Raw genomic sequence first — 57,116 nt, forward strand, 5'->3', positions numbered from 1 at the left:
CCCGAAAGCTGGCCAGAATTGCATTCGCCTTGATGAAGACTCAAGGCGAATACATGAGCAAAGGGGGCAAAAAGCATTGCCCACAACCATAGAATCTCCCACGGGGTCCCTGTTGATGCAATGAGTTATGGGTAGTTCCATGAGAGCTGACTTGCCGGTGCCATAGATCGCGTCGCCTGCTTCGCGGGCGCAGTCGCTTCCACAGGTATGGCGCTGTTTTCGGATATCCTCGGTTCCTGTGGGAGCGGGCATGCCCGCGAACACCGGCAACGCCGGTGCCATCCACCGCGTTACTTGATCAGGCTTGAGCGGGCTATTTGCGCTGCCACACTTCGCCTTGTTCGCTGACCACCCAGGGCCTGTCCGCGGCATTGATAAGCACTCCACCCACCCAGCGCTGCGCAGGGTTGTGGTCAAGCCAATGCGCCTGCCCCGCGAGCACCTGCTCGGCAAGTGCGGTCAGCCGCAACGGCCGTTGCGCCCAAGACTCGCCCGGGCCTTCCAGCAGCAGCGGGTGCGGTGCATGGATCAGGGGCTGCAGCAAAACATGGAACATCATGTCGCCCAGGTAAGGCAGCGGTTCATCCTGCATCATCAACTGGGCAAACACACGTCCGGCCGGCAGTTCGCCGCGTGACGCCAGAACGCGCAACAACAGGCGCTCGGTGAGGCTCAAGCCGTCGTTCGCCCCCGGTAGTTCCTGAAGTTGCCGCGCAAGGGCCCGGCTCAGCAACGGCAAGGCCGCATGCTGGATGCCCGCCAGGACAGCCCAGGCCCTTGGGGCAGGCGCGGTATAGGCTGCCCATGCATGGCGGGCCAGAGCCAGCACGTCCTCACCCAACGCGCGACGTTGTGGCCATAGCCAGGCGAGCAGGTCCGGGGCCAGCTGGCCGATACCGATGAAGCGCTCGACGCCAGGTACCTGGGTGATTTCGATCAGCTCCAGGCGGCGCGGCAGGCTGGGCAGGCTGGCGAGTACGCGGATCAGGAACAGCTGGTCGTAAGCGTCACCCTCGCACCACAGCACGATCTTGCTGTCGCTGTTCAACCCGGCCAGGGCGGTGCGCTGTGCCGCTTGTCGTTGCTCAACGTCCTGAATGCTCAGGTTGAACGCCTGCTGTATGTAAGCGGCCCGAGCCTGCCAATACTGCTCCTCGGGCAGTGCGCAGACGGGCCCCATGACCATGGGGTCCTCGAACATCTGGAAGGCACCGGCAAAACCGGCCGTGCGCAAGCTGTGGGCGATGTCGTTGCCGCAGCGCCAATGCTGCACGGCTGCCTCGTCATCGGCGGTGAAGCCAGGGTGGCGTGCCGCGAAAGCGACAGCATCGGCATGGGCCTTGAGCTTGGGCCAGCTGGCAAAGCCGGCCTCGCGGGCCACCAGCCATTGGGTATCGGCAAGCCGGTAGTCAGGGCCAGGCAGGCCGAGCGCGCGTAGCTGCTCGCGAGTGTCGCCGGCCTCGTGGTTTTTCAGGGCGGTGAGCAAGCGTTTGGCGCGTTTGCGCAAGGCGGGCAGGTCGAGCAGGCCGTGGTGGCGGGATGCATTGATGGCGGGCATGCCAACTCCTTTGGGGCTCGGTCCGCCGACAAGCCGGGAGCTGGTATGGGAATGTGATGACGCATGGCTCGGGAAACCCCTTGGCGCGGACCGCAGGCGCAGCCAGCGCCCTGGCGCCGACTTTACCGGGTAATGCGCGTGGGTGCAAAGCGGTCGATGGTGGCCTGACGCGCAGCGTCTGATCGCCGTCAGTGTGCAGCCGTCGGCAGCATGCCCGAGCCCTGGGCTTTGTGCGCGGCTTCTATCAGCTGCAGGTTGCGGCTGCGCAGTGCGTGATTGTTGCCAACACGCAGGTTGGAGCGAAGCGCCAGGGTTTCGGCCTGTTCATACTGCCCTTGCTGAAGGCGCAAAACGCCAAGGTAGTGCAGCGTTGCCGGGTTGTTCGGCTGAATGTGCAGCGCACGCTCCAGGGTGGCCGCCGCCTGGTCCAGTTGGCCGTCGGCATACTGTTGCGAGGCGGTTTCGATCAGCACCGTCGAGGCATTGTTGCTGCGTGCGGGCGCGTAGCGTTCGCCGGCCAGTGCGCCCTGTGCCGTGATTGCGCTGAACAACAGGAGCAGGGCTGACAGAACAGGTGTACTGGACATCGGCGGTAGACTCGGCAGGGCTTGGGCAGGCCCGGTTGGAGGGCGAGGGGATGCTATCGACCGAATTGGAGCGCTGAAGTTCCCGCCTGGGCGATTTGTTGCCTGTTGCCCGGTCTTTGTCTCGACAACATCTGTTCGGTTACCGCCCATAACCGCACTCCGGCGCCTCAAGCCTGGGGCAGTACCTCCGATAGCAGCACACCCACCGTCGAATCATCGACCAGAAGTGGTGCCAACAAGGAGTACTGCCCGCATGCTTGCCAACCTGAAGATCCGCACCGGAATGTTCTGGGTGCTGTCGCTGTTCAGCGTGACCCTGCTGTTTTCCACCGTCAGTGCATGGCGGGCGGCGGTGGGCAGTGACCAGCAGATCACCGAACTGGACCAGACTGCGCACCAGTCGGACCGGTTGAACAATGCGTTGCTGATGGCGATTCGCGCCAGTGCCAATGTGTCCTCGGGCTTCATCGAGCAGCTGGGTGGCCATGAGGAAAGCGCCAGCAAGCGCATGGCGCTGTCGGTCGAGCTGAACGACAAGAGCCAGAAGCTGGTGGACGAGTTTGTCGAAAACGCCCGCGAGCCTGCGCTGCACGCACTGGCAACCGCGCTGCAGGCCACCTATGGCGAGTATGCCAAGGCGGTCGCCGGGCAGCGTGAGGCAACCCGTCAACGTTCGCTCGAGCAGTATTTCAAGGTCAACACCGACGCCGGCAACGCCATGGGCCGGCTGCAGGCGCTGCGCCAGCAACTGGTCGGCGCATTGAGTGAGCGCGGTCAGCAGATCATGCTGGAATCCGACCGGCGCCTGGCGCGCGCGCAATTGCTGAGCCTGGGGCTGCTGGGCGTGACGCTGTTGTTGGCGGCGCTGTGCTGGGCCTTTGTTGCCCAGCGCGTGCTGCACCCGCTACGCGAAGCTGGTCGGCACTTCCAGCGCATTGCCGGTGGCGACCTGAGCGTGCCGGTGCAGGGGCAGGGCGGTAACGAGATCGGCCAGCTGTTCCATGAACTTGAACGCATGCAGCAGAGCCAGCGCGACACCCTGGGGCAGATCAGCAGCTGTGCCAGGCAACTGGACGCAGCCGCCACGGCGCTGAATACCGTCACCGAGGAAAGTGCCAACAACCTGCGCCAGCAGGGCCAGGAGCTGGAGCAGGCCGCCACCGCCGTCACCGAAATGACCACGGCCGTGGAGGAGGTTGCGCGCAATGCCATCACTACCTCGCAGACCACCAGCGAATCCAACCAGCTGGCAGCGCAAAGCCGCCGGCAAGTCAGCGACAACATCGACGGCACCGAGGCCATGACTCGGGAGATCCAGGCCAGCAGCGCGCATCTGCAGCAACTGGTCGGGCAGGTACGGGACATCGGCAAGGTGCTGGAGGTGATTCGCTCGGTGTCCGAGCAAACCAACCTGCTGGCGCTCAATGCCGCCATCGAGGCCGCCCGTGCGGGCGAGGCCGGGCGCGGCTTTGCGGTGGTGGCGGATGAGGTGCGTACGCTGGCGTACCGCACGCAACAGTCGACCCAGGAAATCGAGCAGATGATCGGGCGCGTGCAGGCGGGAACCGAAGCGGCCGTGGCCTCGATGCAGGCCAGTACCAGCCGCGCCCAGTCGACGCTGGACGTGACCCTGGCTTCAGGGCAGGTGCTGGAGGGTATCTACAGTGCGATCGGCGAGATCAACGAGCGTAACCTGGTGATTGCCAGCGCAGCCGAAGAGCAGGCCCAGGTGGCGCGAGAGGTGGACCGCAACCTGCTGAACATTCGCGAGTTGTCGACATCCTCGGCAGCGGGGGCGCAGCAGACCAGTGAGGCGAGCAAGGCGTTGTCAGGGTTGGTGGGGGAGATGACGGCGTTGGTAGGGCGGTTCAGGGTTTGAGGTCTGGCGGGCACCAGATTGTGGCGGTGGGCGCGCCCGCGAACACCGGCGTAGCCGGTGCCTTCCACCGCGTCGCCTGCTTCGCGGGTAAACCCGCTCCCACAGGGACCCCACCAGCTGAAGAAATGTGCTGTACCTGTGGGAGCGGGCGCGCCCGCGAACACCGGCGTAGCCGGTGCCATCCACCGCGTCGCCTGCTTCGCGGGTAAACCCGCTCCCACAGGGACCTCACCAGCTGAAGAAATGTGCTGTACCTGTGGGAGCGGGCGCGCCCGCGAACACCGGCGTAGCCGGTGCCATCCACCGCGTCGCCTGCTTCGCGGGCATGCCCGCTCCCACAGGGATCCCACCAGCTGAAGAAATGTGCTGTACCTGTGGGAGCGGGTTTACCCGTGAACACCGGCGCAGCCGGTGCCATCAACCGCACCGCCCGGTTCGAGGGCACGCCATGTGCGCTTTCAGTTATCGATCATGCTTCGAAGAGGAGCGCCCGGCCTTGTTGTGTTCCTTGGAATGGGCAATGCCGGAACGGGTAGTGCCACGGCCGTTGTCATCATTGCGCAGGCTTCCATAGTGATTGCCGCTCTCGCCATGGTTGCGGGTGGCCTTGCCTGCATGATCACTCTCGTAGCCGGCGCCATTACCGTTGAACCCACCTTTGCCGCCGCCATTGCCATTACCTTTGGCATATGCGGAACCAATCGGCGAGACATCGGCAGGCAACAATGCAGTTGCGCCGAGCGCCAGGGCGCAGGTAAAGACGGCTACCAGGGTTTTTTTCATGTTTGTTCGCCTCCAAAAGGCGCAGGGGGAAATTTGAGTGCGGATACGACATAAGGTTGCCTTTTAAGTTCCGCAGTGCGCAGCCGTTCGACGAAGCGGCTGCCAGGCCCTTTCAGCACCTGGCAGCCTTCACCTCATCGATCATTCTTGGAGGAGTTTTGTACCGCGCCGCTCAGCCCCTTGGCATTATGATCACCGGGCGTAGTCCCCGAGATAGCGGTAGATTTCGTCAAGCCGCGAGTATCCTTGGACTGGGCAATGCCTGAGGTGGTGGTCCCATGGCCGTTGTCCTGGTTGCGTGAGCTTCCATAATGATTGCCGCTCACACCATGATCGCGCGTAGCCTTGCTGGCATGATCACCCGCGAGACCCGCACCATTGCCAGTACCATTGTGCCCACCCATGCCGGCGCCACGTCCACCGCCATTGCCGCCGCCGTGGCCACCACCACCACCGTGGCCGCCACCGCCACCGCCACCGCCACCCCCTTTGGCATACGCGGAACCCATCGGCGAGATATCGGCAGGTAACAATGCCGTTGCGCCGAATGCCAGAGCACACGCAAAGACGGCCACCAGGGTTTTTCTCATGTTGTTTCGCCTCCAACGGCGCAGGTAGAGCTCAGGTGCTGATAAGACATGCAGCGGCTTTGCAAGTTCTGTCGTGCTGACAGAAGGATCGTGGTCCATGACTGTTCAGATCTCGACCTGAGTGCCAAGCTCGATCACCCGGTTCAGCGGCAGCTTGAAGTACTTCAGGTTGCTGTTGGCATTCTTCAGCAGGAAGGCAAACAGGTGCTCCCGCCAGCGGGCCATGCCCATCTGCCTGCCTGCAATAACCGTCTCCCGGCTGAGGAAATAGGTGGTGCGCATGGGGCCGAACTCAAGGTCCGCACGTTGGCAGCGGCTTAGCGCCAACGGCACATCGGGTTCCTCCATGAAGCCGAAATGCAGGCTCACGCGGAAGAAGCCATCACCAAACGTCTCGACCTCAAAGCGCTTGCCAGCGCTGACCCGTGGCTCGTCCTCGAACACGACGGTCAACAGCACCACCTGTTCATGCAGTACCTGGTTATGCAGCAGGTTGTGCAGCAAGGCGTGAGGCACCGCCTCGGGCCTGGCGGACAGGAATACGGCAGTACCGCCCACGCGGTGAGGCGGCTGGGCCTTGAGGCTGGTAATGAACAGGTCCAGCGGCAGCGAGCTTTCGTCCAGCCGCTCGACGATCATCCGTCGCCCGCGCTTCCAGGTAGTCATCAGGGTGAACAGTGCAAGGCCGGCAATCACCGGAAATGCACCGCCCTGGAGGATCTTCGGCGCATTGGCGGCGAAATACAGGCTGTCGACCAGCAGGAACGCCAGCAGCATCGGCACCGCCAGCCAGCGTGGTGCCTTCCACAGCAACAGCACCACTGCCGAGGCCAGCAGCGTGGTGATCAGCATGGTCCCGGTCACGGCTACGCCGTAGGCTGCCGCGAGCGCCCCGGACGACTCGAAGCCGACCACCAGCAGCACCACGCCAACCATCAGTGCCCAGTTCACCATGCCGATGTAGATCTGCCCCTGTTCCTCGCTGGAGGTGTGCTGGATGAACATGCGCGGTACGTAACCCAGCTGAATGGCCTGGCGCGTCAACGAGAACGCACCGGAGATCACGGCCTGGGAGGCGATGATGGTGGCCAGCGTGGCAAGCCCGACCATGGGCAGCAGGGCCCATTCGGGCGCCAGCAGATAAAACGGGTTGCGCACTGCCTGCGGGTCGCCGAGGATCAGCGCGCCCTGGCCGAAGTAGTTCAGCACCAGGCCAGGCAGCACCAGCAGGAACCAGGCCCGGGCAATGGGTTTGCGGCCGAAGTGCCCCATGTCGGCGTAGAGGGCTTCGGCGCCGGTCAGCGCCAGCACCACCGCGCCCAGAATCGCCACCCCCATGCCCGGGTGCAGCACGAAGAACTTCATCGCCCAGAGCGGGTTGAGTGCCTGCAGCACCTCCGGGCGCTGGACGATGCCGTGCAAGCCCAGTGCACCCAGTACGACGAACCACAGCACCATGATCGGCCCGAAGAGGATGCCGATGCGCGCGGTGCCGTGCTTCTGGATCAGGAACAGCGCCACCAGCACCACCACCGACAGCGGCACGACCCAATGTTCGATACCGTCGAAGGCCAGTTGCAGGCCCTCGACGGCCGATAGCACGGAGATCGCCGGGGTGATCATGCTGTCGCCGTAGAACAGCGCGGCGCCGAACAGGCCGAGCAGTACCAGTATCCTGCCCAGGCGCTGGTAGGGCGCCGCCGCCCGGTGCGCCAAGGCGGTCAGGGCCATGATGCCACCTTCGCCCTGGTTGTCGGCACGCAGGATGAACAGTACGTACTTGAGCGACACCACCCAGAGCAACGACCAGAACACCAGTGACAGCACACCCAGTACGCCGGCGGTGTTGGCCTGCACGCCGTAGTGCCCGGCGAACACTTCCTTGAGGGTGTACAGCGGGCTGGTGCCGATGTCGCCATACACCACGCCGACAGCGGCGACGAGCATGCCGATGGGGTTGGACTTGCCGGGAACGGATTGATTTGCGATGGCGGTGGACTGGCTCACGAAGGGCTTCTCTGGACTGGCGGGTAGAAATGCATGCCATCCCTGAGCATCGCGCGCCCAGTATTCCTTGTGTCTGTCGGCTCAGCCGTAAAAAGAGCGTAAAAAAAATCAGCCAGCGCCCCACTGCCTGTCAGTCAGGCAATTCGGGGCCGCTTTGCGGCCCATCGCCGGCAAGCCAGCTCCCACAGGTACAGCGCAGACTTCAAGAGTTACGCGGTCCCTGTAGGAGGCCGGCGATGGCTGCTCAGCCAGGTTGCGCCGCCAGGCTGTTGCTGACGTTACGCCCCAGCACCAGCACCGTAGCGAAACCGCAGCCCACCAGGGCCGTGGCCAGGCTCAGCAGCACCGAGCTGCCCAGCTGGTCGACGATCCGACCGCCGAAGAACGAGCCCAGCGCAATGATCACCTGGAACATGGCGACGAACAGCGGCATGCCGCGTTCGACATCCTTGGGCGCGACGACGAACATCCAGATACTGGCGCAGGCCGGGAACGCGCCGAAGGCGAAGCCCCACAACCCGATCAGCATCGCTGCACCGGTCATGCCGGTGGCGAAGTGAGGGAACAGGGCAGTGCTGGTGCCGATCATCAACGCTACCAGCAGCAGGGTGTGACGTACGCTGCGGTTGGCGGCGAAACCGGCGAAGATATTGCCGAATACCCCAGCCACGCCATAAAGCAGCAGCAACGAGCCAATGGTCGGCCCATCGAAGCCGGAGCTTTGTTTGAAGAAGGGCGCGACATAGGTGTACGCGGCAAAGTGCGCCAGGCCGATCAGCAACACGGCAATCAGGCCAACCCGCGCCTGTGGGTTGATGAACAGGGCCGGCAGGTCGCTGATGCGGATGGCCTTGTCCGGGTTGAGCCGCGGGAGCAACAGGATCTGCGCCAGCAGCACCGGTACGCCCAGTAGCGCGGTTACCAGAAAGGTCATGCGCCAGCCCATCAGGCCGCTCAACCAGGTGCCTACCGGCACGCCCAGCACGGTGGCCAGGGTTACACCGACCATGATGATCGAGGTGGCCTGGGCTACGCCCACGCCCTTGGGCGCCAGGCGACCGCTGAGGGCAATGGCCGTCGCCCAGAAGCCGCCGATACTCACGCCCAGCAGCACGCGGCCGAACAGCAGCAGGTTGAAGTCACTGGCGTAGGCCACCACCGCGTTGGCGATGATCATGATCAGCGTCAGGCCGATCAGCAGGTAGCGACGGTCCAGGGCGCCAATGCCCACCGACAGTAGCGGGGCGGCGAGGGCGGCCATGATGCCGGGCAGGGTAACCATCAGGCCGGCGTGGCCTGCACTGATGCCGAGGTCGCTGGCGACATCGTTGAGTACACCCACCGGCAGGAATTCGCTGGTCACCAGGGCGAAGGCGCCGACGGCGACCGAAAGGATTGCCAGCCACTGCTGGCTGACGCTTTGTTGATCATGTTCGGGGAGGCCGCTAGGGGCCTGGCTGGCACTTGGCATGGTATTGGATTCCAAGAGAGGGATGTCGCCTGAAGCAGGCGCAAGGAGCGGGGGAAATTTGCTGGCGATTATAGGGGGCGCTTTTGCCAGGCCAACATGCGGGTCGCTCGATAGTAATCATCAGCGCAATCGATGAAACGCCCTGCGCAGAGCGCCCGCTGTCGGAGGGGAGAATGCTGTGGTGCTTGAAACCAGAAAAAACTGAGGGCGCTACGGTCGTGCCCACAACCTGAAGGCCAGCGTGATCCATGTGGGAGCGGGCGAGCCCGCGAAGCAGGCGCTGCGGTAGATGGCACAGGCTTCGGTGGAGGACACGTGCGTCCTCCACATCACTTGCATTCTATGGCGACACCAGCACATCGCACTGGGATTCGTTCAGCACATGCTTGGTTACACTGCCTATCAGCAGCTCTTCAAGCGTGCTTTCCCCTTGCTTGCCAACCACGATCAGGTCGCATTCCAGCTCTTGTTCCTGCTCGGCAATCCGCCAGCCAGGGTCGCCATGCACCACGATCTGCCGAGCATCTGCCACTCCGGCGGTTTCGCTCAAGGCCGCGAGTTGCTTCACCGCATCTTTGCGGATGACATTGCGGTAGTGTGCAAGCGTGTCATGGTCGATGTGGGCGAAGCGCATGCTGCCTTCGAACGGCGCCTCGTACACATGCAACAGAATGATCTCGGCCTGTGGGGCAATGGCTTTTGCCAGTTCGATGGAGCGCAGTGACGAAGGCGAAAAATCAACTGCAACCAGCAAGGTCCGGTACGCATCGCGTGGCGCCTGCTTGACCACCAGCAAAGGGCAGGGCATGCGGTTCAGCATCTTCTGCACAGTGGAGCCCAGCAGCAGGCGCCGCGCCACGCTCTGGCCCTTCGCCCCGCACACCAGCAGGTCGCTGCGTTTATCCTGCACCACACGGGTGATCTCCGTGCTCACCGAGCCGTTCGCGACCTGCACGCCAGCGGCGATGTCATGGCGCTGGAACAGCATTGCAGCCAGTGCGCGAATTTTTTCGCCTGCGGTATCCAGCACGCGTTTCAGCAGGTCGTCACCCGGTGCCACCAGCTGTTTCAGGCGCTCGAAGGGGGCCGGGTTGGCAACGTACAGCAGGTCCAGGGATGCCTGTTGCTCCTGGCTCAGGTACGCAGCGCGTTCTGCCGCGTTGCGGGCAGAAGTGGACAGGTCGGTGGCTACCAGTATGTGGTTCAGCGGGCTCATGTGGGGCTCCTTGTCCAAAGCCGCGCACGGTGATCGATGGCGATGGCCTTGAGCACAATGCGCATGGCGGTTTTCGATTCGTTCCTTGCTGACAGCCATCGTCGCGCGAACCGGGGCCGGCGGCTTGATATGCGTCAATGGAGTGAAGGACCGAGCCCGAGCTGACCACTTATGCGCACCACCTCAATGCCGGCGAGCTGCCTAGGTAGCAGTCCGGGCGGCTCCCGGCAGCAGCAGTTCGGCGAGCTTGTCCATGGCCGGTGTCGCCTGGCTGCCTTTGCGGGTGACCAGCTCGTACGGGTCGCTGACCGAGCCCATGGTCAAGGGCAGAATGCGCACCTGTTGGTTCATCGCGCATTGCCGGGCCACGTCGATCGACACCAGTGCCACGAAGTCGGGGCGGTTCTGTAGCAGCGACAAGGTCGCCAGGATCGAGGTGGTTTCCACCAGGTGCAACGGGAAGCGCAGCCCGGCATCGTGGAATTCGCGCTCGAGCTGTACCCGCATCGGCATGTTGGCCCGGTACACGATCCAGCGGCTCTCGGCCAGGTCTGCAAGGTTCAGGTTTTGCGCGTGCTTGAGCGGGTGGTCGATATTGGCGATGACCGCCAGCGTCTCGTCCTGGACAAACCTGCTGGCAAACAGTTGAGGGCTATTGCTCACGCTGGTGCGGCACAAGGCGACGTCCAGGCGACCGCTCTCGATCTGTGCCAGCAGCGACTGGCTGGTGTCTTCGATGATCTCGAACGACATCTGCGGCTGGATGCTCGCCAGCTGCGACACCGCCCTCATCAGCAATGGCACCGCGCCCATGATTGCCCCCACCGCCAGCCGGCCGCCGACCCCGCGCAGGATGGCATCCAGGTCATGCCGCAGGTTTGAAATGTCCGTTTGCACCACGCGCGCGTAGCGGATGGCGCAGTGCCCGGCAGCCGTGGGCTCCAGCCCGCGATTGGTGCGGTTGAACAGCACCGTGCCGAAGGTGGTTTCGATTTCCTGCAACGCCTTGCTCGCTCCGGGCTGGGTAAGCCCGACGCTGCTTGCCGCGCCGAGCAGCGAGCGGTGCTCGTCCAGTTCGATGAGCAGGCGCAGGTGGCGGGCGTGGAGCCTGGACATGATCGAGTTGAGTGAAGGGGTCATCTGGTATGCGTCCGGGTTATACCGATATGGATTGTTCTCAATACCATGGCCAGGCGCGCATTCCTATACTGGCGCTGCACGGTGTCGCATCCAGTGCGGCGGAACCGCCCATAACAATAGCGCCAGGAGGCTGTGAAGGCCCTATGTCCCTGATCAACTACATCACCCAGATCCAGTTCGATATCGGCGCCATTGCGCGCCTGCCTGCCGAGTGCGAGCGCATTGGTATAACCAGGCCTTTGATCGTGACGGACCGTGGCGTGCGTGCTGCCGGTATCGTCGATGTGGCCTTGAGCACCTTCAGTGACAGCAGCGCGCAATTGCCGATCTATGACAGCACGCCGCCCAACCCGAACGAGAACGCCGTGCGTGAAGCAGTTGCCATGTTCCAGGAGTGTGGCTGTGACGGGATCATTGCCATTGGCGGGGGCTCGGCGATCGACCTGGCCAAAGGTGTGGCCGTGTGTGCCAGGCACGACGGCCCATTGAAAAGCTTTGCGGTGATCGAAGGCGGCTTGGCCCGCATTACGGCGGCAACCGCACCGGTAATCGCCGTGCCGACCACGGCGGGCACCGGCAGCGAGGTAGGGCGGGGCGCCATCCTGATTCTCGATGACGGGCGCAAGGTGGGCGTGATCTCGCCCCACGTGGTGCCCAAGGCTGCCATCTGCGACCCGGCGCTGACCCTTGGCCTGCCGGCGCAACTCACCGCCGCCACCGGCATGGACGCCATTGCCCACTGCCTGGAAACCTTCATGGCGCCTGCATTCAACCCGCCCGCCGACGGCATTGCCCTGGACGGGCTGTGGCGTGCCTGGCGCTTCATCGAAACCGCCACCCGCGAGCCCGGCAACCTGGATAGCCGCGTCAACATGATGAGCGCCTCGCTGCAAGGCGCCCTGGCATTCCAGAAGGGCCTGGGCTGCGTGCACAGCCTCAGCCACGCACTGGGCGGCATCAACCCACGGCTGCACCACGGCACCCTCAACGCGATCTTCCTGCCCGCCGTCATCACCTTCAACCGCAAGGCCGAGACGGTGCTGAACGAGCACAAGATGCAACGCATCGCCCAGGCGATGGGGCTGGCCGACGAAGGCCAGATCGAAGACGCGATCCGCCACATGACTCGTGCGCTGGGCCTGCCGACCGGGTTGCGCGAGCTGGGCGTCAGCGAGGAGCTGTTCCCGCGCATCATCCAGGGTGCGCTGGCCGATCACAGCCACCGCACCAACCCGCGTGAAGCGTCTGCCGAGGACTACCAGTGGCTGCTTGAAGCATCCATGTAGCTCACTGATCCGCTGTTCAACCAATAACAACAAAAGTGAACGCCCATGACTACCAAATATGCGCAAGCCGAGCTTGGTCGCGAGCCTGAAGCGATCGCGAGTTCGAACCCGTTCAGGAAGTACCAGGTCATCACCGTCAGCCTGCTGCTGGTGATTGGCATCATCAACTACGTCGACCGCAGCGCGCTGTCGATCGCCAACACCTCGATCCAGCGGGACATGATGATCACGCCGTCACAGATGGGCATTCTGTTGTCGGCATTTTCCCTGGCATATGCCTTTTCCCAGTTGCCGCTGGGCATGATCATCGACCGCCTGGGCAGCAAGATTTCGCTGGGGGCTGCACTGCTGGGCTGGTCGGTGGCGCAGACGGCCTCCGGCCTGATCAACAGTTTTTCCGCGTTCATCGGGCTGAGGGTGGTGCTGGGGATCGGCGAGGCGCCGATGTTCCCGTCGGCGGCCAAGGCGCTGGCGGAGTGGTTCGAAGCCGAGAAACGCGGCACGCCGACCGGCATCGTGCTGTCATCGACCTGTATCGGGCCGTGCATTGCGCCGCCGTTGCTGACGCTGCTGATGGTCAACTGGGGCTGGCGAGGCATGTTCATAGTCACCGGGGTGTTCGGCATCCTGGTCGCCGCTTGCTGGTTCGCCTTCTATAAAAGCAAGGAACGTTACCTGGCCGAGTTGCCTGCCGAGGAGCGTGAACGCCTGCTGGCGGCCCAGGCGCAGAAGCAGACGGTGGCAACGGCCAGGCCGAGCATGAAGGCCCAACTGGCGGCATGGGCCGAGTTGTTCCGGCACAAGAGCACCTGGGGCGCTGTGCTGGGCTTCATGGGGGTGATCTACATGCTGTGGCTGCACCTGACCTGGTTGCCGGGCTACTTCGAGCGTGAGCACGGGCTGAGCTTGTACAAGACTGCCTGGGTGGTGTCACTGGCCTACGTTTTCGGCGCCCTGGGCACCATTGTGGCGGGTCGTGTGTGCGACCGCCTGGTGAAGAACGGCGCCAGCGTGCTGGGTAGCCGCAAGCGGGTAGTGGTGAGCGCGCTGTTCGCGGCGGCGGCCTTCACCGTGCCGCTATCGTTCGGCAGCGGCTTCATGCTCAGCGTGGCCCTGCTGTGCTGCGCGTTGTTCAGCGTGAACATGGCCAGCTCCACCGCCTGGATGATTGCCAACACCGTCGTGGATAGCCGGCGCGTGGCCTCGTTTGGCTCCATCCAGAACTTCGGCGGTTACCTTGCGGGTTCGGTGGCACCGATCGTGACGGGGTTCAGCATTCAGCAGACCGGGTCGTTTGCTTCGGCGTTCCTGATCAGTGCGGCGGTCGCGGCGGTGGCGGCGATGGCCTACGTATTGCTGCTGAAACAGCCGGTGAGTACCGGTCAGTAATCGCAAGGATACGCAACACCTGTGGGAGCGGCCTTGTGTCGCGAAAGGGGGGCGAAGCGCCCCCAGGATCTTCGCATCATTGCGAAATCGCCGGGGCCGCTCTGCGGCCCTTTCGCGACACAAGGCCGCTCCCACATCGACCGCGTTGGCTATCAGTCATGCGCAGTACCTCGGGGCGCTGGCTTGTCGGAGACAAGGGAGTCATAACGGTTTGTGATGCCAGGCATCATGACAATATATTTATCCTTATCAATGCCACGCTCTAGCATCTGTTGCCCGCCATCGCCCATCAATCACGAGGTCTTGATGAACAATTCGCTCTTCATTCCCCAGCGTACCGCGGCATTGTTGCTGCAGCACTGGCTTAGCGGTGAGCTGCTGGCGGAACTGCCCGCCAGCCTCAAACCCGAGACGTTGAAACAGGGCTATGACAGCCAGGACGAGTTGTTTGCGGTCGCCGCAGGCCAGCGTGCCGGGTGGAAGCTGGGTGTCGGCAGCCCCGCGGCCATGCGGGCGGCCAATTTGTCCCGGCCCTTGATTGGCCAGTTGGAGGCGGGGCGCTGTCATGCTGGTGGTGTGCACATTCGGTTGCCGGCCGTTACGCCGGTAACCATCGAATGCGAGGTCGCCTTCGTGCTGGATCGCGATATTCCACCCCAGGTTGGGCGGGTGCCGGCCAGCGAAGATATTCGCGCTACCTGCGTCACCTTCGAAGTGGTGCGCTCGCGCTTCGTCGATCGCAAGATTGTCGGGTGGCCAAGCTTCGTGGCGGACAACGTTGGGTTTGAAGCGCTGGTGATAGGCAACAGCCTGGCAGCAGGCATCGATGTGCCGTCGCTGGCTGACCTGGCCGAAACCACCGAGGTATACGTAGACGGCCAGTTGCGGGCGCGGGGCTTGTCTGGCGATGCGGCGACCGACCCGTTGGCATCGCTGGCCCACCTTTATGCACATGCCGCCGAACGTGGCCAGACCCTGAAGGCAGGCGATGTGGTGACTACAGGGGCCATGTGCCAGCCATTCGACCTGAACGAAACAGGGCATCAGGTTAGCGCCAGGTATCTTGGCCAGGAGCTGTTGTTTACGCTGTAGCGATGCCCCAGCCTTTTCGCGGGTAACCACGGCGTTGCGATTGTTTGTATGAGTCACCTTGATGCTTTCCCGTAGTGGTACTAATACTAAGAGACTGCCGGGAGGGGGATGAACATGCAGACGCGCTTTGTTGTGGTTCCCGCTGTGCCGCTCAAGAAAGAGATTTACCCGCGTAGTCTTGGCTTTCCCGCGACGTTAGGGGAGGGTTATGACCTTTATGACACACAAGAAAAGCTGCGCCTGACCTTCAACTACCCGACACGCGCCGAGGCGGAGTTCGTATGCGCGTCCCGCAACAGTTGCCGGGATGCCGATGCGGCGGATATCGCCGGGATTGGTTGATGCAGTTGAAGCTTCGCGGACCATGAGTGCGATGCGGTCCCTGTGGGAGCGGGCGTGCCCGCGAACACCGGCGTAGCCGGTGCCATGCACCGCGTTGCATTCTTCGCGGGCTCGCCCGCTCCCACAGGAATCGCGCCTGGCCCAGGGTTGGCGCCATTCCTGTAGAGGCCATGGCCTTACCCAAGGATATTGAAGCCTGCACGGGTCTATGTGGGAGCGGGTTCACCCGCGAACACCGGCGTAGCCGGTGCCATGCACCGCGTTGCATTCGCCGGGCCGGGGGCTTGTGTCATGCGTGTTTGAGCGCTTCCACCAATTGCGCCTTGGTCATGGTGGAGCGCCCCTTGATGTCTTTGCTGCGCGCTTCCTTCATCAGGCTCTGCTTGCTCTGTGTTTCCAGGGAACTGCCCGATGTGCGGGAATGACCCTGGCGTGACTTCGCCGCCCGTTTGGCCGAGTCCGAGCGGGCAGTTTTCTTCTCGCTGGAAGAGGTGGCCTTGCCCGAGCCGCCTTTCTTCTCGCCACCCCCGGACTGTTTGTTGACGGTGGCCCAGGCGCGTGCTTCGGCCTGGTCTTTCGGCACGCCTTTGTGCTCGTAGCTTTCCTCGATATGTTCGGCCTTGCGCTTCTGCTTGTCGGTGTACTTGTCCTTGTCGCCGCGTGGCATGGCATTCACTCCCGTCTGGTTTGCATGAGCGGTTGAATGCCGCGGCAACGCCCGAGTGCCCGGTAATCGACCAGCGGTGCCAGGAAACCTGTCGCCCACTCGAAACAGTCATTCAACCGACACATCGAGGCCTTAGGGTTGAGACAGGAACCCGTCCAGGGCTCTGCTCACTGATGTTGCCGTGATGGCGCCGCCAGACGGCTCTACCGTGCGGCTTGCCATTCATTGGTCACAAAGCTGTAACATTGCTGCTGCAAAGTGTGCCGGCCATCACACGGAGCGCTTTTCGATGATACGCCTGATGAAGTCTGCTGCACTCGCCGTTGCCGTTTCTCTTTGCGCCACCTCGGCATCCTTTGCCGCAGAGAACGTCCGCCTGACCGGTTCCGGCGCCAGCTTCCCGGCACCGATCTACCTGACCTGGTTCAAGGCCTTCAGCAAGGAAACCGACGGTGTCACCGTTGACTACCAGTCCAAGGGGAGCGGGGCGGGTGTTCAGGACTTTCTGAACAAGACCGTCGACTTCGCCGCCAGCGACTCGGCAATGAAAGCCGAAGAAATCGCCAAGGTCGGCGAAGGCGTCCAGTTGCTGCCAATGACCGCCGGTGAAATCGTCCTGGCTTACAACCTGCCAGGCAACCCCAAAGGGCTGAAGCTGCCACGCGATGTGTACTCCAACATCTTCCTCGGCAAGATCACCCAGTGGAACGACCCGCAGATCGTCGCGGCCAACCCTGAGCTGAAACTGCCAGCTACCCCGATCACCGTGGTCGTGCGTGCCGACTCCAGCGGCACCACTGCGGTATTCACCAAGCACCTGTCGGCCATCAACGCTGACTTCAAGCAAGCGCTGGGTGAAGGCAACACCGTCAACTGGCCGGCCAGCGACAAGTTCATCAAGTCGCCGAAGAACGATGGCGTAACCGCCACCGTCCGCCAGACCCCAGGTGCCATCGGCTACATCGAATACGGCTTCGCCAAGCTGGCCAAGGTCGACTTCGCCCAGCTGCAGAACAAGGCCGGCCAATACGTAGTGCCGAACGCCGAGAGCGGTGCCGAGGCGCTGGCTGCGGTGCAGATGCCGGAGAACCTGGTGGCCTGGCTGCCTGACCCGGACGGTGCCAAGTCCTACCCGATCACTTCCTACACCTGGATGATCTTCCGCAAGGACAACGGTAACCCGGCCAAGGCCAAGGCCATGCGCGAAATGGTCGAATACAGCCTGACCGAAGGCCAGAAGATCGCCGACTCGATGGGCTACATCCCGCTGCCAGCGTCGGTTGTCGATCAGGTACGCAAAGCGTCCGCCAACATCCAGTAACACGTCCAGGCGCTCCCGGTGTGGTCTGGTGGCCATGCCGGGTGTGTTTGCCCTCTGTCCCGGAACTTGCCAATGAACACTCCTTTTGCCATCCCGGCTAACCCCGACTCCGCGTGCCAGCCACCGTCTGCGAAAGACTTCCTGGTTGATCGCACCTTCCGTGCGCTTGCACGCATCGGTGTGGTGCTGGTGCTGGCGCTGGTCTTCGCGCTGGTCTACGAAGTGGGCCGCAAGGCACTGCCAGGCATCGAGAAGCACGGCTTTGACGTGCTGTTCGGCAGTGTCTGGGACGTCAACCAAGGCAAGTACGGTATTCTGCCAGCGATCTGGGGCACGCTCTACAGCGCCCTGATCGCCCTGTTGATCGCCGGTTTCTTCGGCGTCAGCATGGCCATTTTCCTGACCCAGGACTTCCTCCCGGCCCGGCTGGCGGCGGTGTTCCGCACCATCGTCGAGCTGCTCGCTGCCATCCCCAGCGTCGTCTACGGCCTGTGGGGGATCTATGTAGTCATCCCGGCCATTCGCCCGCTGACCACCTGGCTGAACAGCGAGCTGGGCTGGATTCCCTTTTTCGGTACTTCCCTGAGCGGCCCAGGGCTGCTGCCTGCCGCGCTGGTACTGGCGATCATGATTCTGCCGACCATCGCCGCCGTTTCGCAGGACGCCCTGACCAGCGTGCCGATGAAGACCAAGCAGGCCGCCTACGGCCTGGGCGCCACCCACTGGGAGGCCATCCTCAAGGTAATGGTGCCATCGGCAGCCACCGGCATCTTCGGTTCGCTGGTGCTCGGCCTGGGCCGTGCGCTGGGTGAAACCATGGCGCTGGCCATGCTGGTGGGTAACGCCAACAACATTTCCCTGTCCTTGTTCGCCCCGGCCAACACGCTGGCGGCCTTGCTGGCGCTGAACTTCCCGGAGGCCGGCCCGAACGAGATCGAGGTGCTGATGTACGCGGCACTGGTACTGATGTTCATCACCCTGGCGGTGAACGTACTCGGCTCGATGATCATGCTCTACGCCCAGCGGGGTAATAAATGATGACCAACCTCACCACCCCTGCAAACGCGTTGCCCAGCCTGCAGCGCAAGCTGGAAGGCCGTTCCCTGCGCAGCCTGGTGTTGACCACGCTGGCATGGTTCGCGGCACTGGTGGCCAGCGTGCCGCTGATTTCCGTGCTGTACATGCTGATCACCCGCGGCGGCGCACGCCTCAACCTGGAGGTGTTCACCGAGCTGCCGCCCACCGGCTTCGAGATGGGCGGGGGCTTTGGCAACGCCATGGCCGGTACTTTCGTCATGGTCGGCATTGCTGCCGCCATCGCCGTACCGGTCGGTATCCTGGCCGCGGTGTTCCTGGCCGAACTCGGCCCGGACAGCAAGCTGGCCAACGCCGCGCGCTTCGCCGCCAAGATGCTCACCGGCCTGCCGTCGATCCTGGCTGGCGTATTCGCCTATGCCCTGGTGGTGATGACCACCGGCACCTACTCCGCGCCAGCAGGTGGTGTGGCCCTGGCGGTACTGATGCTGCCCATCGTCGTGCTGACCGCTGAAGAGTCGATGAAGATGGTGCCCAAGATCATGAAGGATGCGGCCTACGGCATGGGCTGCACCCGTGCCCAGGTGATCTGGAAAATCGTCCTGCCCACCGGCCTGCCGGCCATCCTGACCGGCGTCATGCTGGCCGTGGCCCGTGCCGCCGGCGAGACCGCGCCGCTGCTGTTCACCGCGCTGTTCAGCAACTACTGGATCCTGCATGACGGCGACCTGGCAGTCATGAACCCGACGGCCTCGCTGGCCGTACTGATCTACAACTTCTCCGGCATGCCATTCGACAACCAGCTCGAGCTCGCCTGGGCGGCCTCGCTGGTACTGGTGATGATCGTGCTGGTAATCAACATTCTGAGCCGAGTATTCGGCAAGCCCAAGTATTGAGAAAGGGAGCATCCGACCTTGAACGTATCCACTGCGCCAAAAGCCGCTCCCGTGGTCAGCGAAGCCCCCATCGTCATGGACTGCAAGCTGGACAAGATCTTCTACGGCAATTTCATGGCCGTTCGCGACAGCCATGTGCCGATCCGCAAGAACGAGATCACCGGTTTCATCGGGCCTTCCGGCTGCGGCAAGAGTACCGTGCTGCGCAGCCTCAACCGCATGAACGACCTGGTGAAGGGCTTCCGCTTCGAAGGCCATGTGCACTTCCTGGGCCAGGATGTCTACGGCAAGGGCGTCGACCCTGTGGTGGTGCGCCGCTACATCGGCATGGTGTTCCAGCAGCCCAACCCGTTCTCCATGAGCATCTTCGACAACGTCGCCTTCGGCCTGCGCCTGAACCGCTACAAGGGCGACATCGGCGACCGAGTCAAGCACGCACTGCAGGGTGCCGCGCTGTGGGACGAGGTGAAGGACAAGCTCAAGGTCAGCGGCCTGGCCCTGTCCGGCGGCCAGCAACAGCGTCTGTGCATCGCCCGCGCCATCGCCACCGAGCCGGAAGTGCTGCTGCTGGACGAACCCTGCTCGGCACTCGACCCGATTGCCACCCGCCGGGTGGAGGAGCTGATGGTCGAGTTGAAGAAGGACTACACCATCGCCCTGGTGACCCACAACATGCAGCAGGCGATTCGTGTGGCCGACACCACCGCGTTCTTCTCGGTCGACATCTCCAAGGGCACCCGTACCGGTTACCTGGTCGAGATGGGCCCGACCACGCAGATTTTCCAGAACCCGCGTGAGCAGCTGACCGCCGACTACATCAGCGGCAAGTTCAGCTGAGGCCGTACCTGCCAAGGTGGCCGGGTGTTGCAGCCAGGAAGGCTGCAACACCCGGCCGCATTACCTTCCGCCAAGTGTTACCAGGGATTTCCAATGCCAGCGACGCGTCGTCTTGATCTGCCAGCGGTAGAGCGCGCACTGTGTGAGGTGCAGGCCCGCTTTGCCGAGCTCAGCCAGCATTTCACCGAACCGCGGGACCCATTCACCGACGAGGTGCTGCTGAATGTGGTTGAAGGCTATGCCCTGATTGACGACTATGTCGCCCGGGGTGTCGACCTTTTCGACCTGCAGCAGCTGAACCTGATGCTGGAGATCAATGCCACCGTGCTGTGCGGCAGCGACCCGGCACGCAGGCTGGAATTTGCCCCGCACCTGGCGGCGACCGAGGCGCACTTTTTCAATAATGTGGAGGGCGGCATCAAGGACCTCTACAACTGGTATTGCTCGTATGGCAGCGACTCGATCTGGAAGCGTGCGGCGGGTGTCTACGTTCGAATTCTGAGCAAGCCGCAGCTGTTCATCGAAGGCAACAACCGCACAGGGTCGCTCATTGTCAGCTACTTGCTGATGCGCGCGGGGCTACCACCATTCGTGCTGTCGCTGGACAACGCCGAGGGTTACTTCAACCCGTCCTCGGTCATACGCAACTCCGCCAAGCATGGGGTCAAGGCTTTGTACGAACTACCCAAGATCAAGAAAAAGTATGCAGCTTTCCTTGAAGCGCACGCGCCCGAGCCCGGCAAGTTCTTCCTCGGCGGCACATCCATGCCTGCGCGCGAGAGGTGCCGCTGATGCAAAGCCCTTCTCTGTTCCAGCGCGGGCGGCAAGCCCTCGAGCGCACGTTCAATCGCCCGCAGGTACGCATTTCGTTCGATATCGACGACACGCTCGCCTGCCAGGCCGACCACGCCGCCGCCGAGCACAGCAAGCTGCCGGCGTTCGTCCACCGCTGGTTGGGTGAACCCCTGCGCAGTGGCACGCGCTCGCTGATCCGCGACCTGCGCCGCCAGGGTTGCAGCATCTGGATCTACACCTCGTCGGGGCGCACGCCGTCCTACATCCGCCGTTGGTTGATGCTCTACGGTATCCGCGTCGATGGCGTGGTCAACAGTGACCGGCACCAGCATATCCTGGCCGTGAACGGGCTTGAGAATGCGCCCTCGAAGTTGCCGTCGGCCTTCGATATCGACCTGCATGTCGATGATTCCGAGGGCGTGCGGCTGGAAGGCGTCGACCACGGGTTTCGCGTGGTGGTGGTGTGCCCCAAGGATGAGAACTGGGCGCAGAAAGTGATGGATGCGGCAATCGATGTCCAGGCACAGCTGGCCTGGCAGCAACCGCACCGCTATGAAATGCCGGTACGGCAGCGTTCGCAGGCCCTCGCTTCCTGAGGGCTTCAAGGTACTTTTCTGGTTACGCCTCTTCGCTACTTGTTGCCCCCCACCTCCATTCGCGGCTTCCCATTTTCAGCTTCGGCTTGACTCGTGAAATTTTTCATGTAATTTTTCATGAAAAATAACTCTAAAAATTTCACGGCAGTCTCAAACGATGAAGATGCACGAAGAGGTTGAAGCCCTCGCGATCCTTATTCACGACCTGCGCAAATTCAAGAACCTGACCCTGGGCGAACTGGCCGAGCGCATTAACCGCTCGGTCGGCTTCCTGTCCCAGGTCGAGCGCGGTGTTTCGCGCCCTACCGTGGCCGACCTCACCGCCATCAGTGAAGCGCTCGGCGTATCCACCGCGTACTTCTACAACCTGAGCAAGCCGCGCAGCGTCAGCTGGGTCACGCGCCCCCACGAGCGGCGCACGCTGTACCTCGAGTCGGGCATCACCGATGTGCTGGCTTCGCCCACCATCGGCGGCGCGTTCTCCATGCTCGACAGCCATCTCGAGCCAGGCGCCAGCAGTGGCGAGCTGTACCTGACTGACCGTTCCGAGCAGGGCTGTTTCGTGCTCGAAGGCGAACTCACGGTCTGGCTGGACCACGGCGACGCCGTGACCCTGCAGGCCAACGACTGCTTCCAGCTGCACCCCCACGCGCAGTTCCGTTACGCCAACCTGACGGAAAAAACCACCCGCGTGCTCTGGGTCTTCAACTGAATTCGTTCACCTCACAAGGACAAGAAGATGAGTGTCGTCTTTCCGGATCTGCTGACTGAAGTGCGCTCGTTCCGAGCGCAGCACCCAGAAATACGTTATGTCGACCTGATTGCGCTGGATATTCCCGGGCACTTCTACGGCAAGCGCTACCCCATGGACATGCTGGAAAAAGTCGCAGCCGGCGCGCCGCTGAAGTTGCCGCAGAACTGCGTGCTGCTGGGCACCCAGGGTGGCCTCTACCCGATCGGTGACTACTGCTTCGCCGACGGCGACCCGGATGCCGCCCGCCGCCTGGTGCCGGGTACCCTCAAGCCGGTGCGCTGGGAAAAGGAACCGATCGCGCAGATGCTCATCACCTCCGACGGCACTGCCAAGCCCATCGAGTTCGAGCCCCGTGAAGTGCTGGCCCGGGTGATCCAGCGCCTGGCCAGGCGCGGCATTCGCCCGGTGGTGGCCTTCGAGCTGGAGTTCTACCTGTTCGACCGCAAGCTCGACAACGGCCTGCCACAGTACCCACGCGACAAGGCGACCGACGACCACGACGACCAGCCGAACATGCACATCGAGCGGCTGTCGCGTTTCGCACCGGTGCTGCACGAGATGGTCGATGGCGCCAACGAGCAGGGCGTTCCGGCGAACGTCATCACCGCGGAGCTGGGCCCAGGCCAGTTCGAGATCAACTTCTCGCACAGCGACGATGCGATGAGCGCTGCGGACTGGTCGGCGCTGTTCTGCCGCAGTACCCGCGGTATCGCGATGAAGCACGGCTACCGAGCCAGCTTCATGAGCAAGCCGTACCTCGACGCGCCGGGCAGCGGCATGCATGTGCATGTCAGCCTGTACGACAACGCCGGCAACAACATCCTGGCCGGCGATGACCAGCGCAAGCTGCGCCATGCGGTGGCAGGGTGCCTGGAGCTGCTGCCGCATTGCATGCCGATCTTCGCCCCCAACCACAATGCCTACCGCCGTTACGGCGCCATGGTCAACGCGGCGAGCAAGGCCAGCTGGGGTTTCGAAGATCGCGATGCGTGTATTCGCATCCCCGAGTCCGACCCGCGCAACCTGCGCATCGAACACCGCCTCGCCGGTGCCGATGCCAACCCGTACCTGGTGCTGGCGGCCATCCTGACCGGGATGGAGCATGGCCTGGAACGTGGCGTCGAGCCCATTGCCCCGCTGAACGACAACCGCCAGAGCGGCATCGAGTTCCCCAAGGATGCCTTCAGTGCCCTGGCGGCCATGCGTCACCACCCGGAGGTGAACGAGGGCCTGGGCAGTGAATTCGTGATGGTCTACTGCGAAAACAAATACCAGGAGCAACTGGACTTCATGCGCCACATCGATGCCCGCGAATACCGCTGGTTCCTGTAGGTGCCGGGGTTGGGGCAGCGCCGCTGCGCCCTGCCTTTCTACCGTTTCAATACAACGCGCAATATGGATTTGCCGGAGGAAGATATGCCACGTGTGCCCGTTATCGGCATTACCGCATGCACCAGCATGATCGAGCTGCATGCAACCCAGACCATCAGCGAGAAGTACGCGCGCGCGGCGGCCAAGGCAGCGTGCGGGCTGCCCATCGTGATACCCAGCCTCGCAGACCTGATGGACAGCGCCGATATTCTCGACGTGGTGGATGGGCTGATCTTCACCGGTTCGCCGTCCAACATCGAACCGTTGCACTACAACGGCCCGGCCAGTGCAGCGGGCACCCATCACGACCCGCTGCGTGATGCCACCACCTTGCCGCTGATGCGTGCGGCCATCGCCGCCGGTGTGCCGGTGCTCGGCATCTGCCGTGGCTTCCAGGAAATGAACGTGGCGCTGGGCGGCACCCTGCACCAGAAGGTGCATGAGACCGGCATGTTCATGGACCACCGCGAAAGCAAGGGTGAGCCCATCGAAAAACAATACGGCCCGCGTCACGCCCTGCATATAGAACCCGGCGGCATGCTCGACCGCATGGGCTTGCCGGCGGTCATCGAGGTCAATTCCATCCACGGCCAGGGCATCGATGTACTGGCCCCCGGGCTGAGGGTGGAGGCGCTGGCACCCGATGGCCTGGTGGAAGCGATTTCGGTCGAGAACAGCAAGGGTTTTGCCCTGGCCGTGCAATGGCACCCCGAGTACCAGGTCATGGACAACCCACATTACCTGACCATCTTCCAGTCCTTTGGCAAGGCCTGCCGGCATCGCTCGGTATTGCGCCAGATGCTGTTGAAGTCCGCCTGACAGCGATCTTTCCCAATTACAAAAAAGTACCTGCGTGGCACGGCTGCGCAACTTGATGGAGTGAAGTCAATGAGTGAGCAGAATTCCCAGACCCTCGCCTGGCAAGCCATGAGCCGCGACCACCACCTGGCCCCGTTCAGCGATGTTCGGCAACTGGCCGAGAAAGGCCCGCGCATCATCACCTCGGCCAAGGGTGTGTACCTCTGGGACAGTGAAGGCCACAAGATTCTCGATGGCATGGCGGGCCTGTGGTGCGTGGCGGTGGGCTATGGGCGCGATGAGCTGGCCGACGTCGCCAGCCAGCAGATGAAGCAGTTGCCGTACTACAACCTGTTTTTCCAGACCGCGCACCCGCCAGCGCTGGAACTGGCCAAGGCGATCGCCGATGTGGCCCCGCAAGGCATGGACCATGTGTTCTTCACCGGCTCCGGCTCCGAAGGCAACGATACCGTGCTGCGTATGGTCCGCCATTACTGGGCGCTCAAGGGCCAGAAGAGCAAGAAGGTCATCATCGGCCGCATCAACGGTTACCACGGCTCCACCGTGGCCGGCGCGGGCCTGGGCGGCATGAGCGGCATGCACCAGCAGGGCGGGTTGATCCCGGATATCGTGCATATCCCGCAGCCGTACTGGTATGGCGAAGGCGGCGACATGACCGAGGCCGACTTCGGCGTGTGGGCGGCCGAACAGCTGGAGAAGAAGATCCTCGAAGTTGGCGTGGACAACGTTGCCGCCTTCATCGCCGAACCGATCCAGGGCGCTGGCGGGGTGATCATTCCACCGCAGACCTACTGGCCGAAGGTGAAGGAGATCCTGGCCAGGTACGACATCCTCTTCGTCGCTGACGAAGTGATCTGCGGCTTCGGCCGTACAGGCGAGTGGTTCGGTAGCGACTACTACGACCTCAAGCCCGACCTGATGACCATCGCCAAGGGCCTTACCTCCGGCTATATCCCCATGGGCGGCGTGATCGTGCGAGATGAAGTGGCCAAAGTCATCAGCGAAGGCGGCGACTTCAACCACGGTTTCACCTATTCCGGCCATCCGGTGGCGGCTGCGGTGGGCCTGGAGAACCTGCGGATACTGCGTGATGAAAAGATCATCGAGCAGGTGCACGACAAGACCGCTCCGTACTTGCAACAGCGCCTGCGCGAGCTGGCCGACCACCCGCTGGTAGGCGAGGTACGCGGCCTGGGCATGCTCGGCGCGATCGAGCTGGTGAAGGACAAGGCCACCCGTGCGCGTCATGAAGGCAAAGGTGTCGGCATGATCTGTCGCCAGCATTGCTTCGACAACGGGCTGATCATGCGTGCCGTGGGCGACACCATGATCATCGCGCCGCCGCTGGTTATCAGCATCGAGGAGATCGACGAACTGGTGGAGAAGGCCCGCAAGTGCCTGGACTTGACGTACGAGGCTGTTCGGTAAGGGAAGAGCCCAGGGACTGGTGCCAGTCAGTTGAGTAGTTTGGGGCCGCTTTGCGACCCTTAGCGGGCACGCCCGCTCCCACAGGTCTGGCGCCGGGTTCAGGAGAAGCGCGATCCCTGTGGGAGCGGGCGTGCCCGCGAAGGGCTGCAAAGCAGCCCCAAGATCGCCATGAAGCATCTTGCTTTGTGAAATGAATCATGTACTTTTCAGGGCATCAATTTTCCCATCCGAAAGTCGCGATTCAACCATGAAAGTGCACGAAGAGATCGAAGGCCTGGCCGTACTGATTCGCGACCTGCGCAAGTTCAAGGGCCTGACACTGGGCGAGCTGGCGCAGCGCATCGGCCGTTCGGTGGGCTTTCTGTCCCAGGTCGAACGGGGCGTATCCCGCCCAACCGTGGCCGACCTCACGGCTATCAGCGAAGAGCTCGGCGTCTCCACGGCCTATTTCTACAAGCTGGACCAGCCGCGCGAGCTCGAGTGGGTCACCCGCCCTCACGAGCGTCGTACCCTTCACCTGGCCGGTGGCATCACCGATGTGCTGGCATCCCCCACCATAACGGGCGCGTTCTCCATGCTCGACAGCCACCTGGAGCCTGGGGCCAGCAGTGGCGAGGAGTACCTGGACGACAGCTCGGAGCAGGGCTGCTTCGTGCTCGAAGGCGAACTGACCGTATGGCTGGATGGCGGCGAGCCGGTAACGCTGCGCGCCAGTGACAGTTTTCAGCTGCAACCCCACGCAAGCTTTCGTTACGCCAACCTCACCGACAAGCCCACCCGCGTGCTCTGGGTGTTCAGCTGAAGGGCGGTAGTAGGCCCGACGCCTACTACGGGTTACGCCAGAAGTCTTGCCTCTGGGCGTAACCCGGTCCTGGGCCGGAATCATCACGCCCCGCGCGCTGGCCCAAAGCACCTGGCAGCCCCCTCCAAGGCAGCGTTCCTGGCTGTTTGCCAGCTTCTGATAATCGCCTCCGACATCCCGTCCCCGTTTCGGAGCGCGCCATGTACAACAATAAGAAACTGTCCCCACGCTTGCTGGCGGCTGTTACCGTCAGCCTCTCGACCCTTTGCCTGAGCAGCCTCGCCCGGGCCGAGATCATGCTGTACGACAAGGACCAGACGACGTTTTCCACCGACGGCTATATCAACGCCTTCTACGTCAACAGCGATGTCGACCGGCAGGGCGAGCAGTTCGATCGCCGCCAGTCACGGGTGAAGATGGGCTTTCTGCCCAACTACCTGGGCTTCAACATGGGCAAGCAAGTGGATGACCTGAAGCTCGGCGCGCGTGCCTCGTTCTGGGTGACCATCAACGACAGCGAAACCAACGGCACCGACACCGCCATCGATGTGCGCCAGTTCTACGGCACCGTGGCCAACCCCGAGTGGGGTGAGGTGCTGATCGGCAAGGACTTCGGGCTGTTCGCCCGTTCCAATATCCTGCTCGACGAACTGCTGGCCGGTTATGGCCAGGTCAGTGACACCCTGGGGCTGGTGGACGGCGGCGGGGTATCGTTCGGCAACATCGGTAGCGGCTACCCGTACCCGTTCCCCACGTCGCAGATCACCTACCGCACGCCAGTGATGGACGGCCTGCGGGTGGCGGTGGGCATCATGGACCCGGTGGACACCAACGACAGCAGCCCGACCGGCAAGGCCTACCAGGAAAACCCGCGTACCGAAAGCGAGATCACCTACCAGTTCGACCTGGGTGGGGCGCAGATCTACAGCTGGGTCAATGGCAGCTACCAGACCTCCGACAACACCGACCCGGCGGTGCAGTCGGTCACCTCCAAAGGCGTCGGCTACGGTGTGCAGGCGAAGATGGGGGGGCTGTCGCTGACCGGCTCGGGGTTCCAGGCCAAGGGCATCAACCCGTTCTTCACCAACAACGCTGGGGAGCCGACCTTGCGCAATGTCGACAGCGATGGCTACCTGCTGCAGGGTTCCTACAAGGTCGGCAAGAACCGGGTGGCGCTGTCCTATGGCAAGACCAAGGACGATGGCAACGGCGCGGTGGGCAGTGGTGCGGATTACGAGACCCGAGGCGTGGCGCTGTTCCATGACGTCAACGACAACCTCAAGCTGGTTGCCGAGTACAACCAGTTTTCCATCGACGGCCATGAAACCAGTGACCAGAACGAAGACACCGATACCTTTGCGGTGGGGGCGGTGTTGACCTGGTAAATTCCCGGGGCTGCTGTGCAGCCCATCGACGCGGTTCGTCGCCACGACAAGCCAGCTCCCACCTCGACCGCATCGACTTCAAGTCATGCGCAGTACCTGTGGGAGCTGGCTTGCCGGCGATGGGCCGCAAGGCGGCCCCAGATGGTGGTTTTTTACACCCATCGAACCGCCCACCCGCTACCCAAGTAGCATTCGTCCTCGATGACCGCCTTCGTACACTCATCACTCAGCCACCCCGCGCCGGAGACCACGATGCAGCAGGCTCACAACGACGGTGTGGTCAGCGCCATGTCCCAGGCAACCGACGCCCGGCAGGCAGCCCAGGAGCTGGCGGCGCAGTTGCTGCACCCGCACCTGGGCTTCGTGCTGTTCTTCTGCTCCGCCGAATACGACCTGCAAGCCTTGGGCGAAGCCCTGGAGCAGGGTTTTGGCGGCATCCGCCTGGTCGGTTGCACCAGCGCCGGCGAAATCACCCCACTGGGCTACGGCCGCAATTGCATAACGGCAGTCGGGTTCGATCATCGGCACTTTTCCATCGCCACCGAGCTGATCGATGAAATGGAGCGCTTCAGCCTGATCGACGCTCAGCAGATGGTCGAGCGCCTGGTCGGCACCTGCCGCAGCAATACCCTGGCGCCGATCAAGGGCCACAGCTTTGCCCTGACCCTGCTCGACGGCTTGTCCAGCCGCGAGGAGATGGTGCTCGCCGCCCTCAGTGCGGCCCTGGGCGACATCCCGCATTTCGGCGGGTCGGCCGGCGACGACAACTACCTGACCCGCACCCACGTGTATTTCGGCGGCGCGTTCCACCACGGCGCGGCGGTGGTGGTGCTGGTCAATACCTGGCTCGACTTCGAAGTGTTCACCACCCACCACATCCTGCCGCGCCAGGAAAAGCTGGTGGTCACCGGTGCCGACAGTGCACAGCGCCGGGTCTTCGAACTGAATGCCGAGCCTGCTGCCGAGGAATACGCCCGGCACATCGGCGTGCCGGTGGCCGAACTCGATCATCAAGTGTTCGCCGCCCATCCGCTGGCCGTGCGCATCCATGACCAGTATTACGTGCGGGCGATCCAGCAAGTGCACCCGGACCTGAGCCTGAGTTTCTACTGCGCGGTGGAGAACGGCATCGTGCTTACCGCCATGACCCCGGGCCCGCTGTTGCCGAACCTGCACCAGTTGTTCGACGGCTTGCAGCAGCGGCTCGGCCCGCTGCTGCTGACCATCGGTTGCGATTGCTTCCTGCGGCGGTTGGAACTCGAAGCCCGGCACGGCCTGGAGCCGATCGGCGCGTTCCTGCGCGAGCAGCGGGTGATCGGCTTCAACACCTACGGAGAACAGTTCAATGGCATGCACATCAACCAGACCTTCACCGGGGTCGCCATTGCCCGCAACCGGCCTCCTGTCGGTCGCTGAACTGCAGGCCGAGGTCGCCCGGCTGCAGCACCAGAACCACAAGCTGCAGCGTATCAACGGCGCACTGATCGAACGTATCGAGTCCGGCGTCACGCGTGGCAACGACCCTTATGCCGCGTTCCAGCATTCGGTGGTGCTGGCCGAACAGGTGCGCGAACGCACCGAAGCGCTGAACCAGGCCATGGCCGAGCTCAAGGCCGTCAACCACCTGCTCAGCGAGGCCCGGCAGCGTGCCGAGACGGCACACCAGCACCAGATTCGCCTGATCACCGACCATGTGCCGGCGCTGATCGCCTACCTGAATGCCGACCTGGTCTACGAATTCACCAACAAGGTCTATGAAGAATGGTACTGCTGGCCTCGCGGCGTGATGCTGGGCCAGAGCCTGCGCGAAGCCCACAGCGAGCAGCATTACCAGCGCCTGGAGGCCTACGTGGCGCGGGCGCTGGCGGGGGAGAGCGTAACCTTCGAGTTTGCCGAAACCAACATCAACGGCCAGGAACGCTACATGCTGCGCTCCTACGTGCCGAACCGCCTGGCCAATGGCGAAGTGGTGGGCATCTTCGTGTTGATCCGCGACATCACCGAGCGCCGTAATACCGCGCAGGCGCTGCACCAGGCGTATCAGCACCTGGAGCAACGGGTACGCGAGCGCACTGCCGAGCTGACCAGCCTCAACGAACAGCTGCTGCGCGAAATCGAGGAGCGCAGCCGGGTGGAATCGCGCCTGCGCGAGGCCAAGCGCGAGGCCGAACAGGCCAACCTGTCGAAAACCAAGTTCCTTGCCGCCGTCAGCCATGACCTGCTGCAGCCACTGAACGCGGCGCGGCTGTTCACCAGTGCCTTGCTCGAACACCGCGAGCCGCACAACAGTGCTCATCTGGTGCGTAATGTCAGCAACTCGCTGGAGGATGTGGAGAACCTGCTAGGTACCCTGGTGGATATTTCCAAGCTCGATGCCGGCGTGATCAAGGCCGATGTCGCCCCGTTCGCCCTGCGCGAACTGATGGACAACCTCGCTGCCGAATACGCCCAGGTGGCGCGCAGCGAAGGGCTTGAGCTGCATTTCGTGGGCTGTTCCGCCGTGGTGCGCAGTGACATTCAGCTGCTGGCGCGGATCCTGCGTAACCTGCTCAGCAATGCCATTCGCTACACCCGCAGCGGCCGCGTGGTGCTGGGCTGCCGGCGCCAGCGTGGCGGCTTGCGGATCGAGGTATGGGACAGTGGGATCGGTATCGCCGAAGAGCACCTGGAAGAAATGTTCCAGGAGTTCAGGCGCGGCGATGTGCAGCGCCCGGACCAGGACCGTGGCTTGGGCCTGGGCCTGGCGATCGTGGAAAAGATCGCCGGCATCCTCGGCCATCGGATTCGGGTGCGGTCATGGCTTGGCAAAGGCTCGGTATTCGCGGTCGAAGTGCCGGTGAGCGCCACTGCGCCAAAGGCCCAGCCGAGCCTGGCGATCAGCGAGCCGATGCTCGAGCGCCTGCGCGGGGCGCGGGTGTGGGTGCTGGATAACGATGCGGCGATTTGCGCCGGCATGCGCACCCTGCTGGAGGGGTGGGGTTGCCGGGTGGTCACCGCGTTGTCGGAGGAGGACCTGGCGCGCCAGGTGGACAACTACCATGCCGAGGCCGACCTGCTGATCGCCGACTACCACCTGGACAACGACTGCAATGGCGTCGACGCCGTGGCGCGGATCAATGCCCGCCGCGCCCAGCCCTTGCCGGCGATGATGATCACCGCCAACTACAGCAACGAGCTCAAGCAACAGATCCGCGAGCTGGGCCACACCCTGATGCACAAGCCGGTGCGGCCGATGAAGCTGAAGGCGGCGATGAGCCATTTGCTGGGCAGCCAGGGCTAGCCGCGATGCCAGACAGTCAGTGGTATTGGGGCTGCTGCGCAGCCCATCGCCGGCAAGCCGGCTCCCACAGGTGCTGCGCAGGACTCGAGAGTTGCGCAGTACCTGTGGGAGCTGGCTTGCCGGCGATGGGCCGCAAGGCGGCCCCAGATAGCGGTATCAACGCCGCAGGTAATCACCGAAATCGATATCACCGGCACTGAGGATGGCCTGCACCCGGTTGTGCACGTTGAGTTTGCGCAGGATCGCCGAAACATGGGCCTTGACCGTGGTCTCGGCGATATCCAGGGTGTAGGCGATCTGCTTGTTCGACTCGCCCTTGGTCATGCGCTCGAGCACCAGCAGCTGCTTGCGGGTCAGGGCCTGGAGCATCTCCGGCGGGAAGCTCGGGGCATCGTTCAGGCGCCGGCTGGTGCTGCTTTTCTGGGCACGGATGATGTCGGGCGGCAGGTAGACATTGCCGTTGAGGATCTGCTCGATCGCCTCGATCATCTGTGAGCGTGGCGAGGACTTGGTGATGAAACCCACCGCGCCATAAGTGATGGCCTGCAGCACGATCTGCTTTTCCTGCTCGGCCGAGACGATCACCACCGGCGTGGTCGGTGCCTCGTTGCGCAGGGTGATCAGGCCATTGAGGCCATGCATGCCGGGCATGTTCAGGTCGAGCAGGATCAGGTCGAGGTCGTCGTGCTCGTGGGTCAGCGCCAGGGCGCTGTCCAGGTCGGCAGTTTCCATGACTTCGCTGCCCTGGAAGCCGTCGCTGATAACGTTGTGGATGGCTTCGCGAAACAGGGGGTGATCGTCGGCAATCAGAATTTTGTACATGGCCTTTTCACCTCGTTTTTATTGGATGGAGCGGGCACGCGTTTGCAGGCGATGAATTCAGGGGAAGGGCTCTGGCTGCGCCGGCTGCAGCGGCAGGTTGGCCTGCTGCCAGGCGTCCAGGCCGTCGCGGTACCAATACAGATTCTTATAGCCCAGGGCTTTCGCGCGTTTTACCGCGTTCCAGCTTAACCAGCAATCGGAGCGGCAGTAAAAGACCAGCGGTTGCTCCGTGCGCCCGGCGGTGGCTTGTTGCAGGTTGCGCACGAAGTAATCGTCCCACGCCGGGCTCAGCTCACCGTCGCCGGTGTTGGCCAGCCAGCGGCTGCCGGGGATGTTGGCGTGGGGTTCATCTTCGATGAAGCGGCCTTGCAGCCATTGGCGGCGGTAGACGTCGATCAGTACCGGCCTTGGGGTATGCCCCAGCAGGGCTTGCAGGGTGGCAGTGTCGATGACCTGGCCGCCCTCGACCTGCTGTGGGGTCGGGCTGCGGTAGAGGGTGGTGCGATAGCCGTCGGCGGAGAATAGCGGCGTGGTGTCGGCCTGGGCAATGCCCAGCGTCAGGCTCAGGGAAAGCGCCGCCAATAATGGGCTCGGCAGCCGGGGCAGGGCACGTGGCATGGGGTTTGTCCTTTTTGTTATAGGCCCATTACATGCCAGTGGCGGTGCATTGTGAATGCGACGATCAGACAGCAAAGGCAGTACCAAAGTAGTAGAAAGCCGGGCGCCTGGAGCAACGCATATGCAACCCCTGTGGGAGCGGGCGTGCCCGCGAAACAGACGATGCGGTGCATGGCACCGGCTTCGCCGGTGTTCGCGGGCGCGCCCGCTCCCACAGGGTTCGCGCTAAGCAATGGATCGCTGCCAATCAGCGCGGCTTGCGCAGCGCCGCATGCTGGGGGTTGAAGGTGAGGATCGCCAGTAGGGTGAACAGCACGGTCAGCCCAAGGCATACCGCCAGCGCCAGCGGGTTGAAGCGCTCATACAAGGCAAAGCGCACCAGCTCCACGGCATGGGTGAACGGGTTCACTGCACACAGCCAGTACAGCCACTGGCTGGCCTCGCGCATCTTCCACAACGGGTACAGCGCCGAGGACAGGAAGAACAGCGGGAATATCACGAAGTTCATCACCCCGGCAAAGTTCTCCAGCTGGCGAATCGCATTCGACAGCAACAGCCCCAGGGCGCTGAGCATCAGCGCCACCAGCAATAACGCCGGCAGCGCCAGCAACAAGCCCGCAGCCGGTGGCTGCACGCCATACAACCAGGCGATGGCAAGGAAGGCGTACACCTGCAGCAGGGAGATCAACGAGGTCGCCAGCAGCTTGCTGCCGAGCAGGAAGGGCCGCGGCAACGGGCTGGTCAGCAACACGCGCATGCTGCCCATCTCCCGGTCATAGACCATCGACAGCGAGCCCTGCATGCCGTTGAACAGCAGGATCATGCAGGCAAGGCCCGGGATGATGTACACCTCGTAGGGGATGTAGGTGTCGTAGGGCTCGATGATCGCAATGCCCAGGGCCGCGCGAAAGCCGGCGGCGAACACCAGCAGCCACAGCAGCGGGCGCACCAGGGCGCTGAGAAAACGGGTGCGCTGCAGGACGAAACGCAGGCATTCGCGCAGCAGAATGCCATTGAAGCACTGCCAGTAAGCGTTCATCGGGCATTGGCTCCTGTGGGGGCGCTGGTCAGGCGGGCAAAGGCATGGTCGAGGTCACCGCCGTGCTCCAGGCTCAGGGCGTCGGCCGTGCCGCTGGCCACCAGGCGCCCTTGATGCAGGATCAGCAGGTCATCGCTGGGCTGCACTTCGTCCAGCAGATGGGTGGTCCACAGCACACTGAGGCGCTGCTCGCGGCACAGCAGCCGCAGGTGCTGGTTGAGTGCCAGGCGGCTGGCCGGGTCGAGGCCGACGCTGGCCTCGTCGAGCAACAGCAAACGCGGTTCATGCAGCAGCGCGCGGGCAATCTCCACCCGGCGCCGGTGGCCGATGTTCAGCGCCCGGACCGGTTCACGCCGCCGTTCATCGAGGCCCTGGCGGGCCAGTTCGGCATCGACCCGAATATTGCCCTGGCGCCGCGACAGGCCATGCAGCGAGGCGTGGTAGCGCAGGTTCTGCTCCACGCTCAAGTCAAGGTCCAGGGTGCTTTGCTGGAACACCACGCCCAGCTGGCGCAAGGCCGGGCGTGTGGCGTTGCGCAGCGAGCAGCCGCACACGCGGATGTCGCCATGCTGCAGGTCGTACAACCGGGTGAGCAGGGCGATCAAGGTCGACTTGCCGGCGCCGTTGGGGCCCAGCAAGGCGGCGAAGCGCCCGGGCGCCAGGCTGAAGCCGACCTGCCTGAGCGCCTCGCGCTGGCCGTAGGCAAAGCTCACGTCACTGACTTCGAGGGTATTCATGGCGTCACCACCACGCCCCAGGGGTAGCGGCCGACCTTCACCGACTTGAGCACCTTGAGGTTTTTTGCATCGATCACCGAAACGTCGCCGCTGACCCCGTTGGTGGCCAGCAACTGGCTCTGGTCCGGGGTGAATGCCAATTGCCAGACCCGCCGACCCACCAGCAGGTAGTCGAGTACTTCGTAGGTCTTGGCATCGACCACTGCCACATGGTTGGCCGGGCCCAGGGCGACGAACGCGTACTTGCCATCGGCGCTGAGCTTGATGCCTACCGGCTGGACCTTGTCCGGGTGCACGCCCTTGATCTGGAAGTTGAGGGTTTTCAGCACCTGGCGGCTGGCCACGTCGAGGATGGTCACCGTGCCGCCGATTTCCGCCGAAGCCCACAGCCGCGAGCCGTCCTGGCTGAACTCGACGAAGCGCGGCCGCTGGTCCACCGGGGTGCTGTCCGCCAGGGTCTGGGTGCTGGTATCGATCCAGTGCAGCATGTTGGTGGTTTCGCTGGTGTTGACCGCCCACTTGCCATCCGGGCTCACCGCCATGCCTTCGGGCTCGATGCCGACGTCGATCTGCCCGAGCACCTTGTCGGTCTGGGTATCGATTACCGTCACCAGCGCGTCGTCCTCGTTGGACACGTACAACCAGCGGTCGTTGGGGTGCAGGGCGAACTGCTCGGGGTCCTTGCCGGAGGGCAGTTCCTTGATGATCTTGCGGGTGGCCACATCCATCACTTGCACCCGGTCCGAATCGCTGGCGCAGATGTACAGCAGCGTGTTGTCGTGGGACAGCAGCAGGCCGCGCGGGCGTTGGCCCACTGGCAGGGTTTCGGTGACTTGCAGGGTCTCAATGTCGATCAGGCTGAGGCTGTTGTCCTTCTCGTTCGACACCCAGGCGGTGGCGGCCACGGCATGCCCGCCGGCAAGCGCCAGGGCGCCCGACAGCAGGCTGGGGTAAAGCAGTGCCCGGTGAAACGGGGAGCGGCGCATGGCGAAATCCTTTTTGTTGTGGTTATCGGGTCAGGGGTAGCCGCAGGTCACTTCGGGCTTGTCGTAGCCCAGGCTGTCCATTTCGTTGAACGGGTGCAGGAAGCCCTCCTGCGGCGAGGTGCTGACCAGGGCCCGCGGCTGCACCAGCGGGATTGGCTGGCGCAGCTCGCCGTTCCACGGGCGGTAGCTGAGCTTGCGGCCCTTGAAACCGTCCAGCGGCAACTGCTCGCTGAGCAGCAGTTGCTGCAGGGCGCGGGGCTCGGCCTGGCGCAGTTTGCTCACTGCGCTGGCGACGCTGCGCACGGCCATCCAGGCGGCGAAGTCGCGGTCGTTCATCCAGCGCCCGGCCTGGGCTTCGAAGCGCTTTTGCAACTGCGCCGCGCCGAAGGTTTCAACGGTCTTGTGCCAGCCGGTGGGGGTCAGGCCCTGGGTGCCGGCCACCGGGCGCGGGTACCAGGTCTGGTAGGGCAGGTACTCGCCGAAGTCGCCGCGTTCGTCGGCCACCAGCACCACGTCGTACTCGGCGGTTTGGGTGAACAGCGGCATGTCGGCCTGGGCGCTGCGGCGCTGGTCGTTGTCGAAAGTCCAGGCTTTCTCCGCGACCAGCTGCATGCCAAAGCGCTTCATGGACCGGCGCAGGGCCGCCGCGTAGGCGCGGTCGTCGTCGGTCTGGCCGACGATCAACAGCGCTCGCTGCCATTTGCGCAGCACCAGGAACTGCGCCAGGGCATCGGCCAGCATGGCGCGGCTGGGCAGGCTGTGCAGCACATTGCCCAGGCACTGGCTGCTGCGCAGGCTGTCGTCCGGGCTGCCAGCGTTGAACAGCAGGCTGTCGGGCAGGGCGGCAGACAGCGCGCGCAGGCTGGCGGCGGGGGCATTCACCACGAACAGCCGCAGGCCCTGGTTGTGCTGGGCCTTGGCGGCTTTCAGCAGGGCTTCGGGGCTGTCGACGCTGGCATTGGCCAGGTGGAATTCCTGCTTGAGAAAACGCCCGCTGCTGTTGCTGTCGACAATCGCCAGTTCGGCGCCCTGCAGCCCGGCATCGGTGGGCTCGGGCAGGATGTTGGACAGCAGCGGGCCGGGATCGGGGCGATAGCCGAGGTAGCCGATGCGCACCTGCAACGGTTCCGCGGCCTGGGCCTGCGCAGCGGGCGCCGGGCTCGCAGAAAGCGTCGCGGCCAGGGCCAGCAGGCAGGTCAGGGCAAGGTGGGCAGGCTGGCGCATAAGGCAACTCCACGGCAGATGGCGCCAGCATAGGAAGCCCGCCGGGAGGGGGAAATATGCAGAAAGTAGCGCTCGGCCGGTACCAAGGTAGTAATTCACCACACGGGCCCGGGTTTTACGATGAGCCGCAGCCCCTGGAGGAGAATTGCCCATGCGCCTTGTCAACCTGTCGGCCCTGTGGCGTATCAACCTCTGGGTCACCTGTTGCTTCGCGCTGGTGACGCTGGCCTGTGCCGGGGTGCTGTTGCGCCAGGCGGTGGCTGATGTGGAGCGGGAGTTGCAGTCGGCGCAAGCCGTGGTGGCGTACCTCGGCGACACCGCCGAGCGCGCCCCGCAGAGCCTGCAGCCACGGCTGACGCAAAGCCTGCGCCATGTGCGGGTGCACTGGCTGGCGGCGGATGAACCTGCGCGGCTGCCGCAAGAAAGCGGCCTGGATGCCTGGCTGGGCCGTCAACTGCTTGGCCAGCGCCATGACAGCAGCCGGCTGCTGGAGCTGGGTGACGGCCGCCGGGTAATGATTGCCGTGGATGCGCGGGATGAAATCGACGAAGTCCGTGACTCGCTGCAGCAGCTGTTGGTCCTGTGCGGCCTGGCGTTGTTGCTGAGTTTGTTGACCATCCGCTGGGCGGTGCGGCGGGGCATGGGCCTGCTGGACGAGCTGCTGCAGGCCTTGCGCCAGGTCTCGGGTGGGCAATTGACCGCACGCCTGAACGAGGCCGGCTTGCCGGAGGCGCGCCAGCTGGCCGAACACTTCAACCGCATGACCGCGTCTCTGCAACAGGCCCGGGCCGACAATACCCAACTCACCCAGGCCCTGCTGGCGGTGCAGGAGCAGGAGCGCACCCAGCTGGCGAGGACCCTGCACGACGACCTCGGGCAATACCTGGCGGGTATTCGGGCCCAGCTCTGCCTGCTGCGCATGGTCGCCGACCAGCCCGCCGTGGTGGCGCAGACGACACGCACCCTGGAGCTTGATTGCGAACGCCTGCAGCAAGGTTTCCGCGCCCTGGTACACGACCTGTACCCGCTGGCGCTGCAGCACATGCCGCTGGCCGAAGCCTTTGGCCTGCTGGTGAGCCAATGGCAGGCCAGCCAGGGTATCGATTGCCGCCTGCGGGTCGGCGAGCAGCTGCCGGCGCTGCCCGGGCCGAGCAGGACGCATCTGTATCGCTTGCTGCAGGAGGCATTGACCAACGTCGCCCGGCACGCCGGCGCCAGCCAGGTGCGGGTGCGCCTGCAACGCAGCGCCAAGGGCTTGCGCCTGCTGGTTCGCGACAACGGTTGCGGTGCCAGCCAGCCCCAGCGCCCCGGGGTAGGCCTGCACTCGATGGCCGAGCGCGCCCGCAGCCTGGGCGGTGAACTGCGCATCCTCAGCCGCCCGGGGGCCGGCTGGGCGCTGGACCTGAACATTCCCATGGAGGTGTGATGAATATCGTGTTGGTCGATGACCACGCCGTGGTCCGCCAGGGCTATGCCAGCCTGTTGCGGGCAGTGCTGCCGACAGTACAGGTGCGTGAGGCTGCCAGTGGCGAAGAGGCGCTGGCCCGGGTTCAGGAGCAGGTGCCCAACCTGGTGATCATGGACTTCGGCCTGCCTGGCATCAGCGGCCTGGAAACCACCCGGCGCCTGCGCCAGCGCCTGCCGCAATTGCGGGTGCTGTTCTTCAGCATGCATGACGAACTGCCGCTGGTGCGCCAGGCTCTGGATGCCGGGGCCTCGGGCTACCTGACCAAGAACTCGGCGCCCGAAGTGCTGATCGAGGCGGTGCAGCGGGTGCTGGCCGGGCATGCCTATATCGAACAGCCCCTGGCCACCCAGCTGGCCTGCACCTCACAGCAGAATGCCAGCGACCCGCGCTTGCAGCGCATGACCCAGCGTGAGCTGGAGATTTTCGTGATGCTGGCCAAGGGCACACCGGTGCGGGGGATTGCCGAGCAGCTGTGCATCAGCGCCAAGACCGTGTCCAACCACCTGACCTTGCTCAAGAGCAAGTTGCAGGTCAGTTCCCATGCCGAGCTGGTGCATCTGGGGATTGATCTGGGGGTGGTGCGAGTGGCGGGGTGAGGTCTTTATGGTTCGGGCCCGGACCCTGTGGGAGCGGGCATGCCCGCGAACACCGGCGAAGCCGGTGCCAGACACCGCGTCGGCTGCTTCGCGGGCGCGCCCGCTCCCACAGGTAACCGAGTGGTTGCAAAAATGGCAGCGCTCATTTGTCCCAAGTGTCGGGGCACCCCTTGCACCCCTCCATGTTGGCCTCCTGAAAATTCCCGTAATGCTGCCGCGCCCCGCGCAAGTCGGCGCGGGCCAGGTTGCTCTGGCCAAACTTGGCCTCCTGCAGGTTGGCATCGCCAAGGTCGGCCTCTTGCAGGTCAGCCTTGCTCGGCCAGGCCATTTCCAGGTCCGCCGCCCGCAGGTTGGCCTGCTGCATCTTTGCCCCTGACAACCTGGCGAACTGCAGGTAGGCCGCGCTGAGGTCGGCCTTGGCAAATTGCGCACCCTGGGCAAACAGGCCCCAGCCCTGAATGGCCACGAGCCGGCCATGGCTCAGGTCGGCCAGGCGCAGGTTGCTCTGCTGCAGGCTGGCGCGGGTCAGGTTGGCGCCTTGCAGGCTGGCCTTTTCCAGGTTGGCCAGGTCCAGCCGGGCATGGCGCAGGTCGGCATTGCGCAGGTCGGCGCCGGCCAGGTTCATCTTGCGCAGGTCCTGGTTGGCCAGGTTGGCGCCCCGCAGGTCGGCCCCCGGGCACTGGCTGGCTTCGGCAATCACGCAGCCGTTGATGGTCAGGGGGGTATCGTTGCCAGCGTCGTCGGCATTCTCGGCCATGGCAGGAGACAGCACGATCAGCAAGGCAAGTGGCAGGTAGTTCATGGCGAAAGGCTCTTAATGTGAAGTCGGGTGTGCACCCTGGGGCCGCTTTGCGGCCCATCGCCGGCAAGCCAGCTCCCACAGAAACTGCGCAACCCTTGAGACCTGCGCTGTACCTGTGGGAGCTGGCTTGCCGGCGATGGGCTGCATCGCAGCCCCAGTGATGCGTCAACTCAGGCAGTCAACGCTGTGCAGTCTTGTTGTCCCAGCTGGGGATCTTGAACACCCAGAACGAACCACCCTGGGCCACCGGCTTGGTCAGTTCGGCCATGTCGCCGCCCCATAGCGGCACCGCGCCGCCGTAACCCACGGTCACGCCGATGTACTGCTCGCCGTCCTGTTCCCAGGTGATCGGCGGCGAGACGATGCCGCTGCCGGTCTGGAACTTCCACAGCTCCTTGCCCGTCTTGGCGTCGAAGGCCTTGAAGAAGCCGTCGCCGGTGCCGGTGAACACCAGGTTGCCCTTGGTCGCCAGCACGCCGGCCCACAGCGGCAACTGCTCCTTGTGCTCCCACACCAGCTTGCCGGTGCTCGGGTCCATGGCGCGCAGGGTGCCGACGTGGTCGTCATACATGCGCTTGATGCGAAAGCCCATGCCCAGGTAGGCGGAGCCCTTCTTGTAGTTCACTTCCTCGGTCCAGTACTCCTCCTTCCACTGGTTGCCGGGTATGTAGAACAGGCCGGTGTCCTGGCTGTAGGCCATGGGGTTCCAGTTCTTGCCGCCAAGGAAGGGTGGCGAGACCTCCACCGGCTTGCCCTTGGTTTCTCCCGGCAGCGGCTTGGCCGGGCGCTGCCCAGGGTTTTCCACCGGGCGCCCGGTCTTGAGGTCGATGTGGCTGGCCCAGGTGATGTTGTCGACGAAGGGGAAGGCGTTCTGCAGTTTGCCGTTGCTGCGGTCCACCACGTAGAAGAAGCCGTTGCGGTCGGCGTGGCCGGTGGCCTTGACCAGCTTGCCGTCCTTGTCCTTGTAGTCGAACAGCACCAGCTCGTTGTTGCCTGAAAAGTCCCAGGCATCGTTGGGTGTGTGCTGGTAGAACCACTTCACTTCACCGGTGCTCGGGTCGACGCCGACCTGCCCTGAGGTATACAGGCTGTCGAAGTCGTGCGGGTTGCCGTCCTTCGAGGTGCGCGCCCAGGTGTTCCAGGGGCCAGGGTTGCCGGCGCCGACAATGATGGTATTGGTCTCCGGGTCGAAGCTGGCGCTTTGCCAAGGTGCGCCGCCGCCGTGGCTCCAGGCTTCGACCTTGCCGGTTTCGGTGGTGGGGTCGTCCGGCCAGGACGGTGCCTTGACGTCACCGGTCGGCGTGCTGTCCTTGCCGTTCAGGCGGCCCATGTGGCCCTCGACGAAGGGCCGCATCCACACCTCTTCACCGGTGTCCGGGTCGCGGGCGAACAGTTGGCCGACCACGCCGAATTCATCGCCGGAGCTGCCGTGGATCAGCAGTACCTTGCCGCTGGTCTTGTCCTTGATCAGCACCGGGGCGCCGGTCATGGTGTAGCCGGCGGCGTGGTCGCCGAACTTCTTGTTCCACACCACTTTGCCGGTGCGCTTGTCGAGGGCGATGACCCGCGCGTCGAGGGTGCCGAAGTAGATCTTGTCGCCGTAGATCGCCGCGCCACGGTTGACCACATCGCAGCAGGGGCGAATGTTGTCCGGCAGGCGGTGGTTGTAGGTCCACAGGCGCTTGCCGGTTTTCGCATCGAGGGCGAACACCCGCGAATAGGAGCCGGTGACGTAGACCACGCCGTCACTGACGATGGCCTGGGATTCCTGGCCGCGCTGCTTTTCGTCGCCGAAGGAATAGGACCAGGCCGGGGTCAGCTTGAACACGTTCTGGTCATTGACCTGGGCCAGCGGGCTCCAGCGCTGGGCGTTGGTGCCCATGCCGTACTGCAGCACGTCCTGGGTGGTCAGGTGGTCGTTGGCGATGTCTTCCCAGGTCACGTTCTTGCCGGCAGGTGCGGCTGGGGCGGTGGCGGCTATGGCCGCGTTGCTCAGGGCCAGGCTACCGGCCAGCAGCAAGGCCCGCACGCTCAGGGCCAGAGGGGAAAGGGCGGGTAGCGTTCTTGTTGTCATGGTTGCAGTTCCCAGTGGAGGTTTTGGCCTGCACAGGGTGGGACGGGGCGGGCGTCGCCGGATACGGAAAATGTCCCGCCCTTGCCGGGAATAGTTCCCGCAGGGCACCTCATTTGGCCCTTCGCCACAAGCCCTACTACCAAGGGAGTAAGGCGCGGCCACCAAAGCAGCATTCGGCCGCTTGCGGGCTGTTTCTAAGATGGCGACACGGCCTCTGTGGTTGAGGCCTTGCGTGCAATCGTGAGGGCATAAAAATGACAACAAAACGCAACGTCTTGCTGGCTGCCGGGCTGCTTGCCAGTGCGGTGCTGACCGGCACGGTCTGGGCACATGGCAATGTGGTGCCCCAGGCCGTGGAAACCCAGGGCCTGACCCCGATCAAGGACGCTGGCGTGACCCTGGACGGCGATGGCTGGGCGGCGGTCAACCCGTACCGCAGCTCTCCCGAGCACGACAAGGCCGTGGAAATCGGTGCCTCGGCCTACAACCAGAACTGCGCCGCCTGCCATGGCCTGGAGGCCAAGTCCGGGGGCATCGCCCCGGATTTGCGCATGCTCGATGCCGGCGAGGCGGGGGATGAATGGTTCGTCGAGCGTGTACGCCACGGTGCGGTCCGCGACGGCCGGGTGTACATGCCGAAAATGGCCGACTACCTGAGCCAGGAGGCCCTGTGGGCGGTGCGCACCTACCTGGACAGCGTGCACGTCGAGGAATGACGGCCATGCGTCTGTTGGCGGTGCTGTTGAGCGGCCTGCTGCTGTGTTGCGCGGCGGCGCAGGCGCAGGTGCGCAGCTACGACGCGATCATCGCCGCTGGTGAACTGAAGGTGGCGGTGTACAAGGACTTTGCGCCCTACAGCTTCGAGGACCACGGCCAGCCGCGCGGTGTCGACGTGGAACTGGCGCAGGCCCTGGCCACGGCGTTGGGGGTGCGTTTGCAGCTGATCTGGGCGCCACCTGGGGAGAAGCTCGACGACGATCTGCGCGACTACATCTGGCGTGGCAGCCCGCTGCGCCACCAGCAGCTGGCCGACCTGATGATGCGGGTGCCGTACGACCATGCCTACGCGCAGCGGCGCAACGAGGTGGGCGAGCTGGAAAACGCCCAGGTGGTGATGTTCGGCCCCTATCAGGAGGAGCGCTGGCAGGTCGCCTACGATCGCCGCCGCCTGGCCTCGGTGGCCAGTGTCGCGGTGTTCCAGCAACACCCGATCGGGGTCGAGGTGGACAGCGTGCCGTCGTTCTACCTGACTTCCGTGTTCAACGGCATGCTCAGCGCCAGGACCCATCATTACCCCAATGTGCAGCAGGCCTTCGGTGCCATGCAGGCCGGCCAGGTGGACGCGGTGATGGCGATGCGCGGCGAGGTTGACTGGCAACTGCACCAGGCCGCCGACCCGCAACTGGCCCTGGCGGAAAACGCCTACCCGAACCTTGGCAAGCAGGCCTGGGAGATCGGCATGGCGGTGCATGAAAGCAACCGGCAGCTGGCTTATGCGCTGGAGGAGGCGCTTGAGGCGCTGATTCGTGATGGGCGGATGAAGGCGATTTATGCCAGTTATGGCCTGCGTTACCAGGTGCCGGAGATGTATCAGTAACAAGCTTCGCAGGCTTGTGAGTTTGTAAAAGCAACACATCCCCCTGTGGGAGCGGGTTCACCCGCGAAGAATGCGACGCGGTATATGGCACCGGCTTCGCCGGTGTTCGCGGGTGAACCCGCTCCCACAAGGACCGTGCACTGTCAGCCAGGTTTGCGTTGATCAAAAGGAGTGGGCGATGAACTGGCGAGCAACTTTGCTGCTGGCCTGCTGGATGCCCTGGGCCGCACAGGCCCAGGCCAGCGAGCCGAGTAACCACAAGGACCCGGTGCCGTCGGTGATGTGGGACTTCTACCACAAGCAGTTGCTGGGCCAGGCCGCATTCGTGTTCGATGACCGGGTCAAGCTGCTGGCGCCGCCGTTTGCCGAGGACGCCCGCCAGGTGCCGCTGGAGATCGACGCCCGGGCGTTCAGCGGCGAGGTGGTGCGGATTCTCGCCTGGGCCGAACTCAACCCGCTGCCGCGCATTGTCGACTTCCAGCCCGGCGAGCGCGTGCTGCCCTGGTTGTCGATCCGCATCCGCATCGAGCAGGCCACACCGCTGCGCGCTGCGGTGCTGACGCGCGACGGCCTGTGGCATGTCGGCTCGGCCCTGATCGATGCCGCTGGCGGCGGTTGTACCGCGCCCAGTGTGGTACGCACTCAGCCCGGCTGGGAGGAACACCTCGGTGAAGTCCTGGGCGGGCGCTACCCGCGCGCCGACAGCAGCCGCTTGCGCCTGCAGGTGGCCCACCCGATGGACAACGGTCTGGTCAGCGGCATTCCCGAATTCTTCCTCAACCATGCCGAGCTGCAAGGCGCGGACGGCCAGCGCCTGGCCAGCCTGGAACTGTACCCGGCGGTCAGCGAAAACCCCAACCTGGGCTTCGACATTCAGGGCCCCGGGCCGACCCGGTTGGTGTTGCAGGACAACAGCGGCAACCAGTTCGAGGCGGCAGTGCCCTGAACGCGTTGCCCGACTCCATCCCTGACCAGAGGCGCCTGTCATGCGTTGCATTCTGCTGTTGCTGCTGTGCCTGGGCCTGCCGGCCTGGGCAGACCTGGACTATCGGCTCAAGCCCCGGCAGATCGCCGAGGGCACCTGGCTGCTGGAGGGCAGCACCGACAATTTCGCCAAGGACAACGGCGGCAATATCGTCAACACCGCGTTCATCGTTACCGACAGCGGGGTGGTGGTGATCGACAGCGGGCCGTCGAAACGCTACGGCGAAGCATTGCGCCAGGCCATTGCCGCCACCACCGACAAGCCGGTGGTCGAAGTGCTGCTGACCCATCATCACCCCGACCATGTGCTGGGCAACCAGGCCTTTGCCGATGTGCCCATCGGCGCCCTGGCCGGTACCGGCGAGCTGTTGCGCCAGCAGGGCGAGGCCATGGCCGAAAACATGTACCGCCTGGTCGGCGACTGGATGCGCGGTACCGAGGTGGTGCTGCCGACCCGGGTGCTGGAGCCGGGTATTCATGAGGTGGGTGGGCACCGCCTGCGGCTGCTGGCGCTGGGCGGGCATACCGGTGCCGACCTGGCGATTCTGGATGAAAGCACCGGTGTGCTGTTCGCCGGCGACCTGGTGTTCCACGAGCGCGCGCTGACCACGCCCAACAGCCCGGGGCTGGAGGTGTGGCTGAAGGACCTGGACACCTTGCAAGCTCTGCCCTGGAAGCAGCTGGTACCCGGTCACGGCCCGCTGGCCAGCGATGCCCGGCCGTTTGCCCAGATGCGCGACTACCTGGGCTGGCTGGATGGGCTGATGCGTGATGGCGCAGCGCGTGGCGATGACATGGCCGAGATGATTCGCAGCCCGATACCCGAGCGGTTTGCCGGTATCAGCCTGACCCGTTACGAGCTGATTCGCAGTGTCAGCCACCTGTACCCCCGCTACGAACGCCAGCAGCTGCGGCGCGTCGACGCCAAGCCCCCGATCTGAGGGTGTAACGCGGCCCCCTGTGGGAGCGGCCTTGTGTCGCCAAAGGGGCGCGAAGCGGCCCCAGAATTTGTGCCGATGGCTGAAATCGCCGGGGCTGCCTTGCAGCCCTTTCGCGACACAAGGCCGCTCCCACAGGGGGGGACCGCGTAGGTTCACTGATACCAAGGAACTAGAAAACTCCGCACTGCGGGCAATTGTTGGCAAGCAGGTCGGGACCAAGAATTCCCGACACACCGGGAAGTTTTCCCGGATACAACAAAAAAACCAAAGGTAGCCGTCATGACCCGATCCACACGTCGTCCCGTGTTCGCCTTGAGCCTGGTGCTCAGCGCCATGCTGCTTGCCGGTGCAGCCCACGCCGCTGTCAGCAATGAAGAAATTCTCCAGGACCCGAAGAACCCGCAGCAGATCGTGACCAATGGCCTGGGCGTGCAGGGCCAGCGCTACAGCCCGCTGAACCTGCTCAATACCGACAACGTCAAGGACCTGCGGCCGGTCTGGGCGTTTTCCTTCGGTGGTGAGAAGCAGCGCGGCCAGCAGGCCCAGCCGCTGGTCAAGGACGGGGTGATGTACCTGACCGGCTCCTACTCGCGGGTGTTCGCCGTGGACGCCCGAACCGGCAAGAAGCTGTGGCAATACGATGCGCGCCTGCCCGATGACATCCGCCCGTGCTGCGACGTGATCAACCGCGGCGTGGCGCTGTACGGCAACCTGGTGTTCTTCGGCACCCTGGATGCCAAGCTGGTGGCGCTGAACAAGGACACTGGCAAGGTGGTATGGAGCAAGAAGGTGGCCGACCACAAGGAAGGCTACTCCATCAGCGCCGCGCCGATGATCGTCAACGGCAAGCTGATCACCGGCGTTGCCGGCGGCGAGTTTGGCGTGGTGGGCAAGATCCAGGCCTACAACCCGGAAAACGGCGAGCTGCTGTGGATGCGCCCGACCGTGGAAGGGCACATGGGCTACGTGTACAAGGACGGCAAGGCGATCGAGAACGGCATTTCCGGCGGCGAGGCCGGCAAGACCTGGCCCGGCGACCTGTGGAAGACCGGCGGTGCGGCGCCATGGCTGGGCGGCTACTACGACCCGGAAACCAACCTGATCCTGTTCGGCACCGGCAACCCGGCACCGTGGAACTCGCACCTGCGCCCGGGCGACAACCTGTATTCCTCGTCGCGCCTGGCCCTGAACCCCGACGATGGCACCATCAAGTGGCACTTCCAGAGCACGCCGCATGACGGCTGGGACTTCGACGGCGTCAACGAGCTGATCTCGTTCAACTACAAGGACGGTGGCAAAGAGGTCAAGGCCGCCGCCACCGCTGACCGCAACGGCTTCTTCTACGTGCTGGACCGCACCAACGGCAAGTTCATCCGCGGCTTCCCCTTCGTCGACAAGATCACCTGGGCCACCGGCCTGGACAAGGACGGCCGGCCGATCTACAACGAGGCCAGCCGGCCGGGGGCGCCGGGTAGCGAGGCCAAGGGCAGCTCGGTGTTCGTGGCGCCGGCGTTCCTCGGTGCCAAGAACTGGATGCCGATGGCCTACAACAAGGACACCGGGCTGTTCTACGTGCCGTCCAACGAGTGGGGCATGGACATCTGGAACGAAGGCATCGCCTACAAGAAGGGCGCGGCGTTCCTTGGCGCCGGCTTTACCATCAAGCCGCTCAACGAAGACTACATCGGCGTGCTGCGCGCCATCGACCCGGTCAGCGGCAAGGAAGTGTGGCGCCACAAGAACTTCGCGCCGCTGTGGGGTGGGGTGCTGACCACCAAGGGCAACCTGGTGTTCACCGGCACGCCGGAAGGCTTCCTGCAGGCGTTCAACGCCAAGACCGGCGACAAGGTCTGGGAGTTCCAGACCGGCTCCGGCGTGCTTGGCTCGCCAGTGACCTGGGAAATGGACGGCGAACAGTACGTTTCGGTGGTTTCCGGCTGGGGCGGCGCGGTGCCGCTGTGGGGCGGCGAAGTGGCCAAGCGGGTCAAGGACTTCAACCAGGGCGGCATGCTCTGGACCTTCAAGCTGCCCAAGCAGCTGCAAACGGCAAGCGCCAGTCGCTAAGCCGATAACCTGCCGCTTGCTGCAGGAGGCCCTGCGGCAAGCGGCCCTACTACCAAATGACGAGAGCCCCGCTGCCAACGATGCATTCGCCCGGCAGGCGGGGCTTTTTACCATCGGCCCATCGCCTGTCGCCGGACAGGCATCGACCCGCAGAGGCTCAGCATGATCTACGCACAACCCGGAACCCCAGGCGCCATCGTGTCCTTCAAGCCACGCTACGGCAACTTTATCAACGGTGAATTCGTGCCGCCGCTGGGCGGCCAGTACTTCACCAACAGCTCGCCGGTCAACGGTCAGCCGATTGCCGAGTTCCCGCGCTCCGGCGCCCAGGACATCGAGCAGGCCCTGGACGCCGCGCATGCCGCTGCCGAGGCCTGGGGCAAGACCTCGGTGCAGGACCGCGCCCTGGTGCTGCTGAAGATTGCCGACCGCATCGAACAGAACCTCGAAGTACTGGCCGTTACCGAAAGCTGGGACAACGGCAAGGCCGTGCGCGAAACCCTCAACGCCGACGTGCCGCTGGCGGCGGACCACTTCCGCTACTTCGCCGGCTGCATCCGTGCCCAGGAAGGCGGCGCCGCCGAGATCAACGAAGGCACCGTGGCCTACCATATCCATGAGCCGCTGGGCGTGGTCGGGCAGATCATCCCGTGGAACTTCCCGCTGCTGATGGCCGCCTGGAAGCTCGCCCCGGCCCTGGCCGCCGGCAACTGCGTGGTGCTCAAGCCGGCGGAACAGACGCCACTGTCGATCACCATTTTCGCCGAGCTGATCGCCGACCTGCTGCCGGCAGGCGTGCTGAACATCGTCCAAGGCTTTGGCCGCGAAGCCGGCGAAGCCCTGGCCACCAGCAAGCGCATCGCCAAGATCGCCTTCACCGGTTCCACCCCGGTCGGCTCGCACATCATGAAATGCGCCGCCGAGAACATCATCCCGTCCACCGTCGAACTGGGCGGCAAGTCGCCGAACATCTTCTTCGAAGACATCATGCAGGCCGAGCCCGCGTTCATCGAAAAGGCAGCCGAAGGCCTGGTGCTGGCGTTCTTCAACCAAGGCGAGGTGTGCACCTGCCCGTCGCGGGCGCTGATTCAGGAGTCGATCTACGAGCCGTTCATGGCCGAGGTGATGAAGAAGATCGCCAGGATTACCCGTGGCAACCCGCTGGACACCGCGACCATGGTCGGTGCCCAGGCATCGGAGCAGCAATACGACAAGATCCTTTCCTACCTGCAGGTTGCCCGGGAGGAGGGCGCGCAGCTGCTCACCGGTGGCGCTGCCGAACGGCTCGACGGCGACCTGGCCAGCGGTTACTACATCCAGCCGACCCTGCTCAAGGGCAACAACAAGATGCGCGTGTTCCAGGAGGAGATCTTCGGCCCGGTGGTGGGCGTGACTACCTTCAAGGACGAAGCTGAAGCCCTGGCGATCGCCAACGACAGCGAGTTTGGCCTGGGCGCGGGGCTGTGGACCCGTGACATCAACCGTGCCTACCGCATGGGCCGTGGGATCAAGGCCGGGCGTGTGTGGACCAACTGCTACCACCTGTACCCGGCGCATGCCGCGTTCGGTGGCTACAAGAAGTCCGGGGTGGGCCGCGAGACGCACAAGATGATGCTCGATCACTACCAGCAGACCAAGAACCTGCTGGTGAGCTACGACATCAACCCGTTGGGCTTCTTCTAAAACCTGGGATGGCCTCGGGGGCTGCTTTGCAGCCCATCGCAGGCAAGCCAGCTCCCACAGGTACTGCACAAGGTTCAAGGCCCATGCAGTACCTGTGGGAGCTGGCTTGCCGGCGATGAGGCCAGGGCAGGCTCACCATTGCTTTTGAAGCCAGTGCCACCCTGTGGGAGCGGGCGAGCCCGCGAAGAGGCCGGCGCTGCCATGCACAGATCCACAGCAGCTCTGTGTTACCCCTACCAACGCACCCCGCAAACCTGTCCCAAAGTAGCATTCGGCCCCGCCGCCCCTCGTGCATTAATGCCTCTACCGGAATCGCCCGGCACCAAGAAGAGGAATGCCCCATGTGGACTAAACCCGCCTTTACCGACCTGCGCATCGGCTTCGAAGTGACGATGTACTTCGCCAATCGTTGATGCCTGTCCGGCCATCACCGCGATGGCCGGTTCTTCACTGAGCAAGCCTGTTGTGAACCTGATCGATCGCGAACAAGCCCTGGCCTTGCGCAAGGGCTTTCGCCTGCGCTGGGAGCCGCGCCAGGCGTGCCATGTGCTGCTGTACCCCGAGGGCATCATCGAGCTCAATGCCAGTGCCGGCTGGGTGCTCGAGTTGCTGGACGGCCAGCGCAGCGTGGCGGCTGTCATCGACCGCCTGGCACAGCGCTTCCCTGGTGTGCCGGGGCTCGACGAGGACATCCTGGCGTTCCTGGAGGTGGCCCGTGCCAAGTACTGGATCGAATGAGCCATGGTCACGCTTTGGTCTGGTTGCTTTCGCTACGGGATGCTTTACGCTGGCGGTTACCTTCCAGAACAATAAGAACAGGCTTCCCGATGAGCCAGAGTTTCAGCCCGCTTCGCAAGTTCGTTTCGCCCGAGATCATCTTTGGTGCCGGCTGCCGGCACAATGTCGCCAATTACGCCAAGACCTTCGGTGCGCGCAAGGTGCTGGTGGTCAGCGACCCCGGTGTGATTGCCGCCGGTTGGGTGGCGGACGTGGAGGCCAGCCTGCAGGCCCAGGGCATCGACTACTGCCTGTACAGCGCCGTATCGCCCAACCCGCGTGTGGAAGAGGTGATGCTTGGCGCCGAGATCTACCGGCAAAACCACTGTGATGTGATCGTCGCGGTCGGTGGCGGCAGCCCGATGGATTGCGGCAAGGCCATCGGCATCGTGGTCGCCCACGGGCGCAGCATCCTCGAATTCGAAGGCGTGGACATGATCCGCGTGCCCAGCCCGCCGCTGATCCTGATCCCGACCACGGCCGGCACTTCGGCGGACGTGTCGCAGTTCGTGATCATTTCCAACCAGCAGGAGCGCATGAAGTTCTCCATCGTCAGCAAGGCGGTGGTGCCGGACGTGTCGCTGATCGACCCGCAAACCACCCTGAGCATGGACCCGTTCCTGTCGGCCTGCACTGGTATCGATGCGCTGGTGCATGCCATCGAAGCCTTCGTTTCCACTGGCCACGGCCCGCTGACCGACCCCCATGCGCTGGAGGCCATGCGCCTGATCAACGGCAACCTGGTGGAAATGATCGCCAACCCCACCGATATCGCCCTGCGCGAGAAGATCATGCTGGGCAGCATGCAGGCGGGGCTGGCGTTTTCCAATGCGATCCTGGGTGCGGTCCACGCCATGTCGCACAGCCTGGGCGGGTTCCTCGACCTGCCGCATGGCCTGTGCAATGCGGTGCTGGTGGAGCACGTGGTGGCGTTCAACTACAGCTCGGCACCGGAGCGTTTCAAGGTGATTGCCGAAGTGCTGGGTATCGACTGCCGCGGCCTCAACCACCGGCAGATCTGCGCGCGTCTGGTGGAGCACCTGATCGCCCTGAAGCATGCCATCGGCTTCCACGAAACCCTGGGCCTGCACGGGGTGCGCACGGCCGATATCCCGTTCCTGTCGCAACATGCGATGGATGACCCGTGCATCCTCACCAACCCGCGTGCGTCGAGCCAGCGTGATGTCGAGGTGGTCTATGGCGAGGCCCTCTGACGAGCAGCAACGGGCGCTGGCCGGGCTGCTGGGGCTGGGCGACCACTCGGCGCGCAAGAGCCATTACCCGGAGCTGGCGGCGCGCCTGGACGAACTGGAGGCCGAACGCAACCGATACAAGTGGCTGTTCGAAAACGCCGTGCACGGGATTTTCCAGGCCAGCCTGCAAGACGGCATGCGTGCCGCCAACCCGGCGTTGGCACGCATGCTCGGTTACGACAACCCGCAAGCGTTGCTGTTTCCGCTGACGGACCTTGCCGACAACCTGTTTGTCGGCGGGGCCGAAGAATTGCACGCCATCACCGCCACCCTCGCCCGTGAACGCAGCCTGCACGGCTATGAAACCCGCTTGCGGCGCAAGGATGGCAGCCACCTCGATGTGCTGATGAACCTGTTGCTCAAACCCGGCCAGGAAGGGCTGGTGGAAGGGTTTGTCGCCGACATCACCGAACGCAAGCTGGCCCAGCAGCGCCTGCAGCAACTGAATGACGAACTCGAGCAACGGGTGGCCGCCCGCACCGATGAACTGCTTGAGGCCAACCGCAACCTGCAACAGCAGATCGCCGAGCGCAAACAGATTGCCCGCGCCCTGCGCGATGCCCGCGACGCCGCGGAAACCGCCAACCGCAGCAAGGACAAGTACCTCGCTGCCGCCAGCCATGACCTGCTGCAACCGCTGAATGCTGCGCGGCTGCTGATCTCGACCTTGCGCGAAAGGCCATTGCCAGACGCGGAAAAGGTGCTGGTGGAGCGTACCCACCAGGCCCTGGAGGGCGCCGAAGACCTGCTGACCGACCTGCTGGACATTTCCCGGCTCGACCAGGCGGCGGTCAAGCCGGACGTGGCGCTGTACCGCCTCGACGAACTGTTCGGGCCACTGGTCTCGGAGTTCCGCACGGTGGCCGATGCGGCAGGCCTGAAGCTGCGCGCGCGCATTGGCGACTACGCCATCAGTACCGACCTGCGGCTGATGACGCGTATCCTGCGCAACTTTCTCAGCAACGCCTGCCGTTATACCGACGAGGGCAGGATCCTGCTGGGGGCCAGACGCCGCGGCGATCACTTGCGCCTGGAGGTGTGGGATACCGGGCGGGGCATCGCGGCGGATCGGCTGCAGGCCATTTTCCTCGAGTTCAACCAACTGGACGTAGGCCGCGCCGCCGACCGCAAGGGCGTGGGCCTGGGGTTGGCGATCGTCGAGCGGATCGCCAAGATTCTCGGCTACCGCATCGAGGTGCGTTCGTGGCCGGGGCGTGGCTCGATGTTCAGCATCGACGTGCCGATCGGCGAAGCCATGCCGCTGCCTATCCACCAGGCCGCGCCGCAGCCGGGCGCCGGCAACCCGTTGCCGGGCCGCCGCCTGCTGGTACTGGACAACGAAGTGAGCATTCTCGAGAGCATGGGCGCGCTGCTCGGGCAGTGGGGCTGCGAAGTGGTTACCGCGACCGACCAGGCTGGTGCCTTGCTGGCCTTGCAGGGGCGGGCACCGGAATTGATCCTGGCGGACTTTCACCTGGACCACGGTGTTGTCGGCTGCGAGGTGGTCAGGCACTTGCGTGAACATTTCGGCGTCGCCATTCCTGCGGTGATCATCACCGCCGACCGCAGCGATCAGTGCCGACGCTCCTTGAACAAGCTCGGTGCGCCGTTGCTGAACAAGCCTGTCAAACCGGGGAAGTTGCGTGCGGTGTTGAGCCAGTTGCTGGGCTGAAGCCTCAACCCCATGGCCTTGCGCGGCCCCTTGTAGGAGCGGCCTTGTGTCGCGATAGGGCTGCGAAGCAGCCCCGGCAATTTATGCATTTGCGCTGAAATCCTGGGGCTGCTTCGCAGCCCTATCGCGACACAAGGCCGCTCCTACAGGGGGCGCGCAGTGCCAGGTGGCTGTTCCTGAAATGGGACTCTGTGTTGCGGATGTCAGCCTGTCACGGCTCTGCCTGGCTGGTTATCTTACCGGGGCGCCATTGTTTGGGCGAAGTCATACCAAACGCATCCAACCCGAGTAAGGAAAACATCATGGCCTTTCAATACAAGCGACTGGACAAGAATAACGCCGCCGTACTGCTGGTGGATCACCAGACGGGTTTGCTCTCTTTGGTAAGGGATATCGAACCTGACCGTTTCAAGAACAATGTGCTGGCCCTGTCGGACCTGGCCAAGTACTTCAAGTTGCCGACCATCCTCACCACCAGCTTCGAGAACGGCCCAAATGGCCCGCTGGTGCCCGAACTCAAGGAGCAGTTCCCTGACGCGCCGTACATCGCGCGCCCGGGCAACATCAATGCCTGGGACAACGAAGACTTCGTCAAGGCGGTCAAGGCCACCGGCAAGAAACAGCTGATCATCGCCGGTGTGGTGACCGAGGTTTGCGTGGCCTTCCCGGCACTGTCGGCCCTGGAAGAAGGCTTCGATGTGTTCGTGGTCACCGATGCCTCCGGCACCTTCAACGAACTGACCCGTGATTCGGCCTGGCGCCGGATGGAAGCCGCCGGCGCGCAGCTGATGACCTGGTTCGGCGTGGCCTGCGAGCTGCACCGCGACTGGCGCAACGACATCGAAGGCCTGGGCACGTTGTTCTCCAACCACATCCCGGACTACCGTAACCTGATGACCAGCTTCAGCAAGCTTTCGAAGTAATCCGGCCGGGGCGCCATGCGCGTGCATGGCTCCCCGATCGCTTGTGTCACACGTCAGTTTTGTGCCGCCGGTGCCTGCGCCTCGAGCAGGGCGGTACCCAACCTGTCGTCAGTTAATCTGCTTATATGTCTTACGGTTGCTCGACTCGCGCACTTGAACGGTAATGTGAGTGTGCTCGCGGATGCGTAGAGACGCCTCCAGCTCATGAATCAACCCGGCCCGGAATGCCATGCGCCCATGCGCGGCTCCCTGGCCGTGTCCCGAGGTGCCGGATGGCTCCACTGATTTCCTATTTCAAGATGGCCTTGAACCCTGGCCGTGGGGTGCTGTTCTTCGCGCTGCGTACCATCGTTGCAGGCCTGTTGTGCCTCTACCTGGCGTTCATCTTCGACCTGGAGCAACCGAAGTGGGCGCTGATGACCGTGATCATCATCAGCCTGCCGTTGGCCGGCATGACCCTCAAGCGCAGTTTCGCCCAGGTACTGGGCACCGCAGCGGGGGCGGCCATGGCGGTGGTGATCATGGCCTTGTTCCCCCAGGCGCCAATGCCTTTCATCGTCTGCCTGGCCCTGTGGCTGGCGTTCTGCACGGCGGGCGGCACGCTGCTGCGCTATACCGACTCGCATGCCTTCGTCCTCAGCGGGTTTACCGCCGTGGTGGTCGCGATGCTGGCCGTGCCGGAACCGGACGGCATCCTCCTGCTGGCCATCACCCGGTTGACCGAAACCCTGCTGGCGGTGGCCTGCGTGGCCGTGGTCAGTTTGGTGAGCGCGCGCCCACAGGCAGTGGCGCATGGCTACTTCAGCAAGGTCGATAGCCTGGTCAAGCTGATCGCCCGGCACGCCGCCGAGGTGGTGCGCAGCGAAGAGGATGAAGCCGCGCTGCACCAGCGGCAGGCGCAACTGATCAGCGAGATCAGTGTGCTGGAAGGCCTGCGCCGCCATCTCTATTTCGATGCGCCGCACCTGCGCAACGCCGATGGGCTGGTGCAGCTGCTGGCCAACCAAATGGTGCTGCTGGTGTCGCGCCTGCTGGTATTGCGCCAACAGCGCGAGTTGATCAAGCAGCACTGGCAAGGGCCGTTGCCAGAAGAAATCCAGCTGTTGCGCCAGGACGAGCTGGACAACCTGGAGGCACTGGCCCGTGACGGCGTGAAGTTGTCGGCGCAGCGCCGCGAAGCGATCCACCACCTGTACCAGCGCTTCGACGCCGCCGCTGACCGGGTCGAGTTTCTCGACGAGCCCTTGCCCCCGCGCATGCGCTCGCTGGCCTGGGCCCTGCGCTGGGAGCAGGCGCGCCTGCTGCAGCAGCTGAACGAACTGATCGAGCTCAACGAGGCGATCCAGCAGCGCAGGGGCGCCAGTTGTCCCCACGCCCAAGGGCAAGCCAGCGCGCTGCATCTGGACTTCCGCCTGGCCGGCATGAACGCCGTGCGGGCCTTCCTGGCGCTGTTTCTCGCCGGTTGGTTGTGGATCGAAACGGCCTGGGACGGCGCGCGTTCCGGGGTGATCCTGATCGGTGTCATGTGCTCGCTGATGGCGACGCTGCCGCGGCCGTTGCTGGCCAGCCAGAACTACAACCGTGGCCTGCTGGTCGCGCTGCTGTTGTCCGCCGTGTACCAGTTTGCCCTGCTGCCGATGTTCACCGATTTCGAAATGCTTGCCGTGTGCCTGGTGCCGTTGCTGTACCTGGCGGCCGTCGGCCTGGCCAGCCCCATGACAGCGGGCATCGGCATGGGCATCGGGTTGATCAGCCTGTTGATGATCGGGCCGCAGAATGTCGGCGCCTACCACAACAGTGCCATGCAGTGGTTCGAGTTTGCCGGTGGCTATGCGGCGGCTGGCGGGCTGGCGATGGTGGTGTTCGCCCTGGTGTTCCCGTTCAACCCGCAAAAGCGCATGGCCCGGCTGTTCCGCCAGACCCGCGAGGATGTGCATGAGTACGTGACGGCACCTGCCAGCGTGGCGCGTCAGTTCGATTTCGAGAGCCGTATGCTGGACCGCCTGTCGGCGATGATCGGCCTGTTGCCCGCCGCCACTGATGCGCGCTCCCGGGAGCTGTTCGATTGCAGCCTGGTGTGCCCGGCGCTGGCCATTGCGCTGGGCCAGGCGCATGCCCAGTGCGTCAACCTCACGGTGCTGCCTGAAGGCACGAGGGCGCGTTTGCGCCTAGGGTTGCAGGAGATGGCGGATCTGATCGGCGCACGCCGGCGGGTGGATGTGGACGGGCTGTTGCGCGAGCTGGCCGAGCTTGCCGAAACCCTGGATGCGCTGCACCAGGCACACGCCGAGGCGGGCCGCGAGACGCTGCGGCAGTTGTTCATCCTGCGGGTCGCGCTATCGGTTGTCGGCCAGTTGTTGCAGCGCTATCGACCGGTGCTGGCAGCGCAGACGTTGCCTGAGGAGGAGGGCGCCTATGCCCGTTGATTTCGAGTTTGGCGGGGTCTACCTGCCGCCGATTGCCCAGGCGTTGTTGCTGGGGTTGCCGTTGTTTCTGGTGCTGGACGCCCTGTTGCGGCGCAGTGGCGTGCTGGCGCGTGTGTGGCACCCGGCGCTGTTGCAGGGCGCCTTGTATGCCGCGATCTGCGCGGCGCTGGTGTTGTCGATGGGAGCGAGTGCCTGAATATGCCTGTGTTGAAACCTGTTCTTGCCAAAGCCGTGACCCTGGCGGTGCTGGCGCTTGCGGTGGTGCTGGGCTGGTTTGCCTGGGACTACTACACCCGTGCGCCCTGGACCCGTGATGCCCGTGTGCGGGCCGATGTGGTGACCCTGTCGGCCGAGGTGGCAGGGCGCATCATCGAGCTGCCGGTGCAGGACAACCAGTTCGTCAGGCAGGGCGACCTGTTGCTGCAGATCGACCCGGCGCGCTACGAGCTGGCCGTGCTGCATGCCGTGCGAGCCGTCGAAGTCGCGCGTGCGGCGCTGGGGCAGTCGCAGGCCGCCATCGTCGCCAACGAGGCGCAGCTCAAGCAGCGGCGCAGCGAAGAGCAACGCCGACGCAAGCTGCAATCGATGTCGGCAATCTCTGCCGAAGAATGGGAAAAGGCCGGCACCGACGTGGCCGTGGCCCAGGCCGACCTGCTGCGCGAACAGTCCAACCTCGGCCTGGCACAGGCCAATGTGCAACTCGCCGAGGCCACGCTGCAGCAGGCCCGGCTGGACCTCGAACGCACTCGGGTCAGCGCCCCGGTCAGCGGTTACGTGACCAACCTGCTGACCCGCCAGGGCGACTATGCCCAGCCGGGCATGCCGCTGCTGGCGCTGGTCGACAGTTCGTCGTTCCACGTCAGTGGCTATTTCGAGGAAACCAAGTTGCCGAAAATCAAGGTGGGCAGCCGTGCGCGCATCGCCCTGATGAGTGGCGAGGTGCTGGATGGCACGGTAGAGAGCATCGCCTATGCCATTACCGACCGCGAGAACCAGCCGGGCAACCGCCTGCTGGCCAACGTCAACCCAAGCTACACCTGGGTCAAGCTTGCCCAGCGGATCCCGGTACGGCTGCGCCTGGAGCGCAGTGCCGATGCACCACCC

General features: G+C 64.1%; 52 protein-coding genes (1 of these 52 running past the window's edge). 35 read left to right on the forward strand and 17 right to left on the reverse strand.

Annotated features, from left to right (window positions below; all coding sequences use genetic code 11):
* Nucleotides 1-313: 313 nt before the first annotated feature.
* Nucleotides 314-1,558, reverse strand: coding sequence for a DUF1835 domain-containing protein (locus CAG44_RS21605; protein ID WP_085692954.1), 1,245 nt, complete (start codon nt 1,556-1,558; stop codon nt 314-316).
* A 188-nt stretch (nt 1,559-1,746) separates the two neighbouring features.
* Nucleotides 1,747-2,145: a tetratricopeptide repeat protein gene (locus CAG44_RS21610; RefSeq protein ID WP_085588034.1), complete on the reverse strand. Its 399-nt coding sequence runs from the start codon at nt 2,143-2,145 to the stop codon at nt 1,747-1,749.
* Nucleotides 2,146-2,398: 253 nt separating this feature from the next.
* Between CAG44_RS21610 and CAG44_RS21615 the strand changes: the two genes are divergently transcribed.
* Complete coding sequence (locus tag CAG44_RS21615; protein WP_085692955.1) at nt 2,399-4,024, forward strand: methyl-accepting chemotaxis protein; 1,626 nt, start codon at nt 2,399-2,401, stop codon at nt 4,022-4,024.
* A 462-nt stretch (nt 4,025-4,486) separates the two neighbouring features.
* Here the strand turns inward: CAG44_RS21615 and CAG44_RS21625 are convergent, their stop codons facing one another.
* The 6 genes from CAG44_RS21625 to CAG44_RS21650 all read right to left on the reverse strand — a co-directional run bounded on the left by CAG44_RS21625 (nt 4,487) and on the right by CAG44_RS21650 (nt 11,231).
* A complete protein-coding gene (locus tag CAG44_RS21625) occupies nt 4,487-4,807 on the reverse strand; it encodes a hypothetical protein (protein WP_015270018.1) in 321 nt (106 codons plus the stop codon).
* 134 nt (nt 4,808-4,941) lie between these two features.
* Nucleotides 4,942-5,397 (reverse strand): hypothetical protein, encoded by a 456-nt coding sequence (locus tag CAG44_RS28990; protein WP_178076938.1) that lies wholly within the window; start codon nt 5,395-5,397, stop codon nt 4,942-4,944.
* A gap of 105 nt (nt 5,398-5,502) precedes the next feature.
* Nucleotides 5,503-7,344, reverse strand: coding sequence for a potassium transporter Kup (locus tag CAG44_RS21635; protein ID WP_256575288.1), 1,842 nt, complete (start codon nt 7,342-7,344; stop codon nt 5,503-5,505).
* 304 nt (nt 7,345-7,648) lie between these two features.
* Nucleotides 7,649-8,875, reverse strand: a complete 1,227-nt coding sequence (locus CAG44_RS21640) for an MFS transporter (protein WP_075045557.1) — start codon at nt 8,873-8,875, stop codon at nt 7,649-7,651.
* A 340-nt stretch (nt 8,876-9,215) separates the two neighbouring features.
* Entirely contained in the window at nt 9,216-10,091 is an 876-nt protein-coding gene (locus tag CAG44_RS21645; protein ID WP_085692958.1) for a universal stress protein, read from the reverse strand.
* 201 nt (nt 10,092-10,292) lie between these two features.
* Entirely contained in the window at nt 10,293-11,231 is a 939-nt protein-coding gene (locus CAG44_RS21650; RefSeq protein WP_085692959.1) for a LysR family transcriptional regulator, read from the reverse strand.
* Between the two features lie 143 nt (nt 11,232-11,374).
* Here CAG44_RS21650 and CAG44_RS21655 point away from each other — a divergent pair, with 143 nt between their 5' ends.
* The 4 genes from CAG44_RS21655 (at nt 11,375) to CAG44_RS21670 (ending at nt 15,340) form a co-directional block, all read left to right on the forward strand.
* The gene (locus CAG44_RS21655; RefSeq protein WP_075045552.1) at nt 11,375-12,517 is read left to right on the forward strand and encodes an iron-containing alcohol dehydrogenase; all 1,143 of its coding nucleotides are present in this window, start codon (nt 11,375-11,377) and stop codon (nt 12,515-12,517) included.
* Between the two features lie 45 nt (nt 12,518-12,562).
* Complete coding sequence (locus CAG44_RS21660) at nt 12,563-13,906, forward strand: MFS transporter (RefSeq protein WP_085588054.1); 1,344 nt, start codon at nt 12,563-12,565, stop codon at nt 13,904-13,906.
* Nucleotides 13,907-14,212: 306 nt separating this feature from the next.
* Nucleotides 14,213-14,998, forward strand: coding sequence for a 2-keto-4-pentenoate hydratase (locus CAG44_RS21665; protein ID WP_085692960.1), 786 nt, complete (start codon nt 14,213-14,215; stop codon nt 14,996-14,998).
* Between the two features lie 108 nt (nt 14,999-15,106).
* Nucleotides 15,107-15,340: a hypothetical protein gene (locus CAG44_RS21670; protein WP_085588058.1), complete on the forward strand. Its 234-nt coding sequence runs from the start codon at nt 15,107-15,109 to the stop codon at nt 15,338-15,340.
* 289 nt (nt 15,341-15,629) lie between these two features.
* On the opposite strand, the gene CAG44_RS21680 is transcribed toward CAG44_RS21670, so the two are convergent.
* Nucleotides 15,630-16,007 carry a hypothetical protein gene (locus tag CAG44_RS21680; protein WP_025339576.1) on the reverse strand — a complete coding sequence of 126 codons (378 nt, stop codon included), beginning with the start codon at nt 16,005-16,007 and terminating at the stop codon, nt 15,630-15,632.
* Between the two features lie 289 nt (nt 16,008-16,296).
* On the opposite strand from CAG44_RS21680, the gene pstS reads away from it, so the two are divergent.
* The 14 genes from pstS to CAG44_RS21750 all read left to right on the forward strand — a co-directional run bounded on the left by pstS (nt 16,297) and on the right by CAG44_RS21750 (nt 31,326).
* Nucleotides 16,297-17,328 (forward strand): phosphate ABC transporter substrate-binding protein PstS, encoded by a 1,032-nt coding sequence (gene pstS / locus CAG44_RS21685; protein ID WP_025339575.1) that lies wholly within the window; start codon nt 16,297-16,299, stop codon nt 17,326-17,328.
* A 72-nt stretch (nt 17,329-17,400) separates the two neighbouring features.
* On the forward strand, nt 17,401-18,366 hold the full coding sequence (gene pstC / locus CAG44_RS21690) for a phosphate ABC transporter permease subunit PstC (protein ID WP_023661148.1): 966 nt from the start codon (nt 17,401-17,403) through the stop codon (nt 18,364-18,366).
* Nucleotides 18,366-19,259 (forward strand): phosphate ABC transporter permease PstA, encoded by an 894-nt coding sequence (gene pstA / locus CAG44_RS21695; RefSeq protein ID WP_024086822.1) that lies wholly within the window; start codon nt 18,366-18,368, stop codon nt 19,257-19,259. Before pstC ends, pstA begins: the two co-directional genes overlap by 1 nt.
* A 75-nt stretch (nt 19,260-19,334) precedes the next feature.
* A complete protein-coding gene (gene pstB, locus CAG44_RS21700) occupies nt 19,335-20,096 on the forward strand; it encodes a phosphate ABC transporter ATP-binding protein PstB (protein WP_031324478.1) in 762 nt (253 codons plus the stop codon).
* A gap of 93 nt (nt 20,097-20,189) precedes the next feature.
* Nucleotides 20,190-20,888, forward strand: a complete 699-nt coding sequence (locus CAG44_RS21705; protein WP_085692961.1) for a hypothetical protein — start codon at nt 20,190-20,192, stop codon at nt 20,886-20,888.
* Nucleotides 20,888-21,487, forward strand: a complete 600-nt coding sequence (locus tag CAG44_RS21710; protein ID WP_085692962.1) for a hypothetical protein — start codon at nt 20,888-20,890, stop codon at nt 21,485-21,487. The genes CAG44_RS21705 and CAG44_RS21710 overlap by 1 nt, the downstream gene beginning before the upstream one ends.
* 157 nt (nt 21,488-21,644) lie before the next feature.
* Nucleotides 21,645-22,199, forward strand: a complete 555-nt coding sequence (locus tag CAG44_RS21715; protein ID WP_013972148.1) for a helix-turn-helix domain-containing protein — start codon at nt 21,645-21,647, stop codon at nt 22,197-22,199.
* Between the two features lie 27 nt (nt 22,200-22,226).
* On the forward strand, nt 22,227-23,573 hold the full coding sequence (locus CAG44_RS21720) for a glutamine synthetase family protein (RefSeq protein ID WP_061550788.1): 1,347 nt from the start codon (nt 22,227-22,229) through the stop codon (nt 23,571-23,573).
* Between the two features lie 84 nt (nt 23,574-23,657).
* Nucleotides 23,658-24,431 (forward strand): gamma-glutamyl-gamma-aminobutyrate hydrolase family protein, encoded by a 774-nt coding sequence (locus CAG44_RS21725; RefSeq protein ID WP_085692963.1) that lies wholly within the window; start codon nt 23,658-23,660, stop codon nt 24,429-24,431.
* A 69-nt stretch (nt 24,432-24,500) separates the two neighbouring features.
* Nucleotides 24,501-25,859 (forward strand): aspartate aminotransferase family protein, encoded by a 1,359-nt coding sequence (locus tag CAG44_RS21730; protein ID WP_085692964.1) that lies wholly within the window; start codon nt 24,501-24,503, stop codon nt 25,857-25,859.
* A 247-nt stretch (nt 25,860-26,106) separates the two neighbouring features.
* Nucleotides 26,107-26,661, forward strand: a complete 555-nt coding sequence (locus tag CAG44_RS21735; protein ID WP_025339569.1) for a helix-turn-helix domain-containing protein — start codon at nt 26,107-26,109, stop codon at nt 26,659-26,661.
* Nucleotides 26,662-26,861: 200 nt separating this feature from the next.
* The gene (locus tag CAG44_RS21740; RefSeq protein WP_085588073.1) at nt 26,862-28,046 is read left to right on the forward strand and encodes a porin; all 1,185 of its coding nucleotides are present in this window, start codon (nt 26,862-26,864) and stop codon (nt 28,044-28,046) included.
* 252 nt (nt 28,047-28,298) lie between these two features.
* Nucleotides 28,299-29,462, forward strand: coding sequence for a nitric oxide-sensing protein NosP (gene nosP / locus CAG44_RS21745; protein ID WP_025339567.1), 1,164 nt, complete (start codon nt 28,299-28,301; stop codon nt 29,460-29,462).
* On the forward strand, nt 29,431-31,326 hold the full coding sequence (locus CAG44_RS21750) for a NahK/ErcS family hybrid sensor histidine kinase/response regulator (RefSeq protein ID WP_085588075.1): 1,896 nt from the start codon (nt 29,431-29,433) through the stop codon (nt 31,324-31,326). Before nosP ends, CAG44_RS21750 begins: the two co-directional genes overlap by 32 nt.
* A 156-nt stretch (nt 31,327-31,482) precedes the next feature.
* On the opposite strand, the gene CAG44_RS21755 is transcribed toward CAG44_RS21750, so the two are convergent.
* From CAG44_RS21755 to CAG44_RS21785, 6 genes are all read right to left on the reverse strand, one after another.
* Nucleotides 31,483-32,148, reverse strand: coding sequence for a response regulator transcription factor (locus CAG44_RS21755; protein WP_013972165.1), 666 nt, complete (start codon nt 32,146-32,148; stop codon nt 31,483-31,485).
* Nucleotides 32,149-32,205: 57 nt separating this feature from the next.
* Nucleotides 32,206-32,766 carry a PQQ-dependent catabolism-associated CXXCW motif protein gene (locus CAG44_RS21760; protein WP_085692965.1) on the reverse strand — a complete coding sequence of 187 codons (561 nt, stop codon included), beginning with the start codon at nt 32,764-32,766 and terminating at the stop codon, nt 32,206-32,208.
* A gap of 247 nt (nt 32,767-33,013) precedes the next feature.
* Nucleotides 33,014-33,805 carry an ABC transporter permease gene (locus CAG44_RS21770; protein WP_013972167.1) on the reverse strand — a complete coding sequence of 264 codons (792 nt, stop codon included), beginning with the start codon at nt 33,803-33,805 and terminating at the stop codon, nt 33,014-33,016.
* Nucleotides 33,802-34,542: an ABC transporter ATP-binding protein gene (locus CAG44_RS21775; protein ID WP_038409366.1), complete on the reverse strand. Its 741-nt coding sequence runs from the start codon at nt 34,540-34,542 to the stop codon at nt 33,802-33,804. Before CAG44_RS21775 ends, CAG44_RS21770 begins: the two co-directional genes overlap by 4 nt.
* A complete protein-coding gene (locus CAG44_RS21780; RefSeq protein WP_085692966.1) occupies nt 34,539-35,528 on the reverse strand; it encodes a YVTN family beta-propeller repeat protein in 990 nt (329 codons plus the stop codon). The genes CAG44_RS21775 and CAG44_RS21780 overlap by 4 nt, the downstream gene beginning before the upstream one ends.
* A 30-nt stretch (nt 35,529-35,558) precedes the next feature.
* Entirely contained in the window at nt 35,559-36,752 is a 1,194-nt protein-coding gene (locus CAG44_RS21785) for an ABC transporter substrate-binding protein (protein ID WP_085692967.1), read from the reverse strand.
* Nucleotides 36,753-36,903: 151 nt separating this feature from the next.
* Here CAG44_RS21785 and CAG44_RS21790 point away from each other — a divergent pair, with 151 nt between their 5' ends.
* Together CAG44_RS21790 and CAG44_RS21795 are read left to right on the forward strand one after the other, a co-directional pair.
* Nucleotides 36,904-38,178 carry a histidine kinase gene (locus CAG44_RS21790; protein ID WP_085692968.1) on the forward strand — a complete coding sequence of 425 codons (1,275 nt, stop codon included), beginning with the start codon at nt 36,904-36,906 and terminating at the stop codon, nt 38,176-38,178.
* Nucleotides 38,178-38,816 carry a response regulator transcription factor gene (locus CAG44_RS21795; RefSeq protein WP_075045529.1) on the forward strand — a complete coding sequence of 213 codons (639 nt, stop codon included), beginning with the start codon at nt 38,178-38,180 and terminating at the stop codon, nt 38,814-38,816. The genes CAG44_RS21790 and CAG44_RS21795 overlap by 1 nt, the downstream gene beginning before the upstream one ends.
* A 142-nt stretch (nt 38,817-38,958) precedes the next feature.
* On the opposite strand, the gene CAG44_RS21805 is transcribed toward CAG44_RS21795, so the two are convergent.
* Both CAG44_RS21805 and exaA read right to left on the reverse strand, forming a co-directional pair.
* A complete protein-coding gene (locus CAG44_RS21805) occupies nt 38,959-39,618 on the reverse strand; it encodes a pentapeptide repeat-containing protein (protein WP_085692970.1) in 660 nt (219 codons plus the stop codon).
* Between the two features lie 178 nt (nt 39,619-39,796).
* Nucleotides 39,797-41,692 carry a quinoprotein ethanol dehydrogenase gene (gene exaA, locus CAG44_RS21810; RefSeq protein WP_085692971.1) on the reverse strand — a complete coding sequence of 632 codons (1,896 nt, stop codon included), beginning with the start codon at nt 41,690-41,692 and terminating at the stop codon, nt 39,797-39,799.
* A 254-nt stretch (nt 41,693-41,946) separates the two neighbouring features.
* On the opposite strand from exaA, the gene pedF reads away from it, so the two are divergent.
* The 14 genes from pedF to CAG44_RS21885 all read left to right on the forward strand — a co-directional run.
* Nucleotides 41,947-42,408: a cytochrome c-550 PedF gene (gene pedF, locus CAG44_RS21815; protein WP_085692972.1), complete on the forward strand. Its 462-nt coding sequence runs from the start codon at nt 41,947-41,949 to the stop codon at nt 42,406-42,408.
* Nucleotides 42,409-42,413: 5 nt separating this feature from the next.
* Nucleotides 42,414-43,289 carry an ABC transporter substrate-binding protein gene (locus CAG44_RS21820; protein WP_085692973.1) on the forward strand — a complete coding sequence of 292 codons (876 nt, stop codon included), beginning with the start codon at nt 42,414-42,416 and terminating at the stop codon, nt 43,287-43,289.
* A 178-nt stretch (nt 43,290-43,467) separates the two neighbouring features.
* Nucleotides 43,468-44,235, forward strand: coding sequence for a quinoprotein dehydrogenase-associated SoxYZ-like carrier (locus CAG44_RS21830; RefSeq protein ID WP_085692974.1), 768 nt, complete (start codon nt 43,468-43,470; stop codon nt 44,233-44,235).
* A gap of 40 nt (nt 44,236-44,275) precedes the next feature.
* Nucleotides 44,276-45,214, forward strand: a complete 939-nt coding sequence (locus CAG44_RS21835) for a quinoprotein relay system zinc metallohydrolase 1 (RefSeq protein WP_085692975.1) — start codon at nt 44,276-44,278, stop codon at nt 45,212-45,214.
* 279 nt (nt 45,215-45,493) lie between these two features.
* Nucleotides 45,494-47,278, forward strand: coding sequence for a PQQ-dependent alcohol dehydrogenase PedH (pedH, locus tag CAG44_RS21840; RefSeq protein WP_025339553.1), 1,785 nt, complete (start codon nt 45,494-45,496; stop codon nt 47,276-47,278).
* A gap of 162 nt (nt 47,279-47,440) precedes the next feature.
* Complete coding sequence (locus CAG44_RS21845) at nt 47,441-48,961, forward strand: aldehyde dehydrogenase family protein (protein ID WP_025339552.1); 1,521 nt, start codon at nt 47,441-47,443, stop codon at nt 48,959-48,961.
* Between the two features lie 341 nt (nt 48,962-49,302).
* Entirely contained in the window at nt 49,303-49,374 is a 72-nt protein-coding gene (gene pqqA, locus CAG44_RS21850; protein ID WP_003253598.1) for a pyrroloquinoline quinone precursor peptide PqqA, read from the forward strand.
* 52 nt (nt 49,375-49,426) lie between these two features.
* Nucleotides 49,427-49,699 (forward strand): pyrroloquinoline quinone biosynthesis peptide chaperone PqqD, encoded by a 273-nt coding sequence (gene pqqD, locus CAG44_RS21855; RefSeq protein ID WP_025339551.1) that lies wholly within the window; start codon nt 49,427-49,429, stop codon nt 49,697-49,699.
* A gap of 89 nt (nt 49,700-49,788) precedes the next feature.
* Nucleotides 49,789-50,952, forward strand: coding sequence for an alcohol dehydrogenase-like regulatory protein ErcA (ercA, locus tag CAG44_RS21860; RefSeq protein WP_025339550.1), 1,164 nt, complete (start codon nt 49,789-49,791; stop codon nt 50,950-50,952).
* Nucleotides 50,936-52,663: a NahK/ErcS family hybrid sensor histidine kinase/response regulator gene (locus CAG44_RS21865; RefSeq protein ID WP_085588095.1), complete on the forward strand. Its 1,728-nt coding sequence runs from the start codon at nt 50,936-50,938 to the stop codon at nt 52,661-52,663. Before ercA ends, CAG44_RS21865 begins: the two co-directional genes overlap by 17 nt.
* 302 nt (nt 52,664-52,965) lie before the next feature.
* Complete coding sequence (gene ycaC / locus CAG44_RS21870; RefSeq protein WP_046613875.1) at nt 52,966-53,586, forward strand: isochorismate family cysteine hydrolase YcaC; 621 nt, start codon at nt 52,966-52,968, stop codon at nt 53,584-53,586.
* Nucleotides 53,587-53,858: 272 nt separating this feature from the next.
* Nucleotides 53,859-56,012: an FUSC family protein gene (locus tag CAG44_RS21875; RefSeq protein WP_085588098.1), complete on the forward strand. Its 2,154-nt coding sequence runs from the start codon at nt 53,859-53,861 to the stop codon at nt 56,010-56,012.
* Nucleotides 56,002-56,208 carry a DUF1656 domain-containing protein gene (locus CAG44_RS21880; protein WP_025339545.1) on the forward strand — a complete coding sequence of 69 codons (207 nt, stop codon included), beginning with the start codon at nt 56,002-56,004 and terminating at the stop codon, nt 56,206-56,208. Before CAG44_RS21875 ends, CAG44_RS21880 begins: the two co-directional genes overlap by 11 nt.
* 11 nt (nt 56,209-56,219) lie before the next feature.
* Nucleotides 56,220-57,116, forward strand: the 5' portion of a protein-coding gene (locus CAG44_RS21885; protein ID WP_085588350.1) for an HlyD family secretion protein. Its footprint extends 42 nt past the window's final position; only the first 897 of its 939 coding nucleotides appear in the window; the start codon lies at nt 56,220-56,222; its stop codon lies beyond the right edge, outside the window.

Origin of the sequence: Pseudomonas sp. B13(2017) (assembly GCF_002113245.1) — a bacterium.
GTDB lineage: Bacteria > Pseudomonadota > Gammaproteobacteria > Pseudomonadales > Pseudomonadaceae > Aquipseudomonas > Aquipseudomonas putida_Z.

Coding starts and splice junctions, on each gene's coding strand:
- CAG44_RS21605 (WP_085692954.1), bottom strand. CDS start 1,558: ATGCCCGCCATCAATGCATCCCGCCACCACGGCCTGCTCGACCTGCCC.
- CAG44_RS21720 (WP_061550788.1), top strand. CDS start 22,227: ATGAGTGTCGTCTTTCCGGATCTGCTGACTGAAGTGCGCTCGTTCCGA.
- CAG44_RS21805 (WP_085692970.1), bottom strand. CDS start 39,618: ATGAACTACCTGCCACTTGCCTTGCTGATCGTGCTGTCTCCTGCCATG.
- CAG44_RS21735 (WP_025339569.1), top strand. CDS start 26,107: ATGAAAGTGCACGAAGAGATCGAAGGCCTGGCCGTACTGATTCGCGAC.
- CAG44_RS21625 (WP_015270018.1), bottom strand. CDS start 4,807: ATGAAAAAAACCCTGGTAGCCGTCTTTACCTGCGCCCTGGCGCTCGGC.
- CAG44_RS21785 (WP_085692967.1), bottom strand. CDS start 36,752: ATGCGCCAGCCTGCCCACCTTGCCCTGACCTGCCTGCTGGCCCTGGCC.
- CAG44_RS21865 (WP_085588095.1), top strand. CDS start 50,936: ATGGCGAGGCCCTCTGACGAGCAGCAACGGGCGCTGGCCGGGCTGCTG.
- CAG44_RS21680 (WP_025339576.1), bottom strand. CDS start 16,007: ATGCCACGCGGCGACAAGGACAAGTACACCGACAAGCAGAAGCGCAAG.
- CAG44_RS21645 (WP_085692958.1), bottom strand. CDS start 10,091: ATGAGCCCGCTGAACCACATACTGGTAGCCACCGACCTGTCCACTTCT.
- CAG44_RS21655 (WP_075045552.1), top strand. CDS start 11,375: ATGTCCCTGATCAACTACATCACCCAGATCCAGTTCGATATCGGCGCC.
- pstC (WP_023661148.1), top strand. CDS start 17,401: ATGAACACTCCTTTTGCCATCCCGGCTAACCCCGACTCCGCGTGCCAG.
- CAG44_RS21780 (WP_085692966.1), bottom strand. CDS start 35,528: ATGCGCCGCTCCCCGTTTCACCGGGCACTGCTTTACCCCAGCCTGCTG.
- CAG44_RS21660 (WP_085588054.1), top strand. CDS start 12,563: ATGACTACCAAATATGCGCAAGCCGAGCTTGGTCGCGAGCCTGAAGCG.
- nosP (WP_025339567.1), top strand. CDS start 28,299: ATGCAGCAGGCTCACAACGACGGTGTGGTCAGCGCCATGTCCCAGGCA.
- CAG44_RS21760 (WP_085692965.1), bottom strand. CDS start 32,766: ATGCCACGTGCCCTGCCCCGGCTGCCGAGCCCATTATTGGCGGCGCTT.
- CAG44_RS21670 (WP_085588058.1), top strand. CDS start 15,107: ATGAACATGCAGACGCGCTTTGTTGTGGTTCCCGCTGTGCCGCTCAAG.
- CAG44_RS21610 (WP_085588034.1), bottom strand. CDS start 2,145: ATGTCCAGTACACCTGTTCTGTCAGCCCTGCTCCTGTTGTTCAGCGCA.
- CAG44_RS21730 (WP_085692964.1), top strand. CDS start 24,501: ATGAGTGAGCAGAATTCCCAGACCCTCGCCTGGCAAGCCATGAGCCGC.
- CAG44_RS21820 (WP_085692973.1), top strand. CDS start 42,414: ATGCGTCTGTTGGCGGTGCTGTTGAGCGGCCTGCTGCTGTGTTGCGCG.
- CAG44_RS21880 (WP_025339545.1), top strand. CDS start 56,002: ATGCCCGTTGATTTCGAGTTTGGCGGGGTCTACCTGCCGCCGATTGCC.
- CAG44_RS21795 (WP_075045529.1), top strand. CDS start 38,178: ATGAATATCGTGTTGGTCGATGACCACGCCGTGGTCCGCCAGGGCTAT.
- pstS (WP_025339575.1), top strand. CDS start 16,297: ATGATACGCCTGATGAAGTCTGCTGCACTCGCCGTTGCCGTTTCTCTT.
- CAG44_RS21835 (WP_085692975.1), top strand. CDS start 44,276: ATGCGTTGCATTCTGCTGTTGCTGCTGTGCCTGGGCCTGCCGGCCTGG.
- CAG44_RS21635 (WP_256575288.1), bottom strand. CDS start 7,344: ATGCTCGTCGCCGCTGTCGGCGTGGTGTATGGCGACATCGGCACCAGC.
- CAG44_RS21650 (WP_085692959.1), bottom strand. CDS start 11,231: ATGACCCCTTCACTCAACTCGATCATGTCCAGGCTCCACGCCCGCCAC.
- CAG44_RS21790 (WP_085692968.1), top strand. CDS start 36,904: ATGCGCCTTGTCAACCTGTCGGCCCTGTGGCGTATCAACCTCTGGGTC.
- CAG44_RS21640 (WP_075045557.1), bottom strand. CDS start 8,875: ATGCCAAGTGCCAGCCAGGCCCCTAGCGGCCTCCCCGAACATGATCAA.
- CAG44_RS28990 (WP_178076938.1), bottom strand. CDS start 5,397: ATGAGAAAAACCCTGGTGGCCGTCTTTGCGTGTGCTCTGGCATTCGGC.
- ycaC (WP_046613875.1), top strand. CDS start 52,966: ATGGCCTTTCAATACAAGCGACTGGACAAGAATAACGCCGCCGTACTG.
- CAG44_RS21710 (WP_085692962.1), top strand. CDS start 20,888: ATGCAAAGCCCTTCTCTGTTCCAGCGCGGGCGGCAAGCCCTCGAGCGC.
- CAG44_RS21705 (WP_085692961.1), top strand. CDS start 20,190: ATGCCAGCGACGCGTCGTCTTGATCTGCCAGCGGTAGAGCGCGCACTG.
- pedF (WP_085692972.1), top strand. CDS start 41,947: ATGACAACAAAACGCAACGTCTTGCTGGCTGCCGGGCTGCTTGCCAGT.
- pstB (WP_031324478.1), top strand. CDS start 19,335: ATGGACTGCAAGCTGGACAAGATCTTCTACGGCAATTTCATGGCCGTT.
- CAG44_RS21740 (WP_085588073.1), top strand. CDS start 26,862: ATGTACAACAATAAGAAACTGTCCCCACGCTTGCTGGCGGCTGTTACC.
- exaA (WP_085692971.1), bottom strand. CDS start 41,692: ATGACAACAAGAACGCTACCCGCCCTTTCCCCTCTGGCCCTGAGCGTG.
- ercA (WP_025339550.1), top strand. CDS start 49,789: ATGAGCCAGAGTTTCAGCCCGCTTCGCAAGTTCGTTTCGCCCGAGATC.
- CAG44_RS21775 (WP_038409366.1), bottom strand. CDS start 34,542: ATGAATACCCTCGAAGTCAGTGACGTGAGCTTTGCCTACGGCCAGCGC.
- CAG44_RS21875 (WP_085588098.1), top strand. CDS start 53,859: ATGGCTCCACTGATTTCCTATTTCAAGATGGCCTTGAACCCTGGCCGT.
- CAG44_RS21715 (WP_013972148.1), top strand. CDS start 21,645: ATGAAGATGCACGAAGAGGTTGAAGCCCTCGCGATCCTTATTCACGAC.
- CAG44_RS21615 (WP_085692955.1), top strand. CDS start 2,399: ATGCTTGCCAACCTGAAGATCCGCACCGGAATGTTCTGGGTGCTGTCG.
- pedH (WP_025339553.1), top strand. CDS start 45,494: ATGACCCGATCCACACGTCGTCCCGTGTTCGCCTTGAGCCTGGTGCTC.
- CAG44_RS21755 (WP_013972165.1), bottom strand. CDS start 32,148: ATGTACAAAATTCTGATTGCCGACGATCACCCCCTGTTTCGCGAAGCC.
- CAG44_RS21845 (WP_025339552.1), top strand. CDS start 47,441: ATGATCTACGCACAACCCGGAACCCCAGGCGCCATCGTGTCCTTCAAG.
- CAG44_RS21770 (WP_013972167.1), bottom strand. CDS start 33,805: ATGAACGCTTACTGGCAGTGCTTCAATGGCATTCTGCTGCGCGAATGC.
- pstA (WP_024086822.1), top strand. CDS start 18,366: ATGACCAACCTCACCACCCCTGCAAACGCGTTGCCCAGCCTGCAGCGC.
- CAG44_RS21830 (WP_085692974.1), top strand. CDS start 43,468: ATGAACTGGCGAGCAACTTTGCTGCTGGCCTGCTGGATGCCCTGGGCC.
- CAG44_RS21665 (WP_085692960.1), top strand. CDS start 14,213: ATGAACAATTCGCTCTTCATTCCCCAGCGTACCGCGGCATTGTTGCTG.
- CAG44_RS21725 (WP_085692963.1), top strand. CDS start 23,658: ATGCCACGTGTGCCCGTTATCGGCATTACCGCATGCACCAGCATGATC.